Origin of the sequence: Pseudomonas sp. MH10, from assembly GCF_034353045.1 — a bacterium.
GTDB lineage: Bacteria > Pseudomonadota > Gammaproteobacteria > Pseudomonadales > Pseudomonadaceae > Aquipseudomonas.
Genome location: NZ_CP133783.1, coordinates 3,896,269 through 3,952,214, shown reverse-complemented (window position 1 = coordinate 3,952,214; position 55,946 = coordinate 3,896,269). Strand labels below are relative to the sequence as shown.

Genomic DNA, 55,946 nt, shown 5'->3' with positions numbered 1-55,946 from the left:
ACACTGTCCTTAGATTCCGTACTGCTCGCGATAGGCCTCAACCGCCGGCAAATGCTGCTTAAGCTGTACATCATCGGCCAAATATTGAAGAACTTGATTCAGCGACACGATGCTGACGACTGGAATACCAAAGTCGCGTTCGACTTCCTGAATGGCCGACAACGCACCGTTGCCCCGTTCCTGGCGGTTTAATGCGATCAGTACACCGGCGGCCGTAGCGTTTTGGTCTTTGATGATCTGCATGACTTCGCGAATGGCAGTACCGGCGGTGATCACGTCATCGATTATCAGCACATTGCCGGAGAGTGGCGCGCCGACCAAGCTTCCGCCTTCACCGTGGGCCTTGGCTTCTTTACGGTTGAAACACCACGGCAGATCGAGCTGGTGATGTTCAGCCAACGCCACGGCTGTGGCGGCGGCCAGAGGAATTCCTTTGTACGCCGGGCCGAACAGAACATCGAAAGAAATACCACTGTCGACCACTGCTGCGGCATAGAAACGGCCTAGCTGCGCCAGAGCAGAACCGCTATTGAACAGCCCCGCATTGAAGAAATACGGACTGATGCGCCCGGACTTAAGCGTGAATTCACCGAAGCGCAGAACCCCACGATCGATGGCAAAACGGATGAAGTCGCGTTGATACTCATGCATGAAAAAAGCCCCAAATACCACGGATTTAGCTAATTAGGTAGAGCTCGGGTATCATACACGCACGTGATTTTTGGGGCCATTTATGCGGATCATCAGTGTGAACGTAAATGGCATTCAGGCCGCAGTCGAGCGTGGTTTGCTCAGTTGGCTGCAAGCTCAGAATGCCGACGTCATCTGCCTACAGGACACCCGCGCCTCCGCCTTTGAACTGGACGACCCAGCCTTCCAACTGGATGGCTATTTCCTTTATGCCTGCGAAGCTGAAGTTCCTGCCCAAGGTGGCGTGGCGCTTTACTCGCGGTTGCAACCGAAAGCGGTAATCAGCGGGCTCGGCTTCGAAACAGCCGACCGTTACGGGCGTTACCTGCAAGCAGATTTCGACAAAGTCAGTATTGCGACCTTGCTGCTTCCTTCCGGGATGAACGGTGATGAAGACTTGAATCAAAAATTCAAGCTCATGGACGACTTCGCTCGCTACCTGGACAAACAACGACGCAAACGCCGTGAGTACATCTACTGTGGCTCGTTGTACGTTGCTCAGCAGAAGCTTGATATCAAGAACTGGCGCGACAGTCAGCAATCTCCGGGCTTCCTGGCGCCAGAACGCGCCTGGATGGACGAGATTGTCGGCACCATGGGTTATGTCGATGCACTGCGTGAAGTCAGTCGCGAAGGTGATCAGTACAGCTGGTGGCCGGATAACGAACAGGCTGAGATGCTCAACCTCGGTTGGCGTTTCGATTACCAGTTGCTGACCCCAGGCCTGCGCCGCTTCGTACGCAGCGCTCGCTTACCGCGCCAGCCTCGCTTCTCGCAGCATGCTCCATTGATCGTGGATTACGACTGGACGTTGACCATTTAACGTTCCGTCGCCCACATAAAAGCCGACTTCGTGTCGGCTTTTTTGTGGGCGAGAACACTGTATCAATTGCTCTGTAGGAGCCAACACGTTGGCTCCTACAGGGGCGGATCAGTCAGCCAGTGCTGCGCGCTGCAATTCAAACAATTCAGTCATGCCTTTATTCGCCAAGGCGAGCATGGCGTTCAGCTCTTCAGGCTGGAACGGTGCGCCTTCAGCGGTGCCTTGGACTTCGATGAAGCCGCCAGTGCTGGTCATCACGACGTTGAGGTCGGTCTCAGCAGCAGAGTCTTCCAGGTAGTCGAGGTCGAGAACTGGTTCGCCCTGATACATGCCTACTGATACAGCAGCAATCATCTGCTTGAGTGGGTCGCCGCCTTTGAGGCCGCCACGCTTTTTGATCACTTTCAAGGCATCGACCAGCGCGACCATGGCGCCGGTGATGGAAGCAGTACGTGTGCCGCCGTCAGCCTGAATCACATCGCAATCGACATACAAGGTGACGTCGCCCAGCTTGGACATGTCCAGCGCCGCACGAAGGGATCTGCCAATCAGACGCTGGATTTCCAGGGTACGCCCGCCTTGCTTGCCACGGCTCGCTTCACGCTGGTTGCGTTCGCCAGTGGCGCGCGGCAGCATGCCGTACTCAGCCGTCAGCCAACCTTGACCCTGACCTTTAAGGAAACGCGGCACACCGTTTTCGACGCTGACTGTGCAGATCACTTTGGTGTCACCGAACTCGACCAAAACAGAGCCCTCGGCGTGCTTGGTGTAGTTGCGGGTGATGCGGATCGAGCGGAGCTGATCGGCAGCGCGGCCACTTGGACGTTTCATTTGGAATACCTGTACTGAGACGGAAATCTGCCGAGCATTATAGTGATCACAACCCGGTGTGGGCAGCTCTAAAAAGCTACCGGTCCGATTCTCACCCGCTTGCGGACGCAGAATCAGCGCTACGCAGCACGTTGTCACCGCGCCAATTTGGGCGCATCCACTGCACTGCGCTACAATCGCGCGCCTTCAATGCCTGTCGGCTATTTATGACATTCATTGGGCAATTCATCGCCCACGGCAGTTTTCTTCCGCTCCTATCAAGAGGTCGTTCCCATGGTGCACAGCATGACAGCCTTCGCCCGAGTCGAAAGGGCTGGCGCCCAAGGCACCCTGAGCTGGGAATTGCGCTCGGTGAATCACCGTTATTTAGAACCGCATCTGCGTTTGCCGGAGTCGTTTCGTGATCTCGAAGGCGCCGTGCGCGAAGCTCTGCGTCAAGGCTTGTCGCGGGGCAAGATTGAATGCACGCTGCGCTTCACCGAAGAAACCGCTGGCAAACCGTTGCAAGTCGACCGTGAGCGCGCCGCGCAATTGGTCGCCGCCGCTGAAGTGATCGCTAGCCTGATCCAGCAACCCGCGCCATTGAATCCGCTGGAGGTGCTGGCCTGGCCTGGGGTTTTAGTGGCAGATGCCAGCGACCCGCAAGCGCTGAACAACGACGCAATGGCCCTGTTCAACGAAGCCTTAACCGAGTTAAAAGCCGGTCGAGGCCGTGAAGGCGCCGACTTGGCTAAACTTCTCGACGAACGGTTAGACTCCATCGTTGAAGAGGTCGCCACCCTGCGTGTCTTGGTTCCGCAAATGCTCGCAACCCAACGTCAGAAAGTAATGGATCGCTTTACCGACATGAAGGCGGAACTCGACCCTCAACGCCTAGAGCAGGAGATGGTGCTGCTCGCGCAAAAAAGCGATGTGGCCGAGGAGTTGGATCGCCTCGCCACGCACGTCACTGAAGTACGCCGCGTCTTGAAGACGGGTGGACAAGCCGGCCGGCGCTTGGACTTCCTGATGCAGGAACTCAATCGCGAAGCCAATACATTAGGCTCCAAAGCCTTCGACCCGCGTAGCACTCAGGCAGCGGTCAACCTCAAAGTGTTGATCGAGCAGATGCGTGAACAAGTGCAGAATATTGAGTAAGGCAACCCCGACATGACCCACAGCACCGGCACCCTTTATATCGTTTCTGCACCTTCTGGCGCGGGCAAAACCAGCCTGGTCAAAGCCCTGATCGACGCTCAGCCGCAGATTCGCGTTTCTGTATCGCACACCACGCGGGCCATGCGCCCCGGTGAAATCAACGACGTGAACTATCACTTCGTGGACCGAGCCGAGTTCGTGCGGATGATCGAACACGGCGATTTTCTCGAACAAGCCGAAGTGTTCGGCAACCTGTATGGCACCTCGCAAAGCCGCTTGCAGCAAACGCTCGATGAAGGACATGACCTGATTCTTGAAATCGACTGGCAGGGCGCGGACCAAGTGCGCAAGTTAATGCCCGATGCCCGTTCGATTTTCATTTTGCCGCCGACTCAACAAGCGCTGCGCCAGCGCCTGACCAACCGAGGCCAAGACAGCGACGAGATCATCGAAGGGCGCATGCGTGAAGCCGTGAGTGAAATGAGTCATTACGTGGAATACGATTTCATCGTGATCAACGACGATTTCGCCACAGCACTCGAAGACCTAAAAGCGATTTTCCGCGCCAATCAGTTGCACCAAAAACCGCAACAGCAGCGTTTTAGTGAATTGCTCGCCCAATTATTGGCCTGAGTTGGAAGGTTTAAGCGGTAAGCTGCAAGCCTCAAATTGGGCGCGTTTCAGGCGCTTTTACTTGCCGCCTGCCGCCTAAAACTAACGGCTGATGAATTTCCCCTTCCCTAAACGCTGGTGTTTTTTTAAACTATCGAGTCCGCTCGCCCATCCGGGCACCGCGCATACTGCATTTGCTACGAGGAATACCCATGGCCCGCGTGACCGTTGAAGACTGCCTAGACCACGTCGTTAACCGCTTTGAACTGGTCATGCTCTCTACCAAGCGTGCCCGTCAGCTGGCTACCGGTGGTAAAGAACCTAAGCTGCCTTGGGAAAACGACAAGCCTACCGTTATGGCGCTGCGTGAAATCGCGGCCGGCCTGATGAGCTACGCTGTTATCGCTGAAGCCGAAATCGTTGAAGATGAGCCATTGTTCGCGGCCTTCGAGGACGAGTCCAACGAGGCCGTTTAAGCCTATGCCCGGTCGACGTAGTACGGCAAAGGGTCAATGCACTCAGCGAGGGGTATTCCCTTGCCGAGCATAGACGCCCTCGCCGATCGTCTGTCGACCTACCTCGGCAAAGACCAGGTCAACCTGGTCCGCCGAGCGTATTTCTACGCCGAACAAGCCCACGACGGCCAACGCCGCCGCAGCGGCGAAGCTTACGTTACGCACCCTTTAGCGGTCGCGAATATTCTTGCCGACATGCATATGGACCATCAGAGCCTGATGGCGGCCATGCTGCATGACGTAATCGAAGACACCGGTATCGCCAAAGAAGCGCTCTGTGCGCAATTCGGTGAGACCGTGGCCGAACTGGTCGATGGCGTCAGCAAGCTGACCCAGATGAACTTCGAAACCAAAGCCGAAGCCCAAGCCGAAAATTTCCAGAAAATGGCCATGGCCATGGCCCGCGATATTCGGGTGATCCTGGTCAAGCTGGCTGATCGGCTGCACAACATGCGCACGCTCGAAGTCCTGTCCGGCGAAAAACGTCGGCGGATTGCCAAAGAAACGCTGGAAATCTACGCTCCCATCGCCAATCGGCTGGGCATGCACAGCATCCGTATCGAGTTCGAAGACCTTGGTTTCAAGGCGATGTACCCGATGCGCTCGTCGCGTATTGGCCAAGCGGTCAAGCGAGCACGGGGCAACCGCAAAGAACTGGTCAACAAGATCGAAGAATCCCTGAGCCATTGCCTAGCCGTGGACGGTATCGAAGGCGAGGTCAGCGGCCGGCAGAAGCACCTGTACGGCATCTACAAGAAGATGCGCGGCAAACGCCGGGCCTTCAACGAAATCATGGACGTTTACGCGTTCAGGGTCATCGTCGATAAGGTCGACACCTGTTACCGCGTGCTTGGCGCTGTGCACAATTTGTACAAGCCGCTGCCCGGCCGCTTCAAAGATTACATCGCGATCCCCAAAGCCAACGGCTACCAGTCGCTGCACACCACGCTGTTCGGCATGCATGGCGTTCCCATCGAAATCCAGATCCGCACCCGCGAAATGGAAGAGATGGCGAATAACGGGATTGCCGCGCACTGGTTGTACAAATCCACGGGCGATGAGCTGCCGATAAGCACCCATGCCCGCGCCCGCCAGTGGGTCAAAGGCGTGCTGGAGATGCAGCAGCGCGCCGGTAATTCGCTGGAATTTATCGAAAGCGTGAAGATTGACCTGTTTCCGGACGAGGTTTACGTTTTTACGCCTAAAGGCCGAATCATGGAGCTGCCGAAAGGCTCGACGGCGGTGGACTTTGCTTACGCGGTGCACACCGATGTCGGCAACAGCTGCATTGCGTGTCGGATCAATCGTCGCCTGGCACCGCTCTCCGAGCCGTTGCAGAGTGGCTCGACGGTTGAAATCGTTAGCGCTCCCGGCGCACGTCCAAACCCGGCATGGCTGAACTTTGTGGTTACCGGCAAAGCCCGAACGCACATTCGCCACGCCCTTAAGCTTCAACGCCGCTCCGAGTCCATCAGCCTGGGCGAACGCCTGCTGAACAAGGTGCTCAACGGGTTCGACAGCACCCTGGAAAAAATTCCGGAAGAGCGCGTGCAGTTGATCCTGACCGAGTACCGAGTGGAGGTTATTGAAGACCTGCTCGAAGACATCGGCCTGGGCAATCGCATGGCGTATGTCGTTGCCCGCCGCCTGCTGACCAGCGACGCCGAGCAACTGCCAAGCTCCGAGGGGCCGCTGGCGATCCGCGGCACCGAAGGCTTGGTGCTCAGTTACGCCAAGTGCTGCACGCCGATTCCGGGCGACCCGATTGTCGGCCATTTGTCTGCGGGCAAAGGCATGGTGGTGCACTTGGACAACTGCCGCAATATCAGCGAACTCCGGCACAATCCGGAAAAATGCATCCAGCTGTCTTGGGCCAAAGACGTTACCGGCGAATTCAACGTCGAGTTGCGCGTCGAACTGGAACACCAACGCGGCCTCATCGCGTTGTTGGCGAGCAGCGTGAACGCCGCCGACGGCAATATCGAAAAAATCAGCATGGACGAACGCGATGGCCGCATCAGCGTGGTCCAACTGGTGGTCAGCGTGCACGACCGTGTGCACCTGGCCCGCGTGATCAGAAAACTACGCGCGCTGACCGGGGTGATTCGCATCACCCGCATGCGCGCGTAGCCAAACACTATCCTCAGGAGTTCTTCATGACCAAGACAGTTATCACCAGCGATAAAGCACCTGCAGCCATCGGCACGTATTCTCAGGCGATTAAAGCTGGCAACACCGTCTATATGTCCGGGCAGATCCCACTGGACCCGAAAACCATGGAATTGGTAGAAGGCTTTGAAGCTCAAACGGTTCAGGTCTTCGAAAACCTGAAAGCCGTCGCCGAGGCTGCTGGTGGCTCGTTCAAAGACATCGTCAAACTGAACATCTTCCTGACCGACCTGACCCACTTCGCCAAGGTCAACGAGATCATGGGCAAGTACTTCGATCAACCTTATCCGGCTCGTGCCGCGATTGGTGTTGCTGCGCTGCCAAAAGGCTCGCTGGTCGAAATGGACGCCATTCTCGTCATCGAATAAATCTCCCTGGGCGAACCGTTAATCGTTTCGCCCTCCCCCCTCAAAGGAAGGACCGCCATGCGCTTTGCGCTTGCCCTCTCGCTGCTTGCCGCGTTGTTAAGCGGCTGTGCCAGCAACTCCGACCGTAACCCGGACGGTATCTGGATCAATCAAACCGCAATCGATGCTGCTGTAAAAGGCGGTAACCTGCGTCAGGCGCTTCTCGCTAACGGGCCGAATCTGGAGTGGAATGTCAATTCGAAAGCTGGCCAAGCCTCGTTCTCAAATGGTTTTGAGCTCAGTGAAGGCAAGATCACCAGTGCAGCCGACGGCAAATATCACGTCGATTTCTACGGCAACTTCTTCGAAGACTTGAAGATCAAAGGGGACGATCTGATCCAGGCCGCCAGCGAGTCTGGCCCAGAGCAACGCTTCCAACAGCCAAAAGATCCGGCACCTGTAGATGCACCGCCAGGCAGCAGCTTTGAAAAAGCGCTGTATAGCGCGTACATGGGTGGTAAATGGAAGATCGTCGATGGCGTGGGCGCCGGGAACATCGTGCAATTCCACCCTGACGGCAGCGTCGATGGCTTGCCTGACGACGACCGTTACGCACTGTGCCTGGCTGGCGATTGCGCAGCCATGAGCGGTGAAAACGACAGCCTTTGGCTAGAGAAGAACAAACAGGGCAACGCTTGGATATTCGTCCGCAAAGGCGATCAGCTGGAAATACTGCAAGCAGTAAACCAGGCGAGCACGGATGAAATGCCAGACCTGCATCCCGGCCCGCGTCGCTGGTTGCTTGAGCGCGACTAACGCGCAATCCAACCCCCTTGTTGGCGAAAGACTTGACGCGGTTACACCCGATACACCGCCTCGCCAACAAGTTGGGTCCTACAGATTTCCCTCAAGAATCGCGGCGTACCCTTCTCGATAACTGGCATAGCGTGGCACCCAGCCCAAAGCACGGGCTTTAGCGTTGCTGCACTGCTTGCTACCGGTGCGGCGCACGCTCGCTTCGGCTGACCACTCAGTAACGCCCAGGTATTCACGCAGCCACGCCACGACTTCGGCCAAGGGCGCAGGCGCATCGTCGACGCCGATGTAGCAATCATCCAACGCCACCCCGCGCGCGTCTGCCTGTAGCAGGTACGCCAACAATCCTGCGGCATCGTCGACGTGAATGCGGTTGCCATATAAGGGCGGCTCGGTGACCACGCGGTAACCCTGACGCACTTGGGTTAACAACCATTCGCGCCCTGGACCGTAAATCCCGGTCAACCTCACCACGCTGGCGGGAATACCGCTACCCAGCGCAAGCTGCTCGGCCTGCTGCATCAGCCGCCCTGAATAACCCACCGCTTGGGTGGGCGACGATTCATCGACCCATTCGCCGTGCTGCTGCCCGTAAACGCTGCTGCTGGACACGAACAGCAAACGTTTTGGTTGTTGTCCATTTTGCTTGAGCCAGCTCAACACATGGCTCAACCCATCCACATAAGCTGCTTGATAGCCCGCTTCGTCATGATCAGTCGCGGATGCGCTGTAGACCAAATAATCGAGCGGCGACGTTGGCCAATCACCAGGACATCGCGAATCGAATAAATCGCCCGCTACACCTATAACGCCGTTTGGTAATTGCGAAACAGACCGGCGCAGACCGTAAACCGTCCAATCATAGGCGAGTAGCTGGTTGGCCAAACGGCTTCCAACGTCACCACAGCCAGCAATCAAAACAGAAGGGGGAAACATCGCAAAGCTCCAGGATAAGCGTGCGGTAACAGCACGGTAGATGACTCAAAACAGTCGCAAAACTCAGACCATTTGTTGCGACTAATAGAAAAAAGATTATGAGTTACTTTTGTTAACAAGAATTATTTGCAATAATACCGGCCTGTTTGTTCTCCTCTCTCGGCCTTTTGTCCAGCCCAGGCGCAGAGCATACGCCCCTCTTTTCTTCTCAGGTCCGGCCAGCATGACACGTATTCAACGCTCCGCTTCGCCAACCAAGCTTGCCAGCCTGCCGAGCGCATGGCGCGGCATTGCTGTCCTGTTGCTTAGCTTGCTAATTGCCCCAGCCGCGTTCGCCGACGAGCCGGCATCCGCAGCGACACCCGCTGCGCACGCAGCCGCTACCGCGACGGCTCCTGCAGTGGCACCCGTCCAACAGGCAGCGAGCGATCTACCTGCTCAAGCCCCGGATGCAACCCCGGCCGTGGTGGACAACAGCCTCGGTATGGCCAACGACTTGTCGCCCTGGGGCATGTACCTACACGCTGACATCATCGTAAAGCTCGTTCTGATCGGTCTAGCTATCGCTTCGGTCATCACTTGGACCATCTGGATTGCCAAAGGATTTGAACTGCTAGGCGCCAAACGTCGCTTACGCGTTGAAATCGCTACGCTGAAAAAAGCCCGCACCCTTAAAGAAGCCAGTGAAGGCGCAAACAAAGAAGGCACTCTGGCCCATTTACTGGTCCACGACGCCCTTGAAGAAATGCGCCTTTCCGCCAACAGCCGCGAACGCGAAGGCATCAAGGAACGCGTCAGTTTCCGTCTTGAGCGTTTGGTGGCTGCCTGTGGTCGCAACATGAGCAATGGCACCGGCGTACTCGCCACCATTGGCTCCACTGCACCGTTTGTGGGTCTGTTCGGTACCGTGTGGGGCATCATGAACAGCTTCATCGGTATCGCCAGGACACAAACCACCAACCTTGCTGTCGTCGCGCCCGGCATTGCTGAAGCCCTGCTGGCAACGGCCTTGGGCCTGGTTGCGGCCATTCCTGCGGTCGTGATCTACAACGTATTCGCCCGCTCTATCGCGGGGTACAAAGCGCAGGTTTCCGATGCCTCTGCCCAAGTCCTGCTGCTGGTCAGCCGAGACCTTGACCACCTGCCCGCGGAGCGCAGCCAGCAGCCGCACGTGGTGAGGGTGGGGTAAGTAATGGGCCTGCATCTGAACGAAAGCGGCGGCGATGATCTCGTCGAGAATCACGAAATCAACGTCACGCCCTTTATCGACGTCATGTTGGTGTTGTTGATCATCTTTATGGTGGCGGCACCGTTGGCGACAGTCGATATCAAAGTCGACCTGCCTGCTTCGACGTCCAAACCAGCACCCCGGCCGGAAAAACCGCTGTTCCTCAGCGTCAAAGCCGATCAGAGCCTGTTTTTGGGCGAAGACAAGATCAGCCGTGAGCAGCTTGGCCAGGTGCTCGACGCCAAGACCAAGGGCAAAAAGGACACCACGATTTTCTTCCAGGCCGACAAAGGCGTGGATTACGGCGATCTGATGGATGTCATGAACGCGCTGCGTGGCGCGGGTTACCTGAAGGTCGGCCTTGTAGGTCTTGAGACGGTTGGTAAGAAATGATGACTTTGCGCCAAAAACTGACGCGCTATAGCGGCAGTCTGTTGTTGGTGCTCGCCGTTCACGCCGTCGCGATTATTGTCGCGCTGCGCTGGTCGGCACCGCAGGTCATCGAATTGCCGCCAGCCGCGATGCTTGTCGAGCTGGCGCCGATGCCTGCGCCCCCAACACCACCGCCACCTAACGTCGTGCAACCGCCGCAGCCTCCGGCCCCGGTTGAGGAAATGCCGTTGCCGAAACTGGCCGAAGCTGAAAAGCCGGAAATTGCCATTCCAAAAGCGGTCAAGCCCAAGGCAAAACCTCAACCGCCCAAAGTGCAGAAAAAGCCCGAACCGCCGCAAGAAAAACCTGCAGATCCAAAACCTGTTGATACACCGCCGGTCGCTTCGCAGCCGGTCAAATCGGACGCTCCCACGCAGCAACCGAACCCGCCCTCGGACAGCAATGCAAAACGTTCGTGGCAAAGTGATCTTCAGAACCATTTAGGCAAATATCAGAAATACCCGGAAGATGCGCGTCGTCGCAATATTGCTGGCTCCACGCGCCTTAACTTTGAAGTAGATGCCGAGGGCAAAGTCATTTCGGTCTCAATCGCTCAGTCCTCCGGCAACGCTTCGCTGGACCGGGCGACCCTGGAAATGATCCGTCGAGCCCAACCGCTGCCCAAACCACCCGCTGAAATCTTGAGAAATGGTTCGATTGAGGTCAATGCGCCCTTCAACTATTCCCTGAAGGACGCAAAATCGCGCTTTTGATCGACATGAGGTCAGTTGATAACGTGCGTCTATCGATTGCAGCCGCTATGCTGGGCTCGCAACCTAATGGACGCACGCTATGACCCTTACAGAACTTCGCTACATCGTTACCCTCGCCCAAGAACAACATTTCGGCCACGCAGCCGAGCGTTGCCACGTCAGCCAGCCGACGTTATCGGTGGGCGTGAAGAAACTTGAAGATGAACTCGGCGTGCTGATTTTCGAGCGCAGCAAGAGCGCTGTCCGCTTAACGCCCGTTGGCGAAGGCATCGTCGCTCAGGCGCAGAAAGTGCTTGAACAGGCTCAAGGCATCCGAGAATTGGCGCAGGCCGGAAAGAATCAGCTGGTTGCGCCGCTCAAAGTCGGGGCGATCTACACCGTCGGTCCGTATTTGTTCCCGCACTTGATTCCACAACTGCACCGGGTCGCCCCGCAGATGCCGCTGTACATCGAAGAAAACTTCACCCACGTGCTGCGCGACAAACTGCGCAACGGTGAACTTGACGCGATCATCATCGCGTTGCCGTTCAACGAAGCAGACGTACTGACCTTGCCGTTGTACGACGAACCGTTTTATGTGCTGATGCCGGCCAATCACCCATGGACCAAGAAAGAAACCATTGATGCTTCGGCGCTGAACGACAAAAGCCTATTGCTGCTCGGCGAAGGTCATTGCTTCCGTGATCAGGTGCTGGAAGCCTGCCCGACGCTGGTCAAAGGCAGCGAAGGCGCGCGACACACCACCGTCGAATCCAGTTCTCTGGAAACCATTCGGCACATGGTTGCGTCGGGCCTGGGCATTTCGATTCTGCCGATGTCGGCGGTCGACAGCCACCACTACGCACCCGGCATCATTGAAGTTCGTCCCCTGACGCCTCCAGTGCCGTTCCGTACAGTGGCGATTGCCTGGCGTGCCAGTTTCCCTCGGCCTAAAGCGATCGAGATCCTCGCGGATTCCGTGCGTTTGTGTTCCGTGGCTCGCCCGAAAGTTGAAGCGAGCTAAGTCGCAATCATGAGCGAGCTGTCAAAGGTCTCCGTTACGGCGCTTAAGGGCGTCGGCGAGGCCATGGCTGAAAAGCTGAGCAAGGTCGGCCTGGAAAACCTTCAGGACGTCTTGTTCCATCTGCCGTTGCGTTATCAAGACCGAACCCGTGTCGTGCCCATTGGCCAATTGCGTCCGGGACAAGACGCGGTGATCGAAGGCGTGGTGAGCGGGGCCGATGTGGTGATGGGCAAGCGGCGTAGCCTGTTGGTGCGACTTGGCGATGGTAGCGGGGTACTTAGCCTGCGCTTCTACCATTTCAGCAACGCGCAAAAAGACGGTATGAAACGCGGCACCCACTTGCGTTGCTTCGGTGAAGCCCGGCCCGGTGCATCAGGCTTGGAGATCTACCACCCGGAATACCGTGCGCTGACTGGCAATGAACAACTTGCGGTTGAGCAGACCCTCACCCCGATTTATCCAAGCACCGAGGGCCTGACCCAGCAGCGGCTACGCCAGCTGTGCCAGCAAAGCCTTGCCCTGCTCGGCCCGAAAAGTCTGCCCGATTGGCTGCCTGAAGAGCTGGCACGCGACTACAAGCTCGCCCCGCTCGACGAGGCCATTCGTTATTTGCATCACCCGCCAGCCGATGCCGACCTCGAAGAGCTCGCGCTCGGCCATCATTGGGCTCAACACCGCCTGGCGTTTGAAGAGCTGTTGACTCATCAGCTCTCGCAGCAACGTCTTCGTGAAAGCCTTCGCTCGCAACGCGCGCCGGTCTTGCCTGTCGCGACACGACTCCCTGCACAATTTCTCGCCAACCTCGGTTTCGCCCCCACCGGCGCGCAACAACGGGTGGGCAAGGAAGTGGCCTACGACCTCAGCCAGCCGGAGCCGATGCTGCGCTTGATTCAGGGCGACGTAGGCGCGGGCAAGACCGTGGTGGCTGCCTTGGCCGCCTTGCAGGCGCTTGAAGCCGGGTATCAAGTCGCACTGATGGCACCCACCGAAATCCTTGCCGAACAGCACTATGTCAATTTCAAGCGCTGGCTTGAGCCGCTAGGCATTGAGGTCGCCTGGCTCGCCGGTAAGCTCAAAGGCAAAGCACGGGTCGCTGCGCTGGAGCAAATTGCCACCGGTACGCCAATGGTCGTCGGCACCCATGCGCTGTTTCAGGACGAGGTTCAGTTCAAGAACCTGGCCTTGGTGGTTATCGATGAACAACATCGCTTTGGCGTTCAACAACGCTTGGCCCTGCGCAAAAAAGGCGTCGGCGGATTAATGTGTCCGCACCAGTTGATCATGACCGCGACGCCCATTCCGCGCACCTTGGCCATGAGCGCCTATGCGGACCTCGACACCTCAATCCTTGACGAGCTTCCGCCCGGCCGAACGCCGGTTAATACCGTGCTGGTGGTTGATACACGCCGTGTCGAAGTGGTTGAGCGCGTTCGTGCGGCCTGCGCCGAAGGACGCCAAGCTTATTGGGTGTGTACGCTAATTGAAGAGTCCGAGGAACTGACCTGTCAGGCCGCAGAAACCTCGTTTCAAGAACTGACCAGCGCATTGGGTGAGCTGCGCGTGGGCCTGATCCACGGCCGCATGAAGCCTGCGGAAAAGGCGGCGGTCATGGCCGAATTCAAACAAGGCGCTCTACAGCTGCTGGTTGCGACCACGGTGATCGAAGTCGGCGTCGATGTGCCGAACGCCAGCCTGATGATTATCGAAAACCCCGAGCGACTCGGCTTGGCACAATTGCACCAACTGCGCGGGCGTGTTGGTCGAGGCACAGCGGCAAGTCACTGCGTGCTGCTCTATCATCCGCCACTGTCGCAAATAGGTCGGCAGCGCCTTGGCATCATGCGCGAGACGAATGATGGTTTCATCATCGCTGAAAAAGATTTAGAACTTCGCGGTCCAGGCGAGATGCTCGGAACGCGACAGACGGGCTTGTTGCAATTCAAAGTCGCAGACCTGATGCGTGACGCCGATCTACTGCCCGCCGTTCGTGATGCCGCGCAAGCGTTGTTAGAACGCTGGCCAAACCATGTAAGCCCGCTGCTGGATCGCTGGTTGCGTCATGGTCAGCAATACGGACAAGTGTAAGAGTCTCAGCCGATAACAATGCAGAAATAATCAAGCTGGTTATACTCCTTCGACTGTAAGAATTTGGACACAGACCATGACAGAAGCTGCCTTCGCCGATGCAATTCCGCTCGCCCCCTCTGTCATCCGGTTATTGCTTGGCAAACTTGCCATCAGTTACCGCGAAGTCATGGACGACAATAGCCTTTCTGCGTCTAGAAAACTTCAAGCGGTATTAGTCGACGATGCGGTGGGTGCACTCTTGGTGTTATTCCCACAGAACCATTTGCTCGACCTCAATCGCTTGGCAGAGTTAACCGGGCGAAAGCTCACTGCCGTGCCTGAAGAGCGTCTAGTGCGCTTGCTCGGCAAAAGCACCCGCAGCCTGCTGCCCGGCCTGCCAGGCCTGAACGGTTTGCCGTGCCTGTATGAAGAACGCTTGCTGCAAGAATCGACGTTGCTGATCAATTCTGGCGAACCGGGTGTATTCCTGGAAATTTCCAGCGACGACTTCAAGGGCATGGTGAGCAAAGCCAGCGCAGCGAATTTCGGCGAGCCACTGAGCACGATCCGCCCGAACCTTGATCGCCCGGACGATGACCGAGAGGAAATCATCCAAGCGATGCATGCGTTTACCGCGCGCCGTATCCAGCAGCGTCTGGAAGCCACGCTGGAAATACCGCCACTGGCGGAGACCGCACAAAAAATCATCAAATTGCGTGTCGATCCGAACGCCACCATCGATGACATTACCGGTGTGGTCGAGACCGACCCAGCGCTGGCCGCCCAGGTGGTTAGTTGGGCGGCGTCACCTTATTACGCTTCCCCCGGAAAAATACGCTCAGTGGAAGATGCCATCGTCCGCGTATTGGGCTTTGATCTGGTGATCAATCTGGCGCTGGGCCTGGCCTTGGGTAAAACCTTGAGCTTGCCCAAAGATCACCCGCAACAGACTACGCCGTACTGGCAACAGTCGATTTACACCGCCGCCGTCATCGAAGGTCTGACCCGCGCCATGCCGCGCGCTCAGCGCCCGGAAGCGGGCCTGACGTATTTGGCGGGGCTGTTGCACAACTTTGGTTATCTGCTGCTGGCTCACGTGTTCCCGCCGCACTTTTCGCTGATCTGCCGTCATCTGGAAGTCAATCCACACCTGTGCCACAGCTACGTCGAACAGCACCTGCTCGGCATCAGCCGCGAACAGATTGGTGCCTGGTTGATGCGCTATTGGGACATGCCTGAAGAATTGGCAACGGCATTGCGCTTCCAGCACGACCCAACTTACGCAGGCGCTCACAGCGAGTACGCGAATTTGGTGTGCCTGACAGTGCGTTTGCTGCGCAAACACGGCATCGGCTCGGGTCCGGTGGAAAGCATTCCGGATGAGCTGTTTGCACGCTTGGGCCTGTCACGGGAAAAAGCCGAAGAGTCAGTGCGCAAAGTCCTGGAAGCCGAAGTCCTGCTGCGCGAACTGGCGTCGCAGTTCAACCAGTAACAGCGCAGGAAATTAATCCATTAATTGTAGGGGCTGCCGGGCTGCGATAAGGCTTTTCAGTGCCTACTCTTTTATGTCTGCCCAAGCCTCTGTGGCTTACCAACGACAGCGTCAATGCTGGCGACCCTGGTTTCAGGTCGACATCAGCGGCGCTGATTACGGGCCTCTTCGCAGGCAAGCCTGCTCCCACCGTATTTACGGCTGCTTGCTATCAACCGTGGTAATGAAATCCCAGAGCCGTAGCCGCTTCGCAGTCTCGGCCGCTCCTACAATTGCCTGTGTTCGCTGCTAAACGGTCTTTTTCCTTGGCTTCAAATACTTGGTCAAACCCTGGAACCAGATAACCAATCCCGGGTTGCCCTTGATCAGAATGTCTTTGTCCTGAATGCCCTGCATAAACGCCAACTGCTTGTTCTTGGCCTGCATCGTGGCGAAGCCGAATGCCGCATCCTTGAAAGAAATCGCGAACGCAGGCTCATCCACTGCCCCTGGCTTACTGACTAGGCGCTGCCCGCTGACGACGAAATGCCGAGCAACCTTAGAGTCGAATGTTTGCAACTGAAAAATCAGCTCTTTACCGGCCAGTTGACTCTGGAAAGCCGGGTTATTGCGACTGGCTTTGGCCATCAAATAGCCAAGCATCCATAAAAGAAAACGAAATTTCATTGCACCGCCTCAACAGAAAGCCGCTTAAGTCAAAGCGGCCAGCGCCGCAGTGTACGCAAAAAAAAGGGCACCCGACCGAGTCGGCGTGCCCATTTTTGCTGCTGTACGCCTTCCGCTGAGGCGATTGCAGATTAAGGATTAACGCTGTCTTTCAAGGATTTCCCAGGCTTGAAAGCCACGGTGTTGCTCGCCTTGATTTTGACTGGTTCACCGGTCTGCGGATTTTTGCCGGTACGGGCACCACGATGTCGTTGCAGGAAAGTACCGAAGCCGACCAGCGTAACGCTGTCTTTTCGGTGCAAGGCACCGGTGATTTCTTCAAGAACAGCGTTAAGAACGCGATTCGCTTGTTCCTTGGTGAGATCTGCCTTTTCAGCAATGGCGGCTGCGAGTTCTGGTTTACGCATATAAAGCCTCTTTGACGGTTTGGATTTTTGTTGTTATGTCCGTGCCGTTCTTCCCGAACGGCGACCAAAGTGCCGCAACTGCTCTACGTTGCGGCAGACGGGAATGAGGATGGCATGCCGCTGATACCTGCGCCACCCTGGCCGGGACGTTTATCGCGCCAAAAACGTGGCTTATCCGACAGAACGACCGTTATTTATGCCAATAGCGGGGGTAGCACTTTATTAAATGCCAATTTCTCCATTACAGCAGTGCCCGTTAGTGCATAACCGAGCAACTTGCCGTCAACGTCATGGCACAGCGCTTTAATATCGGCGCCCTGCCCTTCAACCGTCCAGACGCCTTCCATACCGCGTGGAGGAGGTGAAACCACCAGCGGACATACCGGTGTTTTTACGGTAATAGGCATCGGACCATAGTTAACCGCGGTCGGGTTGCCGGACAGCGTTTGCGCCAGTGCTCGCGCGCAAGTCATCAGCGGCATGACGTACAGCAGATTCAGACCATCAACTTGGGCGCAGTCGCCCAGCGCATAAATATTGGCATGGGACGTTTTCAGGTAGCGATCAACCGTCACCCCGCGATCGGTCTGTAAGCCAGCGGCGGCCGCCAAGTCCACTCGCGGACGCAAACCGATAGCCGAAACCACGACATCACACGGCAGCACTTCACCGTTCGACAAATGCGCCTCAAGCCCTTGTTCGGTCCGTAACAGACGCGCCAGCACCGGGCCGAGGTGGAAGCGAGCCCCCAAACCTTCCAGCCCCGCTTGCACGGCAGCGGCGGCGGCCGGGTGGAGCAAGGTCGGCATGACCTGCTCGCACGGCGCCACCAGATCAACTTCATAACCTCCAACAATCAGATCATTGGCAAATTCACAGCCAATCAGCCCGGCGCCCAAAATCACCACCCGACGCTTGCCCGCTGCCGCCGTGCGAAAACGCGCGTAGTCCTCCAGATCATTGATCGGAAAAACCAAGTCATTGGCGTCCCCTTCAAGGGGAACCCGAACTGTTTCAGCGCCCCAGGCCAGGATCAGATCGCGGTAATACACCGCTTCCTCGCCTATCCACAGCCGTTGGTGGCCAGGGTCAATGCCGCTCACACAGGTGTGGGTTCGCACTTCGGCCTTCAATTGCTCAGCCATCGCACCGGGCTCAGCCATGCTCAGGCCATCAGCCTCTTTGTTTTTGCCAAAGCCGGTGGACAGCATCGGTTTAGAGTAAGAACGCCCGTCATCCGCAGAAATGAGCAGCAGCGGCGTTTCGCTATCCAGTTTGCGAAACTCCCTGGCCAGGTTGTAGCCCGCCAAGCCAGTGCCGACGATCACGACAGGTGCGTTCATTACGTTTTCCCGATTGAAACTCAGTTAAAGAGAAATGGAACAGCGATCAACCGATTTCGATCATTTCGAAATCCATTTTGCCAACGCCGCAGTCCGGGCACAGCCAATCTGCCGGCACGTCCTGCCACAAAGTGCCCGGTGCGATCCCGTCATCCGGCCAGCCATCGGCTTCGTTATAGATCAAGCCACAAACAATGCATTGCCACTTCTTCATCGTAAATTCTCTCGGTTTTCAGGCTGTCATGGCCCAGGCGGTCGATGGGTACAGCGATTGCCGCCAAGCTCAGGGCGTTTTGTACTGATCGATGCGTTCAGATGCAAGCGGGATCGACGTAAACGGGTTGCGCCGCAGGCTCAGACCCTGCAATCAAACATGCTAAGATCGCCGCCTCGATTGTTGCCAATAATTACCCACCGTGCCCCAACAAAATCCTCTTCTTGTTGCGTCTGACTGGCGTCAGCAACACCAACTGATGGAGCTGCCCGAGCCCATCGTGCTCGATTGGCTGTTCAATCAGGATTCCCTTACTCGTCGTCTGACGCGTCTGTCTGCAGATGGTTTCAGCATTTTGCCATTGTTCGAAGGCTGGCAAGCCCTGCGCGCCGAAGAGTGCGCAGCGCTGTCCTTACCCGATCAGAGCATCGGTTGGGTACGCGAAGTGTATCTGCGTGGCAACGGCCAGAAGTGGGTGTTCGCCCGCAGCGTCGCCGCCCAAAGTGCGCTGCAACAAGGCGGTCTGAACATGGACAAACTGGGCACCCGTTCCTTGGGCGGACTGCTATTTTGCGACGAAGCGTTTGAGCGCGGCGCACTGGAAGCCTGTCGCTATCCCGCTGCCTGGTTGCCCAACGAAGACACCGCTGACGGTTTATGGGGGCGGCGCTCTTGCTTCAGCCGGGGCGTATTGAGTCTGTTGGTGGCGGAAATATTCCTGCCTGATTTTTGGCATGCAGTCGGAATCGCCGGCGCCGATGATACGGAGCGTCATTGATGTATGTGAGTTTGCTTAAGTCGCTAAATCGCCTGAACCCTCGGGTGTGGGACTTCGTTCAATTGACCCGTATCGACAAACCCATCGGCATTTATCTACTGCTGTGGCCGACACTGTGGGCGCTGTGGATTTCGGCCAAAGGCCTGCCGTCGATCGGCAACCTGCTGATCTTCGTTGTCGGCGTGTTTTTGATGCGCGCCGCCGGTTGCGTGATCAATGACTTCGCTGACCGCAAGGTCGATGGTCACGTCAAACGCACAGAACAGCGTCCATTGGTCAGCGGTAAAGTCAGCACCCGCGAGGCATTGGTGTTGTTCGCGGTGCTAGTGAGCTTGAGCTTTGTGCTGGTGCTGCTCACTAATTCGCTGACAATCTGGCTCTCGTTCGGTGGCTTGGCGCTGGCGGCCTGCTATCCGTTTATGAAGCGCTACACCTATTACCCGCAAGTGGTGCTCGGCGCAGCCTTTTCGTGGGGCATGCCGATGGCCTTCACCGCCCAGACTGGTGACCTGCCTGCTGCGGCGTGGTTGCTCTACATTGCTAACCTGCTGTGGACGGTGGGCTACGACACGTATTACGCGATGACAGACCGAGAAGACGATTTGAAAATCGGTGTCAAATCTACTGCCTTGCTGTTCGGCGACGCGGATCGGGTGATTATCCTGACGCTGCAAGGGCTGGCATTAGGCTGCCTGCTGCTGGCCGGATCACGCTTCGGGCTGGGGACGTGCTTTCATCTGGGCCTGCTGGTGGCCGCCGCGTGCTTCGTCTGGGAGTTCTGGTACACGCGCAACCGTGAGCCGCAGCGCTGTTTCAAGGCTTTTTTGCATAACCACTGGGCGGGATTGGCGATATTTCTAGGGATTGTCGCTGACTATGCGTTGCGTTGACCGTCAGCCTCTACGCTGACGGTCCGCGCGTTACAAAGGTTTGAGTTACTTGGCTACGTGCCAAACATCGCCTTTGCCATCACCCATCATGTCACCGGCTTTTTTGTCCATTTTGAAGGTGTAGAGCGGTTTGCCATCAAACGCCCACTGCATTTTGCCGTCGTCACGCTTGACCATTGTCCACTTACCCATGGCTTTGCCATCGGCGGGTGCCATCAACGGCGGCCAATTGTCAGCGCATTTGTCGTTACACATGGATTTACCGGCCATGGTGTCCTTATCGAAGGTATAAAGCGTCATGCCCTTCTGATCGACCATCATTCCGTCCTTCATCATGGCCGGGTCCATCGCAAACGCCATTCCCGAAGTAGCCAACGCAGCAGCGGTGAGCAAGCCGAGCAAGGTCTTAGAAATATTAGTCATCGGATATGTCCTCTTTTTTGTTTTAAGTCGGAGCCTAAGCTTAGTCCTAGAGCAGGCAGTGATGCCAGCGACGACCCTAGCTGTCACACGACTGCAATAATTCCGTTATCTAATGCGCCCCAAGACAGTTAAATGACAAGAGGATTGAGCATGGCTGGCAGGAGTATTCTGATCGTTGACGACGAAGCGCCTATTCGCGAAATGATCGCCGTTGCATTGGAAATGGCCGGCTACGATTGCATCGAAGCGGAAAACTCTCAGCAGGCCCACGCCATCATCGTTGACCGTAAACCGGATTTGATCCTGCTCGACTGGATGCTGCCAGGCACCTCCGGGATCGAACTGGCTCGTCGTCTCAAGCGTGACGAGCTGACCGGCGACATTCCGATCATCATGCTCACTGCCAAGGGCGAAGAAGACAACAAGATCCAGGGCCTGGAAGTCGGCGCTGACGATTACATCACCAAACCGTTCTCACCCCGTGAGCTGGTCGCACGCCTCAAAGCGGTACTGCGCCGCGCGGGGCCGACCGATGGCGAGGCCCCCATAGAGGTCGGCGGCCTGCTGCTCGATCCCATCAGCCATCGCGTCACCATCGACGGCAAGCCCGCAGAAATGGGCCCGACCGAATACCGCCTGCTGCAATTTTTCATGACCCATCAGGAACGCGCCTACACCCGGGGGCAACTGCTCGATCAAGTGTGGGGCGGCAATGTCTATGTCGAAGAGCGCACGGTGGATGTACACATCCGGCGCCTGCGTAAAGCCCTCGGCGATGCCTACGAAAATCTGGTACAAACCGTGCGCGGCACTGGCTACCGTTTTTCCACAAAGAGCTGAACCACGCTCTTTGCGCATTGCATGCTGAACTGGCTGATTGACGCTTACTCGACAAGGATGCGTTTGAATTGAATCAAAACTGGCACGGCACGCTGATCCGCCACTTGCTGCTGTTGGTCACCGCCTGTCTGTTGGTTGGATTGATCACTGGTGATTACGGCTGGAGCATGGCGGTGGGCCTGGGTATTTACCTCGCCTGGACGCTTAAACAATTACTGCGCATGCACAATTGGCTGCGTGAACATAAACCCGACGAGCCCCCGCCTGACGGTTACGGCTTGTGGGGCGATGTGTTTGACAGCATCTATCACCAGCAACGCCGGGACCAACGCGTGCATGCCCGACTGCAAGCGGTGATTGATCGCATTCAGGAATCGACAGCGGCGCTCAGAGACGCTGTGATCATGCTCGACAGCGACGGCAACCTGGAATGGTGGAACCGCGCAGCAGAAACATTGCTCGGCCTTAAGACCCCCCAGGACAGCGGGCAGCCGGTAACCAACTTGGTGCGCCATCCGCGTTTCAAGGACTATTTCGAACAGAACAACTACGCCGAACCGCTAGAGATCCCCTCGCCGATCAATGACCGGGTGCGCGTGCAGTTGTTGATCACCCGCTACGGCAACAACGAACACTTGATGCTGGTGCGCGACGTCACCCGTATTCATCAGCTTGAGCAGATGCGTAAAGACTTCGTGGCCAACGTTTCCCACGAGTTGCGCACGCCGCTGACGGTGATCTGTGGCTACCTGGAAACCCTGATCGACAACGCTGAGGGGATGAACCCGCGCTGGGTCCGAGCGCTGCAGCAAATGCAGCAGCAGAGCGAGCGCATGCAAGCGCTGCTCAATGACTTGCTGCTGCTGGCAAAGCTCGAGGCGACCGACTATCCGTCGGATAACCAACCGGTCGTCGTGTCCACACTGCTACAAATCATCAAGAACGATGCCCTGGCGTTATCGGCACAGCGCAAACAGCGCATAACACTGAGCATCGTTAACGAGGCCAAGCTCAAGGGCAGCGAATCGGAACTGCGCAGCGCTTTTTCCAATCTAGTGTTCAATGCCGTGAAATACACCCAGGCTGAAGGCACGATTCATATCCGCTGGTGGGATGACGAACAGGGCGCACACATGAGCGTGCAGGATTCTGGACCGGGAATTGAAACCAAACACTTGCCGCGTCTGACCGAGCGTTTCTACCGGGTTGATTCCAGTCGTGCTTCTAACACAGGCGGCACTGGGCTTGGCTTGGCGATTGTTAAGCATGTTTTGTTACGCCATCGCGGCACACTGGAAATCGTCAGTGTGGTCGGCAAAGGGTGTACTTTTACCTGCCATTTTGCGCCCGCTCAAGTGATCAATTCTTAACCAGCCCACTAGTCAAGCTGGCCGGTAGCCGCTACATTGCCGTTCTTATGCTCGCCGGTTTAGCTTCGGCAACACACTCATTAGATGATACGGAACCTTTAAAACTCCACCATGGACCCTTCCCCTAGCCTCACGCTCTCCGCGATGTTCGCCGACTTCGGCATGATTCTTTTTGCAATGATCCTGGTTCTGCTCAACGGTTTCTTCGTTGCCGCCGAGTTCGCCATGGTCAAGCTGCGCTCGACCCGGGTCGAATCCATTGCTCAAAAAAACGGCTGGCGCGGGCATATCCTGCGCACCGTTCACAGCCAACTCGACTCCTACCTGTCCGCTTGCCAGTTGGGGATCACCCTCGCCTCTCTGGGTCTGGGTTGGGTCGGTGAGCCTGCGTTTGCGCATTTGCTTGAACCCGTGCTACACGCCGCCGGCGTACAGTCACCGGAAGTGATCAAAGGCGCGTCGTTCTTCAGTGCCTTCTTCATGATTTCGTACCTGCACATTGTTGTCGGCGAACTGGCGCCCAAGTCTTGGGCAATCCGCAAACCGGAAATGCTGTCGCTGTGGACGGCCGTGCCGCTGTACCTGTTCTATTGGTGCATGTATCCGGCGATCTACCTGCTCAATGCCAGCGCCAACGGTATTCTGCGCATTGCCGGTCAGGGCGAACCTGGCCCGCACCACGAGCACCAATATAACCGTGAAGAGTTGAAACTGATTCTGCACTCAAGCCGTGGCCAGGATCCGAGCGACCAAGGTATGCGCGTTCTGGCCTCTGCGGTCGAGATGGGCGAACTGGAAGTCGTCGACTGGGCAAATTCCCGGGAAGACCTGGTCACGCTGGACTGCAATGCGCCACTCAAGGAAATACTCGCGTTATTCCGTCGCCATAAATTCAGTCGCTACCCTGTTTATGACGCCGAACGCGGCGTCTTTGTAGGCCTGCTGCACATCAAGGATCTGCTGCTGGAGCTGGCGGCGCTGGACCACATTCCTGCGTCGTTCAATCTGGCGGAGCTGACCCGCCCGCTGGAGCGTGTTTCCAGACACATGCCGCTGTCCAAGTTGCTGGAGCAGTTTCGCCAAGGCGGTTCGCATTTCGCTCTGGTTGAGGAGGCGGACGGCAAGATAATCGGCTACCTGACCATGGAAGACGTACTTGAAGTGCTGGTCGGCGACATCCAGGACGAACACCGCAAAGCCGAGCGCGGCATCCTCGCGTATCAGCCTGGAAAACTATTGGTACGCGGTGATACACCGCTGTTCAAAGTCGAGCGACTGCTAGGCATCGATCTGGATCACATCGACGCGGAAACCCTTGCCGGCTTGATCTACGAAACCCTGAAGCGGGTGCCTGGTGAAGAGGAAGTGCTGGAAGTCGAAGGCTTGCGCATCATCATCAAAAAAATGAAAGGCCCGAAAATCGTCTTGGCCAAAGTGCTAAAGATCGATTAAACGCCGCGAGCCTTTAGGAGCTTGTGGGCGAGAGGCTCAATGCGACGTGTCAGGTATCTCGCCTCGCCAACACGTTGGTTCTTGCAGCTGATTAATTCCCGCCCAGCGCAAAGTTGGGCAGGCTGTCGACATGCACCGCAAATTGGTACGGAATCGATTCCAGCCCTAGCCCGACGTTGCGCTGTATGACGAAGTGCAGATGGGGGCCGGTGCTGTTGCCGGTATTGCCGGACTTGGCGAGGTCAGTACCCACCACCACGCGCTGCCCCTCCTTGACGCTGACCGAACCGCGCATCAGGTGAAGGTACACGCCCATGGTGCCGTCATCGTGCAGTACCCGCACGAAGTTACCAGACGGGTCCGAACCGCGACCTGACTGACCGTTTTCGACCTTGATCACCGTGCCGGCACGCGCTGCAATAATCTGCGTGCCTTCTGGCATGGCGATGTCCATCGCATAGCGGCTTCTTACCCCGAAATGACTAAACTTGCCATTGGGTCCCTGACTCAGGCGAAACGGCCCGCCCTTCCACGGCAGAGGATAGCTGTAAACGAAGGGCTGACGCTCCGGGTCGCCAAGGGAGTACCGCAGCTTTGGCGTATAGCTGAGCGTTTTGCCCGGTTGCAAAGGGCTGAGCACGACAAATCGAACACTGCTGCGCGCGGGCACGATTCGGTGAATGGCTTTATCGGTAACGCCCAAGACGTTTTTTAGCCCTTTAAGCTGCAACTCGACCTCGACCGGCGCGTAGGTGTCGTTGCGCACGAACAGGCTGTGTACGCCTTTATCCCGCTTGGTCTCAAGGTGTACCTGCTGCTCCAGGTGCTCGACGATTCGCTCTCGAGGCACCACCACCGAGGCGCCCGCCGTCGGCCGATCGGTGAACGACACGACGCCATTGGCATCGGTGAACTTGTAGATAGTCATCGCCGACGCCGTTTGTGCAGTCAGCAGAAGAACACACAGCAGGAGAGGCCGTTTGAGCATAATGATTAATCTGGTTGGCTAGAGGCAGGGGGAGCGTAGCAGCGATCCACTATCTTTTGCGCTCGGCTGAATCAAATCAGTCGTTACTAGATAAGCCCGTTGGTCGCTTATCGGATCCAGGCTTGCGCAACAATCCTCTGTAGGAGGGTCCGCCACGTCTTCGACGCCGCGCTGTCGCGCAGCAAACTGGGCGGTACTTTGTATGGCTTGAGGTTGCAGCGTGTCAGGTCGGAAGCCTTCCCGAATAAATTCGGTCCCACAGTTTTCGGTGCTGCACAGATTCTGCAGATACTGCCGAAGGCTGCGATAAGTCCGAAGGACCTTCGCCAACAAGTTGGCTCTACAGATGGCTGCCCGCCTGCAGATCGTTTGTGAATTGAATATCGAATTGCGGAAAGAGGCCCCGTGAAACCATGCGGCCGAACGCAGGCGTTGCGCAGGGGGTAACGAGGCAAGGATGCCGAGTAAGCCGTGCGCGGCCAGGGATGGCCGCTCACGGCGACCCCCGGAGCAACGCCGGAGTGAGGGAAGACCGAGCCTAGGCGAGGTCCTGCATGGTGGGGCAAGCCCTTTTGGCGGGACCTTTTTGGCGTTTGAAAAAGGTTCCTCGCTGTAAAAGCGAAACCATAATTTCAGTCCCCACAAAAGCCGGATATACACACCAAAACACGGCGCCAACCCGTTGTTTTTAAAAGATTAAAAAGTAGTTTGATAAGAGCCAACGTGTTGGCGAGACGTTGAACCTGACACGCCGCGTTAGGCCTCTCGCCCACACGTTTCCAAATCAGGCGCCGGGGACGAAGTGTTTTTGCGCAGTGCCACGGGCAATCAGGCGCGAGACGTAATCGAGCTTCTGCGCATCTTGGTCAACGAAACGGAACGTCAGTTGCAACCAGTCGCTGTCAGGCTTTTGTTCGTAGGCGACGATGGCGTGCAAGTAGCCGTTGAGACGCGCAACTTCAGCGTTCTCGCCTTGTTCAAGGTCAAGCACCGCGCTGTCGAGGATCTGTGGCAGAACATCGCTACGACGGACCACCAGCAGCGCTTCCTTGAGGCTTAAGCCTTTGATCGCACATTGCTGAGTGCCACTGGGCAGACGTAATTGACCCTGACCACGGCTGGCCGCTGTTGGAGCCGGAGCAGCGGGACGTGGAGCGCCGGTGTTAAGCAAACCCTGAGTCGCAGTCGGCGCGGCGGACGGCGAAGCCGGTGGATGAACCACTTGCGCTTTGCCGCCGGTCAAGGCGCTGAGGGAGTCGTTAGCAAATGCAGAATTCATCTTGGTCGGTGCGCTGGCGAGCAACGTGTCCAGCTTGCCAACTTTGGCCAAGGCTTTTTTAACTTTGGTCAGCAACTGTTCGTTCGTGAACGGTTTACCGATGAAGTCAGTCACGCCAGCCTGGATCGCCTGGACTACGTTTTCCTTGTCGCCACGGCTGGTCACCATGATGAAAGGCATGGCCTTAAGGTTGTCCTGCGTGCGGCACCAAGCCAGCAACTCAAGACCGGACATCTCCGGCATTTCCCAATCGCACAGCACCAGATCGAACGTCTCGCGTTGTAGCAAGATTTGCGCCTTGCGTCCGTTGACCGCGTCTTCGATATGGATGCCGGGGAAATAGTTACGTAGACCTTTTTTCACCAGATCGCGAATAAACGGCGCGTCATCCACGACCAACACACTGACTTTACTCATCGACGCTCCTTAGATTCCTGGCAGCATAGCGCTGGCAGATCGCCATTGCCCAGCCCATTTACGACGCCAGGACTTTTCGTTCGCGGGCGGCTTGAAAATACAACGCTCAGAACGGAAAACGCCCAGCAGCGTGCTAGGCGTTTTTTTCACAGGCAGTCTTATTTATCGTCAGGTTTGTCCAAAACATTAGCGTTTTTGCCACTGATGCCCTGCACTTCTTCTTTCATGCGCTTGAGGCCGATGTGTCGTACGTCGGTGCCGCGCACGAGGTAAATAACCAGTTCGGAAATATTGCGCGCATGGTCGCCGATGCGTTCCAACGAGCGCAGCACCCAGATGACGTTCAGCACCCGTGAAATGGAGCGCGGGTCTTCCATCATGTAAGTAACCAATTCGCGCAACGCGGTCTTGTATTCGCGGTCGATGGTTTTGTCATATTGGGCCACCGACAGCGCCAGGTCGGCATCGAAACGGGCGAACGCATCAAGGGCGTCCCGGACCATGTTGCGCACCTGATCACCGATGTGCCGCACTTCGACATAACCACGCGGCGATTCGCCTTCTTCGCACAACAGAATGGCACGCTTGGCAATTTTCGTGGACTCGTCGCCGATACGCTCCAGGTCGATAACCGATTTGGAAATACTGATGATCAAACGCAAATCCGAAGCCGCTGGCTGACGACGTGCCAGAATACGCAGGCACTCTTCATCAATGTTGCGTTCCATCTGGTTAATCTGGTCATCGACCTCACGAACCTGCTGGGCCAGGCCCGAGTCCGCTTCGATCAGCGCGGTCACGGCGTCGTTGACCTGTTTTTCAACCAGGCCGCCCATCGCCAGCAGGTGGCTACGCACCTCTTCGAGCTCAGCGTTGAACTGCTGGGAAATGTGGTGAGTAAGACTGTCTTTATCGATCATTAGGGTCGCTCCGCGACAGCTTTAAGCGCTTAGCTACAAGCTGCAAGTAGGTATGTGGTGTCCAACATTCACAAAGCCGCGCCTGGCTTGCGGCTTGAAGCTTGAAGCTTGCCGCTGCCCCCTAGCCATATCTGCCAGTGATGTAGTCTTCGGTCTGTTTTTTCGCCGGATTGGTGAACAACGTGTCGGTATCCCCAAACTCGACGAGCTTGCCCATGTACATGAAGGCGGTGTAATCGGAGACCCGCGCAGCCTGCTGCATGTTGTGAGTGACGATAACAATGGTGTATTTGGATTTCAGTTCGTAGATCAGTTCTTCAACTTTTAGCGTCGAAATTGGATCGAGTGCCGAACAGGGTTCGTCGAGCAACAGCACTTCGGGTTCGACGGCGATGGTGCGAGCAATGACCAAACGCTGCTGCTGACCACCTGACAAACCCAACGCCGACTCGTGCAGACGGTCTTTGACCTCATCCCACAACGCCGCACCCTTAAGCGCCCATTCAACGGCCTCGTCCAAAACACGTTTTTTGTTGATGCCCTGAATGCGCAACCCGTAGACCACGTTTTCATAGATTGTTTTCGGAAACGGGTTCGGCTTCTGGAACACCATACCAACGCGACGACGCAGCTCGGCAACGTCTTCGCCCTTGCGATAGATATCGTGGCCATACAGGTTGATCGCGCCCTCTACCCGGCAACCATCGACCAGATCATTCATACGGTTGAAGGTGCGCAACAGGGTCGACTTGCCGCAACCAGACGGGCCGATGAAGGCGGTCACGCGCTGCTTGGGAATGTTCATGCCCACGTTAAACAGGGCCTGTTTATCACCGTAGAACAGATTCAGGCCCGGAACTTCAATCGCCACGGACTCATTGGCCAGATCAAGGCTCTGCTTGTTGCGCCCCAAGGCCGACATATTGATGCCGTGGGTATGGACTTCATGTGGCATGTTCTCACTCCGTTCCTAGCTGCAAGCTCTAAGCCGCAAGCTGCAAGTGTTGTGCAAAACGGCGTGCGGCATTTAGCTTGCCGCTTTTAGCTCGCCGCTTGTGGCTTATGTTTAGCTCTCCAACGCTTTGTATTTTTCGCGCAGGTGGTTACGCATCGTCACCGCTGACAGGTTGAGCAGCGCGATAACCAGCACCAACAACAGCGCCGTCGCGTAAACCAGCGGACGTGCCGCTTCAACGTTGGGGCTCTGGAACCCGACGTCATAAATATGGAAGCCCAAGTGCATGATCTTCTGATCAAGGTGCAAGTACGGGTAGTTACCGTCCACCGGCAGTGACGGCGCCAGTTTAACCACGCCGACCAACATCAACGGTGCAACCTCACCCGCAGCGCGAGCGACCGCCAGGATCAGGCCGGTCATCATCGCCGGGCTGGCCATGGGCAGTACAATCTTCCACAGGGTTTCAGCCTTGGTTGCGCCCAGCGCCAACGAACCTTCGCGAATTGTGCGCGGGATACGCGCCAAGCCTTCTTCGGTGGCGACGATCACCACCGGCACAGCCAGCAATGCGAGGGTCAACGAGGCCCAGAGCAATCCCGGCGTCCCAAAGGTGGGTGCGGGCAAGGCTTCGGGGAAGAACAACCTGTCCAGCGAGCCGCCCAGCACATACACAAAGAAACCCAAGCCGAACACCCCATAAACAATGGCTGGCACCCCGGCAAGGTTGTTGACGGCGATTCGGATCAACCGCGTCACCGGCCCCTGCTTTGCGTATTCACGCAGATAAACCGCCGCCAGTACGCCAAACGGTGTGACGATTACGGCCATGATCAGGGTCATCATCACCGTACCGAAAATCGCCGGAAAAATTCCACCTTCCGTGTTGGCTTCACGCGGGTCCTCGCTAAGGAATTCCCACAGTTTCTTGAAGTAAAAGCCCAGTTTGGAAACGACACTCATTGCATTCGGCTGGTACGCATGGACCACCTTACCGACGCTGATCTCAACCTCTTTACCGTGGGCATCGCGAGCGGTCAGGCTGTCCCGGTTGAAGGCTTCGTGCAGCGCGCCCAATCGACCTTCGATGCTTTTGTACTGAGCGTCATATTCAGCGCGCTCGCTGTCCATGTCGGCTTGCGCGGCGGCATTCAACTGGCCGTCGAGTTCCAGCTTGCGTTTGTGCAGGCGCAGTCGCTCGATACCGTGGTTGATGGCGCCGATATCTTTTTTCTCGAGCCCGCTCAGTTCATTCGCGAGTAACTCAACGCGCTTGATCCTCTCCTGAAGGATCGGCCACGCGGCTTCACCTTCGGCGATGACCTTGCCGTTTTCCTTGATGTTCACTAAGTAGCCGTAATAGTTGCCCCACTCGCGGCGCTCCAGGGTCATCAGTTCTTTTGGCGTGCTTTGCTCGGTTAGCCACTCGCCGACCACCCAGGTGAAGTCACTCGGGTTGATGTCGCGGTTACCCACCTTGAACAGCTCGCGGGTCATGAATTCAGGGCCGGCGTCCGGCACCGGCAAGCCAGCGCCTTTGAGGCGTGCGCGTGGTACTTCTTCTTTCTGCACCACTTCACCGATCAGGACCTGGTTTTCCTGATGAGGCACGTCGTAATGCGCCAACACCACATCTGCCGGCCAGAAATTACCCAGACCACGGACGGCAATCACCATCAACAGGCCCAAGGTCATGATCACGGCAATGGACACCGCGCCCGCGCTCATCCAGACGCCGGGGGCGCCGCTTTTGATCCAGCTCTTGAGGGAGTTCTGTTTCACAGACGTCTTCCTTCCTTAGAGAGATGAGTATTTCTTGCGAAGACGCTGACGAATCAGCTCCGCAAGCGTGTTCATCACGAAGGTGAACATCAACAGCACCAATGCCGCGAGGAACAGCACCCGATAATGGCTGCCGCCGACTTCAGACTCCGGCATCTCCACCGCGACGTTCGCCGCCAGAGTGCGCATACCTTCGAACAGGTTCATGTCCATGATCGGCGTGTTACCGGTGGCCATCAACACGATCATGGTTTCACCCACTGCGCGGCCCATGCCGATCATCAGGGCCGAGAAAATGCCGGGGCTGGCCGTGAGGATCACCACCCGCGTCAAGGTCTGCCAAGGCGTCGCACCCAGGGCCAGCGAGCCCAAGGTCAAACCGCGTGGCACACTGAACACTGCGTCTTCGGCAATCGAGTAGATGTTGGGAATCACCGCGAAGCCCATTGCCAAGCCCACCACCAGTGCATTTCGCTGGTCGTAGGTGATGCCAAGATCGTTGGAGATCCACATGCGCATGTCGCCGCCGAAAAACCAATTCTCCAGGTGCGAGCTCATACCCAACGACAGCCAACCCACCAACAGCACCACGGGAATCAGGATCGCCGACTCCCAACCGTCCGGCACCCGTAAGCGGATCGACTCCGGCAAGCGGCTCCACAGGAAGCCCGCCAGCAAAATGCCCACGGGGGTCAGCATCAGTAGGCTAAAAATCCCCGGTAAATGTCCTTCCAGATACGGCGCCAAAAACAGACCGGCGAAAAAGCCGAGAATCACTGTTGGCATCGCCTCCATCAGCTCGATCACCGGCTTGACCTTGCGGCGCATGCCCGGTGCCATGAAGTAAGCGGTATAGATCGCCGCCGCGATGGCCAGTGGTGCGGCCAACAACATGGCGTAGAACGCGGCTTTCAAGGTGCCGTAGGTCAATGGCGCCAGGCTCAGCTTGGGTTCGAAGTCGGTGTTCGAGGCGGTGGACTGCCAGACGTATTGCGGCGAGTCGTAATTTTCATACCAGACCTTGCCCCACAGCGCGCTCCATGAAACTTCCGGGTGCGGGTTGGACAAACTCATCGGCAGCAACTTACCGCCCTGCTCAACGATGATTTCGTCGGCCCGTGGTGACAACCCCAAAATACCGGGGCCGCCGCCAGACACTTGATCAACCAGCAATGTGCGGTGCGCGGTGCTGTGGAACACGCCGAGCTTGCCCGAGGCATCCAGGGCGACGAAGCCTTTGCGGCGCTGCTCACCGGTGATGCGCACAATCGGAGAGGTGCCCATTTGAAAATCGCGGATATGCTGGAAACGCATTTCACCATCGGTGTCACGGGCCATGAACCATTGGGCAAGACCACCCGTGGAACTGCCGACGATCAATGACACGCCACCCACCAATTGAGTGCTGGCAGAAATCTCAGCGTTCGCGTCTTCGAGCAATTTGTAACGACCGTTAAGGCTGCGATCACGCAGGCTAAACACGTCCGCTTGAGCGCGACCGTTAATCACATACAACCATTGCTGACGAGGATCGATGAAGATCGCTTTGACCACTTCGGTCATGCGCGGAAGTTCGATGCGCGTCAGCTCGCTGGTGGTTTCGCCGGTCATCATGTTCTCTTCCTGAGTCAGGGAAAGAACGTGCAGTTGCGCGCCCGTAGCGCCCGCCAGCACCAGCGCTTTATCAGCGGCATTGAGGCTCACGTGCTCCAGGGGCCGACCGCCCTCATCCACGCTAAAAGCCGCCTCGCCATAGGGATAGCTGATGGTCGGGGAGATTGTCTTTTTGTTGTCTGGATAAGTGATCAGGTAATTGTGTTTGAACACCAGCGCCTGGCCGCTAGACAATCCCAGCACCATCAATGGGGTACCCGGCTGGTCTTCACCGATAGACGTTACCGTTGTGCCAGCCGGAACAGGCAGGGCAACACGCTTAAGTTCGGTGCCGTCTTCAACACGGAAGAATATCGCCTCGCCCTTGTCAGAAACCCGAAGGGCAACCTGATTTTGCTCTTCGACAGAAAGCAGCAAGGGCTTGCCGGCGTCTTGCATCCAGGCAGGGTTGAGCGGCATTTGTGCGGTCAATTTGGCGCCTTGAAACAGCGGCGCAACCACGTAGGCGAGGTAGAAAAAAATCAAGGTAATGGCAGCCAACACTGCCAAGCCACCGACGAATACATACCACTGGGTCAACTTGTCTTTCAGCGCGCGAATACGGCGCTTTCGCTTCATCTCCGGCGTATTGAAATCAATGCGCTCGGGAGGAGACTTTTGGGTCATGGTGGAGTTTGCCAAATCATTCATGCGCTCACCCTAGCCGTCCTTTATGACAAAAACATTACAGTCCTGAGACGCAAAAAATCCGCCGCCCAAACCTACTGGCAGCGGACTAATAAACCTGTAGCGAAAACCGGTCTACCCGGCCCCGCTTTATGACTTGAATCGGGGCAAATCAGCGCCTGCCCCAATCGATATTTACTTGGCAGCTACACCCGCAGCGGCTTCTTGCAGACCCAGGTCAGCCAGTGCTTTGGCCGCTACTTTGGCTGGCAATGGAATGTACCCGTCTTTTATGACGACTTCTTGACCCTGTTTCGACAGGACCATTTTCACGAACTCGGCTTCCAGCGGCGCCAACGGCTTGTTCGGTGCTTTGTTGACGTAGATGAATAGGAAACGCGACAGCGGGTATTTGCCATTCAGTGCGTTTTCTTCACTGTCTTCAATGAACTCGGTACCGCCCTTCTTCGACAAGGCTACGGTCTTAACGCTGGAGGTTTTGTAACCAATACCTGAGTAGCCAATGCCGTTCAGCGAGCTGCTGATCGAGCTGACCACCGAGGCCGAACCCGGTTGCTCGTTAACGTTAGCGCGGAAGTCGCCTTTGCACAGAGCTTCTTCCTTGAAGTAACCGTAGGTGCCAGACACCGAGTTACGACCAAACAGCTGAATCGGCTTGTTCGCCAAATCGCCGGTCACACCCACGTCACCCCAAGTTTTTGCTTCGGCCTTAGCGCCACACAAACGGGTCGCGGAGAAGATCGCGTCCACTTGTTCCATGGTCAGGTGCTGAATCGGGTTGTCTTTGTGTACGAAAATAGCCAACGCATCAACCGCGACCGGGATTGCAGTGGGCTTGTAGCCGTATTTGGTTTCGAAAGCCGCCAGTTCGGTGTCTTTCATCTTGCGGCTCATCGGGCCCAGGTTCGAGGTGCCCTCAGTCAACGCAGGCGGCGCGGTCGCCGAACCCGCTGCCTGAATCTGGATGTTCACGCTTGGGTATTCTTTCTTATAAGCCTCAGCCCACAAGGTCATCAGGTTAGCGAGCGTATCGGAACCAACGCTGGACAAATTTCCGGAAACGCCGGACGTCTTGGTGTAAGACGGGATAGAAGGGTCAACCGCTGCAACAGCCTGGGCAGTGGCTACGCCTGCGGCAACAAACGTCAAAGCCGCCATCAATCGCTTAAAAGTCATACCTTGCTCCTGCAAAATTTTATAGGTGCTGAATCGGGGGCAAGTATCTGAATGCCGTGTGACTACTTTATGAAAGCAATATGACAATTGGATGACTGAGGATCAGCGGGTTTTGGAAGTAGGCGCGTATGGGCTGGAGGCACTGGTGGGGTTGATTCCGAGGGGTTTTAAGCACGGGCATTACACGCAGTTTTGCAACAACTGGATACCTTTTGGCGCATGCCAACGGAACCCTCTTACCCGCGATCAGCTGCGAAGCCGTCGTAAAAACAGCGTTCTCAATTTATGACGTTAGCGTGGGTTCAACATTTTTGGGACCGCTTCGCGCTCCATCGCGAGCAAGCCCACTCCTACAAGTTGATGTTTGCCGCGCAAAAGATACTGAAATTAAGCCAATTATGCTTTCGACATAAACTTCCTAATTTCAATACACTTGGCAAGCCTATACCGCGACATCAGGCGCGCTTGCGCAGTAAATACACAGCCCATTAACATCCCTACCCCACCCAGAAAGCGAGCAGCAAACCGCATTCAGCCTACGTCTGACAATGGACCTGTAAGACCCTTCCGTTGCTCGGTACGGTTACCACACTGTGGCTCGGCTATCTGGTCGGGATAAGCATGCTGCTGCTGATTGTGCTCAACGTTCCCAATGGCTTGAAAATTCCGCCGTTGAAAAACTGCATCGCCCTGACCGGCGTTAGCCTGGCGAACCTGGCCGGGTTCTCGGCCTACGCCTACGGCACGACGGTCGGCTCAGTTTCCGTGGTCACGGTAATCAGCACACTCTCAGGCGGAGTCGCCGCCGTCCTGAGCTTCATGTTTTTCAGAGAGCGCTTGGCTGCGATTCAGGTTGTTGGGGTGCTGCTGGTGCTCGGCGGGGCGTTCGCGCTTCATGTTTATCGTTGAGACAATCTCTCTGCAAACTGGATGGCGCTTTGTGTGGTTTGAGGTTGCAGCGTGTCAGGACTGAAGCCTTCCCGAATGAATTCGGTCCCACAAAAAACTCGACATCACGAGCCCTCTGCGTTGCATCAGAAATCGGCGCTCGCCCCCGTCAAATGCGTTTTCGCAACAGATACACCCCAATCAACATCCCCATCACACAAAGCACCGCCACGTACCAAGCCGGCCCCATTGGGGTGTTCTTGAGCATCAGCGTCACGACCATGGGTGTCAGGCCGCCGAAGATGGCGTAGGCCAGGTTGTAGGAGAACGACAGTCCGGAAAAACGCACGGCGGCCGGGAATGCACGGATCATGACGAACGGTACAGCGCCGACCACGCCGACGAACAATCCGGTCATGGCGTACATCGGAAACAGTGCGTTTGGGTGAGCTTGGAGGGTGTGATAGAACGTCCATGAGCTGACCAGCAGGCCTAGGCAGCCGAAGATAAATACCCAGCCAGCGCCAAAACGATCCGTCAGCGATCCCGCGCCGATGCAGCCCAGGCTCAGGCAGACGATTGCCAGACTATTAGCTTTCAGCGCAGTCGCCGGTGAGAAGCCATACACGGTTTGCAGCACGGTGGGGGTCATCAAGATCACGACGATGATGGCCGCCGAGAGCATCCAGGTCAGCAGCATCGACAGCACAATCGCCCCACGGTGATCACGCAGTACGGTTTTGAGCGGCACTTCTTCGGCCAACGCTTTGCGCAGTTGAAGCTCGGCAAACACCGGGGTTTCGTGCAGCCAGCGGCGCAGGTAGACCGACAGCAGACCAAACACGCCGCCCAGTAAGAACGGAATCCGCCACGCGTAATCGAGCATTTCCTGCGCGTTATAGAGGCTGTTGATTAGCGTAGCGACCAGCGAGCCCAGCAGGATGCCCGCCGTTAGGCCGGCGGTTAGGGTGCCGCAGGCGTAACCGGTACTGCGCGCCGGCACATGCTCGGACACAAACACCCAAGCGCCGGGCACTTCGCCGCCAATCGCTGCACCCTGAATAATCCGCATTAATAGCAGCAGCATGGGTGCCAAGAGGCCAATCTGCGCGTAAGTCGGCAGCAAACCCATGATCAAGGTCGGCACGGCCATCAGGAAAATGCTCAGGGTGAACATCTTCTTGCGCCCCAAAAGGTCGCCGAAGTGCGCCATGACGATGCCACCCAACGGCCGGGCCAGGTAACCGGCGGCGAAAATACCGAAGGTTTGCATCAGCCGCAGCCATTCAGGCATGTCCGCCGGGAAAAACAATTTGCCGACCACCGTGGCGAAGAACACAAAAATGATGAAATCGTAAAATTCCAGCGCACCGCCCAAGGCAGACAACGACAAGGTTTTATAGTCGTTACGGGTCAACTGACGCGAGGTCTGTGCGGTACTTGAAGGCACGGTGGACATAACAAGGACTTCTCTTGGGAGGGGTGGGCATCAGCAACGCTGGCCGATACCTGACGGACTGCACACTCGACGGTTAAGGAAAACTCTGACACGGGCACCAAAATTGCCTGACAGACAGGGCGGTCCAAAGCTGTTTAGGTCCGGCACGATAGCAAACTCTTAAAAAAGCACACAGCAAGAAGGTTTACGTGGTCAAAATGAGAACCGAACGGTCGTCGTGTGACGCATCGCCCGATATACTCGCAGACCGCCAAAAGTAACCAGACAGGCTACGGGTTGCTGTGCGAAGTCGCCGCTGAGCTTTAAACAGCCGTTTTCGCAGAGTTTCCCTAATTAAGACGCACCTGAACCCTGTGGACACAGTCTGTTCACACTCGGCGTTTTTAATGTCTTTTCACCGCGGCAAAAAATAATGAGAGTCATGGGTCAGAGGCACCCTAGGCATGATCGAACTCGAACAAGAAGATCCAATTCCACAAGGCGACCTTGCGTTGCAAATTACGGCGTTGCCCCGAGAAACCAACGGTTTTGGCGATATTTTTGGCGGCTGGCTAGTTTCGCAGATGGATTTGGCGGGCACCGCCATGGCGAGCAAAGTCGCTGGCGGACGTGTCGCCACTGTGGCCATTGACCGCATGACCTTTCTGGTTCCAGTCGCCGTCGGCGCGCAGCTGTCGTTCTATACCCAGGCACTGGAAATCGGCCGCAGCTCGATCCAGATGATGGTCGAAGTGTGGAGCGATGACCCGTTGTCCAGCGAATGGCGCAAAGTCACTGAAGCGGTATTTGTGTTCGTCGCCATTGATGGCAGCGGCCGCACTCGTTCGGTGCCCGCTAGGCGTTAAGCCTAGGCGGGGCATGCCGAGGTAAACTCGTTGGCCGTAACACGGTCTACTTTTATCACTGTCCTTATAGTGAGAGCCTTCGCATGCCAACGCCCAATGTTGAAACCGTAAAACTCGATGAGCTGAACTGCTGGCGCATCCGTCACGGCAACGCTGAGTTACTTGTCGCCCAACAAGGTGCGCACATCCTCAGCTATCAGGTCGCGGGCGAGCAGCCGCTGATCTGGCTGAACAAACAGGCTACGTTCAAACAGGGCAAGCCGATTCGTACCGGGATTCCGATCTGCTGGCCGTGGTTCGGCAATTTTGAACGTAATCCAGACAGCGTGCAGGCGATGCGTCAAAGCGCCGAGCCGGCAAAGGCCCACGGCGAAGTTCGTGCGTTGGACTGGGAGCTGCTGGGCATCAGCAATGACGGCGAAGCGCTGTTGGTGGAATTTGTGCTGCCGCAAACCCAAGGCCATCTGCCCGGATGGCCCCACGACGTGGCGCTTAAATTGAGCATTCGGCTGGACACGCAGCTACACGTCAGCCTTATCAGCCACAACAAGGGCCATGAAGACGTCACGCTTAGCCAGGCGCTGCACAGTTATTTCGCGGTAAGTGATGTGCGCCAGGTCAACGTAGAAGGTTTGGACGGGCTGCGGTATATCGACACCACGGACGACTGGAAGGAGTGCATGCAGTCCGGCGCCCTGAACTTCGCCCGCGAAACCGATCGCATATACCTGAACACGCCGAATCACCTGAGTGTGGTCGACCCCGGCTGGAATCGTCGCATCGTCATCAACACCCGAGGATCGAAATCCACGGTGGTCTGGAACCCCTGGACTGAACGGGCAAAGGGCCTCAGCGACATGGCCGATGACGGTTGGCAGGGCTTGGTGTGTGTAGAAACCGCCAACGTCATGGGTGACGTGGTAACCCTCAGCCCCGACGCTTCCCACACACTGACTGTCAGCATCGGCAGCGAGCCGTTGTAACGTCCGACCTATAGGTCCGCTTCCACCACGACGCGGACCTTTGAGGCATCCAGCGCATAGGCCGCATCGGCCATGTCATTGCTCACCTTCTCGACCTTCAACGTTCCTGTTACCCACAGCGGCGTGTAGATATCGTTGAGTTTCAAGCCTTTAGGGTAGCGTACCAGCACCAATTGATTGGGTGGCGGTGGCGGCACATGGATGCAAGCGCCTGGGTACGGAACGAGAAAAAACAGCGTGCTGCGGCCTTTAGCGTCCGTCTCCAGCGGTACGGGATAACCACCGATACGAATATCTTTGCCATTCATGGCGGCCACAGTCTTGGCCGAATACATCACAGCGGGCAGACCCTTGCTTTGTTTCAAGCCGCCTTTGCTGTCGAAGGTTCCCTGAGCTTCCGGGGAGTTATGGTCGATTTCAGGCATGGCTTCGAGGGCTTTTTGATCCGACTTTGGCATCAGTTCGAGCCAATCGGTTTCCGGCAACTCAGCGTGGGCAAGCCCGGACGCCAGCAACAACGTAATCAAGAGAAGGCGACGCATAAGTGGCTCGGCAACATAAAGTAATAAACGGTGCCGAGCATTCTAGCCCTCTACGCGGCATTAGCGCAGAGGGCTGAAGATTTACTGTCAGTCTTTTTTGAGCATGCCATAGATAACCAACAGGATGATCGCACCCACCAATGCACCCAAGAAGCCGGCGCCTTGGCCTGCTTGATAAATACCCAGCGCCTGACCACCGTAAGTGGCAGCCAACGAGCCACCGATACCTAACAGAATGGTCATGATCCAACCCATGCTGTCATCGCCCGGCTTAATGAATCGCGCCAATAGCCCAACGATCAGGCCGATAAAGATGGTTCCGATAATTCCCATGCCATTTCCCTCTCTATGAACTGGATAGACCAAGCCTAGTCACGGCGTCGGCATCCTGCCATCAGAGAGCGATGGGCGCTATTGGTTCCTTGGGGTTGCGGCATGTTTGGCGAAAGCCGAAGGCCTTGGGTCAGGCCTTGATGAGCGCTTGAACCTTTTTGATCTGCTGATCGAGGGTGGCCCGATCAACGCAACGCAAGGTCGCGTGCCCGACTTTGCGCCCGACCTTGAACGCTTTGCCGTAGTGGTGCAAATGGCAATCATCAATGGCGGTGACTTTAGCCACCGCAGGCACTTCGCCGATGAAATTGAGCATCGCGCTCTCACCGATCTTGGCCGTTGAACCCAGTGGCAAGCCTGCCACCGCCCGCAGGTGGTTTTCGAATTGGCTGCATTCGGCACCTTCGGTAGTCCAATGCCCGGAGTTGTGAACGCGCGGTGCAATTTCGTTGGCTTTCAGGCCGCCGTCGACTTCGAAGTATTCGAATGCCAACACACCCACGTAATCAAGCTTCTTAAGTACACGCCCGGCGTAATCTTCGGCCAGGGCCTGCAGCGGATGATGGGTGCTGGCGATCGACAAACGCAGAATGCCGTTGTCGTGGGTGTTGTGGACCAATGGGTAAAACCGTGTTTCGCCATCACGACCGCGCACGGCAATCAGCGACACTTCACCGGTGAACGGTACGAAACCTTCCAGCAAGCACGCCACGCTACCCAGTTCGGCAAAGGTGTTGACCACGTCCGCCGAGGTGCGCAGGACTTTTTGGCCCTTACCGTCGTAACCGAGAGTGCGGGTTTTCAACACTGCGGGCAGACCGATGTTGGCGACCGCCGCATCCAGATCGGCTTGCGAATGGATATCGGCAAACTCCGGGGTGGGAATCCCGAGGTCTTTGAACATGCTCTTTTCGAACAAGCGGTCACGGGCAATACGCAACGCTTCGGCACTTGGATAAACCGGGACGAACTGCGACAGGAACGCGACGGTTTCTGCGGGCACGCTTTCGAATTCAAAGGTCACTAGATCAACTTCATCGGCCAACTGCCGCAAGTGATCCTGATCGCCATAATCGGCACGCAGATGCTCGCCCAACGCAGCCGCACAAGCGTCTGGTGCAGGGTCAAGAAAAGCGAAGTTCATCCCCAGCGGAGTGCCCGCCAGAGCCAACATGCGACCCAATTGGCCGCCACCGATTACACCGATTTTCATAGAAAAACCTCAGGCGTCGCGCGGATCTGGATTGTCCAGGACGCTGTCTGTCTGGTCAGCGCGGAATTTTTTCAGCACTGCATGGAATTGCGGGTGCTTGGCGCCAAGAATACTCGCCGACAGCAACGCTGCATTGATCGCGCCTGCTTTGCCAATGGCCAAGGTGGCCACGGGAATCCCGGCGGGCATCTGCACGATCGACAGCAAGGAATCGACTCCCGACAGCATCGACGACTGCACCGGAACGCCCAACACCGGCAAATGAGTCTTGGCCGCACACATGCCCGGCAAGTGTGCAGCGCCACCAGCGCCAGCAATGATGACTTCAATGCCCCGCGCTTCGGCCTGTTCGGCGTACTGGAACAGCAGGTCTGGCGTTCGGTGAGCTGACACCACCTTGACTTCGTAAGGGATGCCTAGCTTATCCAGCATATCGGCGGTGTGGCTAAGGGTGGACCAATCGGACTTAGAGCCCATGATCACGCCAACCAGTGCGCTCATCGTCGTGCCTCTTCTATTGGGCGCCCGCAAGCGCGTCAAAAAACAACAAGCCACGCGGGGAAAACCGGCGTGGCTTGTTGTACGAATAATGACCGGTCGAACCGGCCAAAGGCCGCGCAGTATACCGTAAAGCAGCGGGAAGACAGCCCCTTTGTGACCAGTAGTCAGCAGCGTGTCGCAGCGGCCTTGGTTGAGATGTTGGAGCTCAACCGCTTATAGACGACCTGACACACACTAGTCGTCAGACCTAAGGAAATTGGCGATATTCTCCCGATTCTTTAAGCTGTACCGGTATGCATTACCCCGTTTCCCATCTCGATGCGGATACACGAATGTCTCACTGAGAACGCCGAATGAATTATATTGCAACTCCGCATCTTCATGGGTGGCGCCGAAACTATGCCCTAGTTCATGACCAATATTCTGATAGGCCACCAACGAAGAGATCAAACAGTTATTGCCCTCGTAAGTTACGCCCAAAACCCTGTCATTCAATTTGTCTTTAGTGACTAATAGGTATCGGTAGGTTTTCTTCCAAGAGAGGCCATTCTGCTCCACATAAACTCCAACCCGACCAATCCACTCGTCCAGCACCGCTTTCTCGTGACCTTTGTAATTGAAGTCCGTCACGCCTGCGATTGAACGCCGGTAGTCGATAATGCATTCACGACCGGTGATTTTCTGAATTTCAATGATGCAGTCTTGCAGGTAATTGCGAGGAACAAGACGTTGTAGGCTGGGATCTACATCGTCGTGATAAAAGACCAATAATCGAATAGGCTGCTTGCTGGCTGACATGCTAAATCCTTTTAAAAGTAACCTCCTATCATCATGATGCGCGGAGGTCGAGAGGGTTAACCCCTGACCAAGTTACAACCTGAAGAATGCGAATACATTCAGACACCAACAACAGCGAAGGTAGTCTCCGGTAGTTATAACCTGTAGGAAATGCGTCCCCGCGTCCTCGCACTGCCAGTTGTTCAACTAGTACCCGGATGCTCCAGCTGCCCCGCTGTTTCCAGCTTGCGCCACAACAACCGCACATTTGCCTTACGCACTAGCGCGCAACGGTACAAACGAATCTCCAACGGCACATGCCATTGCGGGCCACCGCAAACCACCAACTCACCCCGTGCCAATTCGGCGCGCACGCTCAGCTCTGGAACCCAGGCGATACCCAGCCCTTCAAGGGCCATGCCTTTCAAGCTGTCGGCCATGGCCGTTTCATAGACCGTCGTGAAGCGCACGCTGCGCTGACGCAGCAGTAAATTCACCGAACGCCCGAGAAATGCACCGGCGCTATAGGCCAATAACGGCACGCTGGCATCGCCTTCCAAATCAAACATCGGCTGGCCATCGGCACCCGCCGCGCAAACGGGCAACATTTCGGTGTGTCCCAAATGCAGTGAGGGGAAAATCTCGTTATCCATCTGCAACGCGGCGTCCGGGTCATAGAACGCCAGCATCAAATCGCAACCGCCTTCGCGCAGGGCATGCACCGCCTCGCCGACATTGGTCGCCACCAGCCGCGTAGCAATGTTCAAACCTTCATTACGCAACTGAGCGATCCAGCGCGGAAAAAAGCCCAACGCCAGGGAGTGCGCAGCCGCGACCTGCATGACTTCGCCCTGTCCGCCCTCCAAGTGGTGTAGGTGGCGTAACACTTCGCCCAGTTGTTCAACGACGGTCCTCGCGGTCACCAGAAACAATTGCCCGGCAGCCGTGAGTTCTATGGGCGTGCGCGAGCGATTGACCAATGTCAGGCCCAGCGCTGATTCAAGGCTGCGAATTCGGCGGCTGAAAGCGGGTTGTGTCACAAAGCGGCGCTCGGCCGCCTGGGAAAAACTACGGGTCGCGGCCAGGGCACTAAAGTCCTCAAGCCATTTGCTTTCAAGATTCATGGGGTCTCCTGCCAAAAAACGCATACCTGCGTCTACATACGCGTTTCAAAATCGTAACGTCACATCAACAGTATGCCGTTTACGCATAGGTCAGCGCTTAACAGCATTTGCTCCAAATTGCCTACAAGCCTAGCATCATCAGCGTTCCGGCACCCTTCGTGCCTCTCTTGAGACTATCTCTATCATGTCCTCCGCCGCATCATCGCGTACCGAAAAAGACCTGCTTGGCGTTCTCGAAGTACCGGCTGATGCCTATTTCGGCATTCAGACGCTACGGGCGGTGAATAACTTTCACCTCTCTGGCGTGCCGATTTCGCATTACCCAAAGCTGGTTGTGGCATTGGCGATGGTCAAGCAAGCCGCCGCTGACGCAAACCACGAGTTGGGCCACCTGAACTCAGCCAAGCATGCAGCGATCAGCGAAGCCTGTGCACGGCTGGTTCGCGGCGATTTCCACGACCAGTTCGTGGTGGACATGATTCAAGGCGGCGCAGGCACTTCAACCAACATGAATGCAAACGAAGTCATCGCCAACATCGCGCTCGAGGCTATGGGCCACAGCAAAGGCGAATACCAGTTCTTGCACCCGAACAACGACGTGAACATGGCGCAGTCGACCAACGATGCTTACCCGACGGCTATTCGCCTGGGCCTGTTGCTGGGTCACGATTCACTGCTCGCCAGCCTCGACAGCCTGATCCAGGCGTTCGCGGCCAAAGGCAAAGAATTCAACCACGTCTTGAAAATGGGCCGGACCCAGTTACAGGACGCTGTACCGATGACCCTTGGTCAGGAATTCCGCGCCTTCGCTACTACCCTCAATGAAGACCTCAATCGGCTGCGCACCCTGGCGCCAGAACTGCTGACCGAAGTAAACCTTGGCGGCACCGCCATCGGCACCGGCATCAACGCCGACCCGCGTTATCAACAATTGGCGGTAGATCGTCTGGCAATCATCAGCGGCCAACCGCTGGTACCGGCTGCCGACTTGATCGAAGCCACTTCCGACATGGGCGCCTTCGTACTGTTCTCCGGGATGCTCAAGCGCACCGCGGTCAAGCTGTCGAAGATCTGTAACGACTTGCGTCTGCTGTCCAGCGGCCCACGCACCGGGATCAACGAAATCAACCTGCCAGCACGTCAGCCAGGCAGCTCGATCATGCCCGGCAAGGTCAACCCGGTCATCCCGGAAGCGGTCAATCAGGTGGCTTTTGAAATCATCGGCAACGACCTGTCGCTGACCATGGCGGCGGAAGGCGGTCAGTTGCAGTTGAACGTGATGGAGCCGCTGATCGCTTACAAAATCTTCGACACCATTCGCTTGCTGCAGCGCGCCATGGACATGCTGCGCGAGCACTGCATCGTCGGCATCACCGCCAACGAAGCGCGCTGCCGTGAACTGGTCGAGCACTCGATTGGTCTGGTGACTGCTCTGAACCCGTACATCGGTTATGAAAACGCGACCCGTATCGCTCGTATCGCCCTGGAAACCGGCCGTGGCGTGCTGGAACTGGTACGCGAAGAAGGCTTGCTCGACGACGCCATGCTCGCCGACATCCTGCGCCCGGAAAACATGATTGCCCCGCGACTGGTGCCGTTGAAAGCCTGACTTTAACGCCACGTCGCACAACGTTCACCAGGTCGAGGGACTAGACACCTCTCACCTTTTGAGGGCCTGAAGATCACTCTCCAGGCCCTTTTTTTGCCTGCTTGTTTTTACTTTTAACCGTCTACGCCATACCTTACGAATCACGCCAATCCCTGACCTGTCTAGAGAAAACCCAATGAATAGCGACACGCAGTCACCCGCCCAGCAGGTCATGGTGCTTTATACCGGCGGCACGATTGGTATGCAGGCCAGCGCCAACGGGCTGGCCCCGGCGTCGGGATTTGAAGCGAGGATGGCCGAACAACTGGCCGCGCAACCGGACCTTCAGGTGCCCAACTGGCGGTTTCGAGAATTGCTCCCACTGATCGACAGCGCCAATATGACCCCTGCCTATTGGCAGCGCTTGCGTGAAGCGGTGATTGAAGCGGTGGATGTCGATGGCTGCGATGGCGTGCTGATTTTGCACGGCACCGACACTTTGGCCTACAGCGCGGCTGCGATGTGTTTCCAGCTAATTGGATTGAATGCGCCAGTGGTGTGCACCGGCTCGATGCTGCCCGCTGGCGTAGATGACAGCGATGCCTGGGAAAACCTCAACGGCGCCCTACTCGCCCTTGGCAAAGGCCTGAAATCCGGCGTACAGCTGTATTTCCACGGTGAACTGCTGGCGCCGACCCGTTGCGCGAAAATCCGCAGCTTTGGGCGGCATCCGTTTGCGGCGTTGCAGCGCACGCGGGGTGGCGAGTCGGCGCAGCCGATGCCGAACGCTCTGGATTATCGCCAGCCTAAAACCATCGCCAACGTCGCCGTGCTGCCGCTGTTTCCAGGTATCAACGCTCAGCACCTAAACGCGGTGCTCGACAGCGGCATCCAAGCGCTGGTCCTCGAATGCTTCGGCAGCGGCACCGGCCCGAGCGACAACCCAGAGTTCCTCGCCAGCCTGAAAAATGCTCATCAACGTGGCATCTGCGTGGTAGCAATCACCCAATGCCATGAAGGCGGCGTCGAACTGGACGTTTACGAAGCGGGCAGCCGCCTGCGCGGTGTTGGCGTGGCGTCGGGCGGCGGCATGACCCGAGAAGCGGCGTTCGGCAAACTGCATGCGCTGCTGGGTGCGGGGCTTGGGATAGAAGAAGTACGACGGTTAGTTGAACTGGATGTGTGTGGGGAATTGCTCTAACAAAAACGCCAAAGCCTTTGTAGGAGCCAACTTGTTGGCGAAGTGGATACCGCCTCGCGAACAAGTTCGCTCCTACAGGGTTATAAATAATCTATATATCACCCCGCTCCACCTGAGCATCCCGCAACATTGAGTCCAAGTTGCGCTCGATATTCGTGCACAGCGCTGTCATTTGAATTTCATGCTCGCTGGCCAGAAACGGGCTTTGCAGATCGGTGCCGATTTTCTCAATCGCCAGCAGCATGAAACCCACTACGGTGGAGGCCAGCGGCGTGAACCAGCCAAGCGTTTCCACCAGACCGATGGGTACGATCACGCAAAACAGGGTGATGAACAGCCTTGGAAAGGCCACATACGGGTAAGGCAACGGCGTGTTAGCGATGCGTTCCATGCCGCCTTGGCAATTAGAAATTTCCACCAGCGTGGATTCGATTCGTGCCAACCGAATGCTGTCCAGGTGACCGGACTTGAACTCTTTGGCCAGCAGCGCAGCAGAGGCATTGAGCAAATCATTGGGAAAATTGTTGGTATCGTGACGACGGTCAAACTCCTCGGGGGAGATCAGCGCCTGCACTTCTGCGCCGCAGGTTTCACCTTTTAAATGCGCCGATAAACATTTCACGTAAGCCACATGCCGGCGTAGCAGCACGGCTTTAACCGGATTAATGTCTCCATTGTCGTCAATAAACGTCAAGGCTTGCCGGGCAAAACTGCGGGAATTGTTGACCAAACCGCCCCACAAGGTTCGGGCTTCCCACCAGCGGTTGTAGGCACTGGAATTGCGAAAGCTGGTCAGCACGACCAACGCCGAACCCAGCAGTGTCAGTGGCAGCGGGGGCAAGGTGACCTTGCGCTCCAGATAAAGCATGAAATCGACGGTGACGATGACATCCCAGACCAACAGCCAAACCAGCGACCACCCCACATAAGACAGGGTTCGGACCAAAAACTGATACTTCTCAACGATTGCCTGCTGCAAGAGATTACCTCGTTCGACGACAACACGAGCGCTGTCCCCTGGGGTTCGAATGCTTTTTGCTCAAATGGTTCGGCACCGACGGATCTGAAGTTTCATGGAACAAACTCGCCTTTTTCGTGCTCAACACCTATCTGGATGTTCAGCAGCACGTCACCGAGGGTAAATTCAATGGGCTCGTCTTCAACGTCTTCCTCCATCGAACAGCGCACCACGCGCGACCAACTGTGCATTAACACCATTCGCACGCTCGCCATGGATGCCGTCCAAAAAGCCAACTCCGGCCACCCTGGAACACCGATGGCACTGGCGCCGGTAGGTTACACAGTCTGGAATCAATTTCTGCGTTATCACCCTGAGCACCCCGATTGGCCAAATCGCGACCGCTTTGTGCTGTCGGTCGGCCATGCATCGATGCTGCTGTATTCATTGCTGCACTTGGCCGGCGTGATCGAAATCGACGAACACGGCCAACCTTCAGGCAAACCGGCGGTCAGCCTGGAAGACATCAAACAGTTCCGTCAGATGGACTCTAAAACCCCTGGTCACCCGGAATACCGCATGACCACGGGCGTCGAAACCACCACCGGTCCGCTGGGCCAAGGGTGTGCCAACAGCGTGGGCATGGCCATGGCTGAACGCTGGTTGGGCACGCGCTTCAACCGTCCCGACGCAACGCTGTTCGATTACAACGTTTACGTGCTGTGCGGTGATGGCGACATGATGGAGGGCGTGTCGTCCGAAGCGGCATCGATTGCCGGCCATCTCAAGCTCGCTAACCTGTGCTGGATCTACGACAACAACACCATCACCATCGAGGGCCACACCGAGCTGTCGTTCAACGAAGACGTGCAGACCCGGTTCAAGGGCTATGGCTGGAATACGCTGCACGTCACCAACGCTAACGATACCGTGGCGCTGGCCAAAGCGATTGAAACCTTCAAACACAACCAAGACGCCCCCACATTGATCGTGGTTGACAGCGTGATTGGTTATGGCGCGCCGCATAAGCACAACACCGCAGCGGCCCACGGCGAACCCTTGGGCGTGGAAGAAATTCGTCTGACCAAAAAATTCTATGGCTGGGACGAAAATGCCAGCTTCCTGGTGCCGCAAGAGGCCCAGCACTGCTTACGAGACGCCCTGATTGAACGCAACAGCGCGGAGTACGAAGCGTGGGAAAAAACCTTGGCCGAGCTTGGCAACAGTGACCCGACCCTAACCGATCAGTTGCGCCGGATGCGTGCTGGCGAGATGCCCGACGATTGGCAGGATGAGCTGGAACAATTCGAAACCGACGCAAAAGGCATCGCATCCCGTGCCTCCGGCGGCAAAGTTCTCAATGCGTTCGCCTCGAAAATCCCATGGCTGATGGGTGGCTCTGCCGACTTGTCGCCCTCGACCAAGACCAACCTGACATTCGACGGCGCGGACAGCTATTCGGCCGAAAACTATGGCGGGCGCAACCTGCACTTCGGCATTCGCGAACACGCCATGGGGTCAATTGCCAATGGCATGGCGCTGTCATATATCCGCCCGTACACCTCGACATTCCTGGTGTTCAGCGACTACATGAAACCGCCGATTCGTCTTGCGTCGATCATGGAGCTGCCGGTGATTTTCGTCTTCACCCACGACTCCATCGGTGTCGGTGAAGACGGGCCGACGCACCAACCCATCGAACAGCTGACCCAACTGCGCTCGACGCCCGGCCTGCTGACATTGCGCCCCGGCGATGCCAATGAAACCGTTCAGGTCTGGAAGATCGCCCTGGCGCAAACCAATCGGCCGTCGTGCATTGTGCTTTCGCGCCAACCGCTGCCGACGCTGGATCGCTCGGTGTATGCCAGCGCAGAGGACACGGCTCGCGGCGCTTATGTGTTGGGTGACGCAGGGCACGGTCAGCCGGAAGTAATCTTGATCGCCACCGGCAGCGAAGTCGGCATGACCGTACAAGCGTACGAGAAGCTCAAATCAGAAGGCATCGCGGCGCGGGTGGTTTCAATGCCCAGCTGGGAACTGTTCGAGGATCAAGACCAAGCCTACCGCGACAGCGTATTCCCGCCGAGCGTCACTGCCAGGGTGGTGGTTGAACAAGCTGGCCCCGTGGGCTGGGACCGCTACGTCGGCAACACCGGAGCCAAAATCGTCATGAACACCTTCGGCGCCTCGGCTCCGATTGAGAAGCTCCAAGCCAAGTTTGGCTTCACCGTGGAGAATATTGTGAAGGTGGCGAAGGCGCAGCTAGAGAAATAGCCTGCGGGCGAGAGATAAATGCAATTATTCCTGCGCTAAATTCATTCTTTAGCCAGAATAATTGCATTTTTTGTCTAAACAATCGCTGCAGTTACCGTTCCTATTCAGCACCCACTCAACGCCACCTGCGGACGCTCACCGACAAAGAAATACGGCCGCAATTTCACCCCGACGCCATTCCCAATAAACGCCGCCACCAGCCACACCCAGCCGTGCAAGCTGCCGGAGGCGATGCCGCTGAAGTAGGCGCCGATGTTGCAGCCGTAGGCCAGGCGAGAGCCGTAACCCAACAACAGACCGCCGATGACTGCCGCGATCAATGAGCGGGCGGGGATTTTCAGGTTGGGTGCGAAACGTCCGGCCAGCCCTGCTGCCAACAGCGCACCCAGCATAATGCCGATGTCCATGACACTGGTGACGTCTTCCCATACCGGCGCAGCCAAGGCTTTGGCGTTGCCCGGGAGTTGCCAAAACACCCAACTGCCAACGTCCACGCCTAGACCACTGGCGACTTTGGCGCCCCACAACGCGAAAGCCGAGGTGATTCCCCATGGCCGACCGGCGAGTGCCAAGGTCGCGTAGTTGAGCAACGCCAAACCAATCGCGCCCCATACCAATGGCCAAGGCCCGCGCAGAAAACGGCGCAGGCCGATGTGCTCGCTGGTGACGCCTTCCTCAAGCTGACCATGACGGCGCTTTTCCAGGCGCACGGTCACCGCCGCAATAATCGCGAACAGCGCCAGGCTCATCACCAACGCGGGATAAACCCCGAAGCTTTTGACGATGGAAATCGCCGGAAACGACGGCAGTGAAAACCACCAATCGACGTGATGAGTAGCGATCAACGATCCGACAATGAAAAACAGCAGCGTCACTAACATCCGCGCGTTGCCGCCGCCGACGGTGAACAAGGTGCCCGATGCACAGCCGCCACCGAGCTGCATGCCAATACCAAACATGAACGCGCCGACCACCACGGAAATACCCGCAGGCGCCACCAGACCCACCACTGGCTGACCGAATAAGCTGCCCGCGCCCAGTGCGGGAAAGAACAGCACCACGGCCACCGCCAGCATCACCATCTGCGCGCGCAAACCGGCGCCACGGCGATCACTGATAAATACCCGCCACGCCGAGGTGAAACCGAACGCGGCGTGGTAAAGGGTTAGACCCAACGCCGCGCCGACTACCAGCAGCAACATCAGGCGCGAACCCACGCTGTTTTGCAAAAACGCAGCGCCGAATAACAACAAAACAAAGGCGATTAGTGGAGCGGCGGGCTTGCGTGCAGGCGTCGCAGAGAGAGGAAGACTCATAACGGATCTCGGTGAGTGAAGTGCAATGGCGCGAGTATAAACGCTTAATTCGCCCACACTTGGCGCAGCTTATCCAGCGCCTCGCGAATGCTTGGCTCAGGCATGGCGGCGAAACCCAAGACCAACCCTGCACGGTTATCCACAGGCTCAGAAGACGTCGGCAACCAATAATCGCTCAACGGGTTGATCTCAACGCCGACGCTTGCGGCCTTGTCGATCAATTCTCCCTCACGGGCCAGGGTGGATACCGGCACCGCAACGTGCAGTCCGGCGACGACCTTCGGCATCGCGCCACAGCCGCTGATGCCGTGCGGCCAGCCCGCCAACAACGCATCCCGACGACTCAGCGCAGCGCGGCGCATGCGACGGATGTGTCGCTGGAAATGCCCGGCGGCGATGAATTCGGCCATGACCGCCTGCGTCCCGACTTCGGAGTGACGCATGTCCACGGCTCGGCGCTGACTGAAGGCTTCAACCAACCCCAGCGGTAGCACCAAATAGCCCAGGCGCAGGGCCGGAAAAGCAATTTTGCCAAAGGTGCCGACGTACAACACCCGTCCGTTCTGATCCAGCGACGCCAAGGGTGCCAATGGCGCACCGCTGTAACGGTACTCACCGTCGTAATCATCCTCGACGATCCAGCCTTGAGTCCGTTCTGCCCAAGTAAGGATTTCAAGGCGCCGCGCCAAACTCATGGTCACGCCTGTCGGGTATTGGTGTGACGGCGTGACATACGCCAGGGTGCAATCGCTGTGCAGTAGTTCGGAACAACGCATGCCTTCGTTGTCCACGCCGATGCCGTGCAACTGCGCCCCGGCGATGGCGAATGCGTGGGCCGCTGCGCGATACCCCGGATTTTCCACCGCCACCGCATCGCCCACTTCGACCAACAGCTGTGCACAAAGGCTAATCGCTTGCTGTGCGCCACTGGTGATTACTATTTGTTCAGGGCTGCAATGCAAGCCTCTGGAACTGCGCAAATAGGCCGAGATCAACTCGCGCAGGCGCCAGTCTCCTGCGGGCTCGCCGTATCCCAGTTTGCCCAAGTCCGGCTTTCGCCAAAAAGCAGCGTGTAACTTGCCCCAAACCCCGAATGGGAACAGGTCAAATGCCGGCACGCCCACCCGAAAGGCCCGTGGAGCATCGCCTCGCGGTGGCGGCAAATGATGCTGTTGAAGCAAATTCAGTGCGGTGTTGTGGACAACTTTTTCAGGCTGAACGTGACCCGAATCAGACGAAATTGTGGATAAGGCTGTGGGTAAGCCTGTTGATAAGCCTGTGGACACTTTTGTGGATAACTTAACTGCCTTCTTTGACGCGACCGATGGTGACGCAAGCTGCGCAACGTAAGTGCCGTCGCCAATGCGCCCTTCGGTAAAACCCTCGGCATAGAGCTGGTCGTAGGCGCGCATGACGCTATTTCGGGAAATCGACAACGACGACGCCAGATCCCGGCTGGCGGGTAACCGTGTGCCACTGCTCAAACTGCCGTCGAGAATCCGCTGGCGTAGCGTTTGATAGAGCTGACGGCTCAGCCCACGGCTGGGATCAAGTTCGATACCGGCAGGATCGAATGGAAAAGAAGAAGTGCTGAACGCCATGAATTGGCCCTACGAAATTGATCGTTAATGGCTCTTACAACCAACCAATAGCGTGCCTAAGATTTAGCCATCCGCCAAGGAAAAACTCATGTACCTACCCAGCGCATTTAAAGAAGAGGATCTCGCCCTCCTGCACCAGCACATGGAAGGCACGCGCCTCGCCGTTTTAGTCACCCACGGCGCGCTGGGTTTACTGGCGAACCATGTGCCGCTGCTGCTCAGCCCGAACCAAGGCCCGAACGGCACGCTGCACGGGCATTTGGCCAAAGCCAACCCGCAGTGGAAGGAGCTGGCCAGCGGTGCCGAAGCCCTGTTGATCTTCGCCGGCCCGGACGCCTACGTCAGCCCGTCGTTTTACCCGAGCAAGGCCGAACATGGCCAAGTGGTGCCCACCTGGAATTTTTTGGCGATTCACGCTTATGGCACGCCCGAAGTGTTTCACGACGCGAGTCGACTGCTTGATCTGGTCAGCGCTTTGACCGACAAGCATGAAGCCGGACGCGCCATGCCTTGGGCGGTGGAGGACGCGCCAAAGGAGTACATCGACAAAATGCTCGGCGCCATCGTCGGGTTTGCCGTGCCGATCACCCGGCTCGAAGGCAAGCGCAAGCTCAACCAGAACCGCAACGCGGCTGACATTGCAGGCGTCCGTGACGGACTCGCCGCCAGTGCCGCGCCCAATGACAACGAACTCGCCCGACTGATGCGCTAAGGAGCCATTGATGACCGACATACAGATCCGCCCCGTCACGCCGGAAGACCACGCCGCTTGGCTGCCGCTGTGGAAAGCCTATTTGACGTTCTACAAGACCGAATTGCCCGACAGCGTCAGTGACGTCACTTGGCAGCGAATCCTAAACCCGAGCGAACCCACCAACGCGGCCCTCGCCTGGAGCGGTGACAAAGCGGTTGGCATGGTTCACTTCATCTACCATCGCTCTAACTGGAGCATCAAGAACGCTTGCTACCTGCAAGACCTGCTGGTCAGCCCGGAGCAACGCGGCACCGGGGTCGGCAGGCAGTTAATCGAATACGTCTACGCCACCGCCGGTGAAAATAACTGCGACAAGGTTCATTGGCTGACCCACGAAACCAATGCCACCGCCATTCAGCTGTATGAACGCATTGCCGAACGCCCCGGTTTCATTCAATTTCGTAAACCGCTCTAGCCCTGGAATTTTGCTCATGTCGACCGCTGAACTGCACTGGCAAACGGCTAAGTTGCCGAATGCCAAACCCATCGAAGGCCGCTTCATACGTCTTGAAAAACTGGACGCCGTGCGTCACTGCGATGGTTTATGGACCGCTTTGCAGGGCCCGAATTCCGACCCGAAGCTGTGGGATTATTTGCCGTATGGCCCGTTCAACCAACGCGCCGAGTTCGACAACTGGCTAAGTCGCCTCGCAGCGGGGAACGACCCTTGGTTTTACACCGTGATCGACCGCGAGACCGGAATCGTGGACGGCTGCCTGAGCCTGATGTCGATCGTCCCTGATCATGGCCGAATCGAAATCGGCCACGTGATGTTTGGCGGCGCCATGCAACGCACTGCCAAAGGCACCGAGGTCATTTACCTGCTGGCCAAAGAGTCCTTCGCGTTGGGCCATCGGCGTTTGGAGTGGAAATGCAACGACAGTAACCAGCGCTCCAAACGCGCCGCCGAACGCTTCGGCTTTACCTTCGAAGGCACCTTCCGCCAGCACATGGTGGTGAAAGGGATCAATCGGGACACCACGTGGTACTCGATAACCGACGCGGAATGGCCAGCGTTGCAGCAAGCGTTTGAAGGCTGGTTGGCCGTGGATAACTTTGAGGGTGGGCAGCAGATTCGATCGTTGGAAACTTTCCGAGGCTAATGGCACAGGCCGTAACTGTGGGACCGAATTCATTCATGCGCTGAGGTGGTCTCAGTAAACACCGGCAACTGAGCTGCCGAAGGCTGCGAAGCCGGCACGGCTCTGGGGTTTCATTGACGAGGTTGATAGCAAGCAGCCACAAATCCTGTGGGAGTAGGCTTGCCTGCGAAGAGGCCCAAAATCACGCCGCTAATGTCACCCTGAAACCTGGGTCGCCTGCATTGACGCTTTCGTTGGCAAGCCAACTCCCACGGAGTTTTTTGGCAGACTCGGAATAGTCGGCACTGAAAAATCTTATCGCAGCCTTGGGTGTTCCTACAGAATTCTGAAAACAACGACATATGTGGGACCGAATTTATTCGGGAAGGCGTCGTATCAGGCGCCGATGAGGTTGGATGTGGAATCCATTCCCGAATAAATTCGGTCCCACAGAATTTCGGGCAATCCCACAGGTTGAATTCGAAATTAAAAAAAGGGGAGCCACAAGTGCTCCCCCCAGAGTAAACAGTTAAGCGGGTATCGAATCAGCCCTCGATTTCCACCAGGATTTCGCCTGGGTTGACGCGGTCCCCTTTGGCGACATGAATCGCCGTGACTTTGCCCGCGATGGTGGCCTGTACTTCAGTCTCCATCTTCATCGCTTCGGTGATCAGCAAGGCCTGACCGGCTTTGACCACGTCGCCCTCTTTGACCAATACTTCGACGATGTTGCCCGGCATGGTGGTGCTCACATGGCCCGGTGCTGTCGCTTGCGCGCGCTTGCCGATGCCGCCACCCACGAATTCGTTGAGCGGTTCGAAAACCACCTCTTCCGGCATGCCATCGATGGTCAGGTAGAAGTGACGCTTGCCGCCGGCTTTGACGCCGACACCGGTGATGTCGACGCGGTAGCTTTCACCGTGTACGTCGATCACGAACTCAGTCGGTACGCCCTCGCCGCCCGCTTTGCTGACACCGCCCGCTTCGGGAATTGGCAACAGCTCTTCAGGTTTCAACGTGCCCGCTGCGCGCTCTTCGAGGAATTTGCGCCCGATATCCGGGAACATGGCATAGGTCAGCACGTCTTCTTCGGACGTGGCCACCGCACCTATTTCAGCCCGCAGCTTGACCATTTCCGGCTTGAGCAAATCCGCCGGGCGCACGTCGATCAGTTCTTCGTTGCCAATGGCCTGACGGCGCAGCTCTTCATCCACGATACCCGGCGCTTTACCGTAACCGCCTTGCAGGTACAGCTTCACTTCGTTGGTGATGGTTTTGTAGCGCTCACCGGCCAGCACGTTAAAAAACGCCTGAGTACCGACGATCTGAGAAGTCGGGGTAACCAGCGGCGGGTAGCCGAGGTCTTTACGAACCCGAGGAATTTCCGCCATCACTTCGGCCATGCGGTTCAGCGCGCCCTGCTCTTTGAGCTGGTTAGCCAGGTTGGAAATCATCCCGCCCGGTACTTGGTTGACCTGCACACGGGTGTCGACAGAGGTAAATTCACTCTCAAACTGGTGGTATTTCTTACGCACTGCGTAGAAGTACAAACCAATTTCCTGCAGCAGTTCCAGGTTCAAACCGGTATCGAATTCGCTGCCCTTGAGCGCAGCGACCATCGACTCGGTGCCCGGATGGCTGGTACCCCAAGCGAAGCTGGAGATGGCGGTGTCGATGTGATCGGCGCCGTTTTCAATCGCTTTCAGCTGACACATGGCGGCCAGACCAGCAGTGTCATGGGAATGAATGAACACCGGCAGCGATTGCTCAGACTTCAGCGCCTTGACCAATTCGCCAGTGGCATACGGCGTCAACAGGCCGGCCATGTCCTTGATCGCCACCGAGTCGCAACCCATGGCTTCCATTTGTTTGGCTTGGGCGACAAACGCGTCGATGGTGTGCACTGGGCTCGTGGTGTAAGCGAGGGTGCCTTGGGCATGCTTGCCCGCCGCTTTCACCGCTTCAATCGACACCCGAAGGTTACGAACGTCGTTCATCGCATCAAAAATACGGAACACATCGATGCCGTTGACCGCTGCCTTGGCCACGAAAGCACGCACCACGTCGTCACTGTAGTGCCGATAGCCCAACAGGTTCTGACCGCGCAACAGCATCTGCAAGCGAGTGTTAGGCAACGCCGCACGCAACTGGCGCAGGCGCTCCCACGGGTCTTCTTTCAGAAAACGGATGCAGGCATCGAACGTCGCGCCGCCCCACACTTCCAGCGACCAATAGCCAACCTTGTCGAGCTTTTCGCAGATCGGCAGCATGTCTTCAGTGCGCATGCGAGTGGCCAGCAGCGACTGATGGGCGTCACGCAGGATGGTGTCAGTGACGAAGATTTTCTTAGACATTCAAAAGCTCCTTATAGCGACAAGCTGCGAGCTTCAAGCGACAAGCAAAAGCGTAATCGGCTTTTACTTGCAGCTTGCCGCTTGAAGCTTGCCGCTAACTTATTCATAGGCCTGCGTGGGCGGCAATGGCGGCGGCGATTG

The 55,946-nt window shown here is 56.9% G+C and carries 54 protein-coding genes and 1 pseudogene (1 of these 55 running past the window's edge); 27 read left to right on the top strand and 28 right to left on the bottom strand.

Annotation, left to right across the window (positions count from 1 at the left end; translation table 11 throughout):
• Nucleotides 1–9 precede the first annotated feature (9 nt).
• Nucleotides 10–651 (bottom strand): orotate phosphoribosyltransferase, encoded by a 642-nt coding sequence (gene pyrE / locus RHM59_RS17580; protein ID WP_322224937.1) that lies wholly within the window; start codon nt 649–651, stop codon nt 10–12.
• An 82-nt stretch (nt 652–733) separates the two neighbouring features.
• On the opposite strand from pyrE, the gene RHM59_RS17575 reads away from it, so the two are divergent.
• Entirely contained in the window at nt 734–1,513 is a 780-nt protein-coding gene (locus tag RHM59_RS17575; RefSeq protein ID WP_219063057.1) for an exodeoxyribonuclease III, read from the top strand.
• A 108-nt stretch (nt 1,514–1,621) separates the two neighbouring features.
• On the opposite strand, the gene rph is transcribed toward RHM59_RS17575, so the two are convergent.
• On the bottom strand, nt 1,622–2,344 hold the full coding sequence (rph, locus tag RHM59_RS17570) for a ribonuclease PH (RefSeq protein ID WP_322166673.1): 723 nt from the start codon (nt 2,342–2,344) through the stop codon (nt 1,622–1,624).
• Between the two features lie 273 nt (nt 2,345–2,617).
• Between rph and RHM59_RS17565 the strand changes: the two genes are divergently transcribed.
• From RHM59_RS17565 to RHM59_RS17540, 6 genes are all read left to right on the top strand, one after another.
• Nucleotides 2,618–3,481, top strand: a complete 864-nt coding sequence (locus RHM59_RS17565; protein WP_322224936.1) for a YicC/YloC family endoribonuclease — start codon at nt 2,618–2,620, stop codon at nt 3,479–3,481.
• Between the two features lie 12 nt (nt 3,482–3,493).
• Nucleotides 3,494–4,114 (top strand): guanylate kinase, encoded by a 621-nt coding sequence (gmk, locus tag RHM59_RS17560; RefSeq protein WP_322166675.1) that lies wholly within the window; start codon nt 3,494–3,496, stop codon nt 4,112–4,114.
• A gap of 191 nt (nt 4,115–4,305) precedes the next feature.
• Nucleotides 4,306–4,569, top strand: coding sequence for a DNA-directed RNA polymerase subunit omega (gene rpoZ, locus RHM59_RS17555; protein WP_322166676.1), 264 nt, complete (start codon nt 4,306–4,308; stop codon nt 4,567–4,569).
• Between the two features lie 60 nt (nt 4,570–4,629).
• Nucleotides 4,630–6,738 (top strand): bifunctional GTP diphosphokinase/guanosine-3',5'-bis pyrophosphate 3'-pyrophosphohydrolase, encoded by a 2,109-nt coding sequence (spoT, locus tag RHM59_RS17550; protein WP_322166677.1) that lies wholly within the window; start codon nt 4,630–4,632, stop codon nt 6,736–6,738.
• A 26-nt stretch (nt 6,739–6,764) separates the two neighbouring features.
• Nucleotides 6,765–7,145, top strand: coding sequence for a RidA family protein (locus tag RHM59_RS17545; protein ID WP_322166678.1), 381 nt, complete (start codon nt 6,765–6,767; stop codon nt 7,143–7,145).
• A 57-nt stretch (nt 7,146–7,202) separates the two neighbouring features.
• Nucleotides 7,203–7,940 (top strand): hypothetical protein, encoded by a 738-nt coding sequence (locus tag RHM59_RS17540; RefSeq protein WP_322184546.1) that lies wholly within the window; start codon nt 7,203–7,205, stop codon nt 7,938–7,940.
• Between the two features lie 78 nt (nt 7,941–8,018).
• On the opposite strand, the gene RHM59_RS17535 is transcribed toward RHM59_RS17540, so the two are convergent.
• Entirely contained in the window at nt 8,019–8,876 is an 858-nt protein-coding gene (locus RHM59_RS17535) for an NAD-dependent epimerase/dehydratase family protein (RefSeq protein ID WP_322224935.1), read from the bottom strand.
• Between the two features lie 223 nt (nt 8,877–9,099).
• On the opposite strand from RHM59_RS17535, the gene exbB reads away from it, so the two are divergent.
• The 6 genes from exbB to RHM59_RS17505 all read left to right on the top strand — a co-directional run bounded on the left by exbB (nt 9,100) and on the right by RHM59_RS17505 (nt 15,811).
• Complete coding sequence (exbB, locus tag RHM59_RS17530; RefSeq protein ID WP_322224934.1) at nt 9,100–10,065, top strand: tonB-system energizer ExbB; 966 nt, start codon at nt 9,100–9,102, stop codon at nt 10,063–10,065.
• Nucleotides 10,066–10,068: 3 nt separating this feature from the next.
• Complete coding sequence (exbD, locus tag RHM59_RS17525) at nt 10,069–10,497, top strand: TonB system transport protein ExbD (protein ID WP_322166682.1); 429 nt, start codon at nt 10,069–10,071, stop codon at nt 10,495–10,497.
• Complete coding sequence (locus RHM59_RS17520; protein ID WP_322166683.1) at nt 10,494–11,249, top strand: energy transducer TonB; 756 nt, start codon at nt 10,494–10,496, stop codon at nt 11,247–11,249. Before exbD ends, RHM59_RS17520 begins: the two co-directional genes overlap by 4 nt.
• Before the next feature lie 79 nt (nt 11,250–11,328).
• A complete protein-coding gene (locus tag RHM59_RS17515) occupies nt 11,329–12,252 on the top strand; it encodes a hydrogen peroxide-inducible genes activator (RefSeq protein ID WP_322166684.1) in 924 nt (307 codons plus the stop codon).
• Between the two features lie 9 nt (nt 12,253–12,261).
• Nucleotides 12,262–14,337: an ATP-dependent DNA helicase RecG gene (recG, locus tag RHM59_RS17510; protein WP_322166686.1), complete on the top strand. Its 2,076-nt coding sequence runs from the start codon at nt 12,262–12,264 to the stop codon at nt 14,335–14,337.
• Between the two features lie 76 nt (nt 14,338–14,413).
• Nucleotides 14,414–15,811 (top strand): aminoacyl-tRNA deacylase and HDOD domain-containing protein, encoded by a 1,398-nt coding sequence (locus RHM59_RS17505; protein WP_322166687.1) that lies wholly within the window; start codon nt 14,414–14,416, stop codon nt 15,809–15,811.
• A 288-nt stretch (nt 15,812–16,099) separates the two neighbouring features.
• Here the strand turns inward: RHM59_RS17505 and RHM59_RS17500 are convergent, their stop codons facing one another.
• From RHM59_RS17500 to RHM59_RS17485, 4 genes are all read right to left on the bottom strand, one after another.
• Nucleotides 16,100–16,477 carry a helicase gene (locus RHM59_RS17500; protein ID WP_322224933.1) on the bottom strand — a complete coding sequence of 126 codons (378 nt, stop codon included), beginning with the start codon at nt 16,475–16,477 and terminating at the stop codon, nt 16,100–16,102.
• A gap of 131 nt (nt 16,478–16,608) precedes the next feature.
• Nucleotides 16,609–16,884, bottom strand: coding sequence for an HU family DNA-binding protein (locus tag RHM59_RS17495; protein WP_003213368.1), 276 nt, complete (start codon nt 16,882–16,884; stop codon nt 16,609–16,611).
• A 194-nt stretch (nt 16,885–17,078) separates the two neighbouring features.
• Nucleotides 17,079–18,227, bottom strand: a complete 1,149-nt coding sequence (locus RHM59_RS17490; protein WP_322224932.1) for an NAD(P)/FAD-dependent oxidoreductase — start codon at nt 18,225–18,227, stop codon at nt 17,079–17,081.
• A gap of 46 nt (nt 18,228–18,273) precedes the next feature.
• Nucleotides 18,274–18,441 carry a rubredoxin gene (locus RHM59_RS17485; RefSeq protein ID WP_297845633.1) on the bottom strand — a complete coding sequence of 56 codons (168 nt, stop codon included), beginning with the start codon at nt 18,439–18,441 and terminating at the stop codon, nt 18,274–18,276.
• Between the two features lie 202 nt (nt 18,442–18,643).
• Between RHM59_RS17485 and RHM59_RS17480 the strand changes: the two genes are divergently transcribed.
• The gene (locus tag RHM59_RS17480) at nt 18,644–19,219 is read left to right on the top strand and encodes a chorismate--pyruvate lyase family protein (protein ID WP_322224931.1); all 576 of its coding nucleotides are present in this window, start codon (nt 18,644–18,646) and stop codon (nt 19,217–19,219) included.
• Nucleotides 19,219–20,109 carry a 4-hydroxybenzoate octaprenyltransferase gene (gene ubiA, locus RHM59_RS17475; RefSeq protein ID WP_322184540.1) on the top strand — a complete coding sequence of 297 codons (891 nt, stop codon included), beginning with the start codon at nt 19,219–19,221 and terminating at the stop codon, nt 20,107–20,109. The genes RHM59_RS17480 and ubiA overlap by 1 nt, the downstream gene beginning before the upstream one ends.
• A 45-nt stretch (nt 20,110–20,154) precedes the next feature.
• Here ubiA and RHM59_RS17470 read toward each other — a convergent pair whose 3' ends face one another.
• Nucleotides 20,155–20,532, bottom strand: a complete 378-nt coding sequence (locus tag RHM59_RS17470) for a hypothetical protein (RefSeq protein ID WP_322184539.1) — start codon at nt 20,530–20,532, stop codon at nt 20,155–20,157.
• A gap of 150 nt (nt 20,533–20,682) precedes the next feature.
• Here RHM59_RS17470 and phoB point away from each other — a divergent pair, with 150 nt between their 5' ends.
• The 3 genes from phoB to RHM59_RS17455 all read left to right on the top strand — a co-directional run bounded on the left by phoB (nt 20,683) and on the right by RHM59_RS17455 (nt 24,194).
• Nucleotides 20,683–21,372: a phosphate regulon transcriptional regulator PhoB gene (gene phoB / locus RHM59_RS17465; RefSeq protein WP_002555882.1), complete on the top strand. Its 690-nt coding sequence runs from the start codon at nt 20,683–20,685 to the stop codon at nt 21,370–21,372.
• Nucleotides 21,373–21,440: 68 nt separating this feature from the next.
• Nucleotides 21,441–22,742, top strand: coding sequence for a phosphate regulon sensor histidine kinase PhoR (gene phoR / locus RHM59_RS17460; RefSeq protein WP_322224905.1), 1,302 nt, complete (start codon nt 21,441–21,443; stop codon nt 22,740–22,742).
• A gap of 111 nt (nt 22,743–22,853) precedes the next feature.
• Nucleotides 22,854–24,194, top strand: a complete 1,341-nt coding sequence (locus RHM59_RS17455) for a hemolysin family protein (protein WP_322166695.1) — start codon at nt 22,854–22,856, stop codon at nt 24,192–24,194.
• A 91-nt stretch (nt 24,195–24,285) separates the two neighbouring features.
• On the opposite strand, the gene RHM59_RS17450 is transcribed toward RHM59_RS17455, so the two are convergent.
• From RHM59_RS17450 to RHM59_RS17420, 7 genes are all read right to left on the bottom strand, one after another.
• A complete protein-coding gene (locus RHM59_RS17450) occupies nt 24,286–25,182 on the bottom strand; it encodes a peptidoglycan DD-metalloendopeptidase family protein (RefSeq protein ID WP_322166696.1) in 897 nt (298 codons plus the stop codon).
• 784 nt (nt 25,183–25,966) lie between these two features.
• Nucleotides 25,967–26,878, bottom strand: a complete 912-nt coding sequence (locus tag RHM59_RS17445) for a response regulator (protein ID WP_322166697.1) — start codon at nt 26,876–26,878, stop codon at nt 25,967–25,969.
• Between the two features lie 158 nt (nt 26,879–27,036).
• Complete coding sequence (phoU, locus tag RHM59_RS17440) at nt 27,037–27,798, bottom strand: phosphate signaling complex protein PhoU (RefSeq protein ID WP_322166698.1); 762 nt, start codon at nt 27,796–27,798, stop codon at nt 27,037–27,039.
• Between the two features lie 121 nt (nt 27,799–27,919).
• On the bottom strand, nt 27,920–28,753 hold the full coding sequence (gene pstB, locus RHM59_RS17435; RefSeq protein ID WP_322166699.1) for a phosphate ABC transporter ATP-binding protein PstB: 834 nt from the start codon (nt 28,751–28,753) through the stop codon (nt 27,920–27,922).
• Nucleotides 28,754–28,864: 111 nt separating this feature from the next.
• On the bottom strand, nt 28,865–30,481 hold the full coding sequence (gene pstA / locus RHM59_RS17430) for a phosphate ABC transporter permease PstA (protein WP_322286720.1): 1,617 nt from the start codon (nt 30,479–30,481) through the stop codon (nt 28,865–28,867).
• A gap of 69 nt (nt 30,482–30,550) precedes the next feature.
• A complete protein-coding gene (locus tag RHM59_RS17425) occupies nt 30,551–32,587 on the bottom strand; it encodes an ABC transporter permease subunit (RefSeq protein WP_322286719.1) in 2,037 nt (678 codons plus the stop codon).
• A gap of 423 nt (nt 32,588–33,010) precedes the next feature.
• Nucleotides 33,011–34,012: a phosphate ABC transporter substrate-binding protein PstS family protein gene (locus RHM59_RS17420; RefSeq protein ID WP_322166700.1), complete on the bottom strand. Its 1,002-nt coding sequence runs from the start codon at nt 34,010–34,012 to the stop codon at nt 33,011–33,013.
• Between the two features lie 561 nt (nt 34,013–34,573).
• On the opposite strand from RHM59_RS17420, the pseudogene RHM59_RS17415 reads away from it, so the two are divergent.
• Nucleotides 34,574–34,921: pseudogene (locus tag RHM59_RS17415) on the top strand (EamA family transporter); the annotation flags it as partial.
• Nucleotides 34,922–35,069: 148 nt separating this feature from the next.
• Here RHM59_RS17415 and RHM59_RS17410 read toward each other — a convergent pair.
• Nucleotides 35,070–36,359: an MFS transporter gene (locus RHM59_RS17410; RefSeq protein WP_322224903.1), complete on the bottom strand. Its 1,290-nt coding sequence runs from the start codon at nt 36,357–36,359 to the stop codon at nt 35,070–35,072.
• Nucleotides 36,360–36,802: 443 nt separating this feature from the next.
• On the opposite strand from RHM59_RS17410, the gene RHM59_RS17405 reads away from it, so the two are divergent.
• Complete coding sequence (locus RHM59_RS17405) at nt 36,803–37,204, top strand: acyl-CoA thioesterase (RefSeq protein ID WP_297839195.1); 402 nt, start codon at nt 36,803–36,805, stop codon at nt 37,202–37,204.
• Between the two features lie 83 nt (nt 37,205–37,287).
• Nucleotides 37,288–38,187: a D-hexose-6-phosphate mutarotase gene (locus RHM59_RS17400; protein WP_322184537.1), complete on the top strand. Its 900-nt coding sequence runs from the start codon at nt 37,288–37,290 to the stop codon at nt 38,185–38,187.
• Nucleotides 38,188–38,195: 8 nt separating this feature from the next.
• Here RHM59_RS17400 and RHM59_RS17395 read toward each other — a convergent pair whose 3' ends face one another.
• The 6 genes from RHM59_RS17395 to RHM59_RS17370 form a co-directional block, all read right to left on the bottom strand.
• Nucleotides 38,196–38,729 (bottom strand): DUF3299 domain-containing protein, encoded by a 534-nt coding sequence (locus RHM59_RS17395; RefSeq protein WP_322166710.1) that lies wholly within the window; start codon nt 38,727–38,729, stop codon nt 38,196–38,198.
• Nucleotides 38,730–38,816: 87 nt separating this feature from the next.
• Nucleotides 38,817–39,062, bottom strand: coding sequence for a GlsB/YeaQ/YmgE family stress response membrane protein (locus RHM59_RS17390; protein WP_322166711.1), 246 nt, complete (start codon nt 39,060–39,062; stop codon nt 38,817–38,819).
• A 130-nt stretch (nt 39,063–39,192) separates the two neighbouring features.
• A complete protein-coding gene (locus RHM59_RS17385; RefSeq protein WP_322166712.1) occupies nt 39,193–40,275 on the bottom strand; it encodes a 5-(carboxyamino)imidazole ribonucleotide synthase in 1,083 nt (360 codons plus the stop codon).
• Nucleotides 40,276–40,284: 9 nt separating this feature from the next.
• Entirely contained in the window at nt 40,285–40,776 is a 492-nt protein-coding gene (gene purE / locus RHM59_RS17380; protein WP_322224901.1) for a 5-(carboxyamino)imidazole ribonucleotide mutase, read from the bottom strand.
• Nucleotides 40,777–41,010: 234 nt separating this feature from the next.
• Complete coding sequence (locus RHM59_RS17375; RefSeq protein ID WP_322224900.1) at nt 41,011–41,574, bottom strand: hypothetical protein; 564 nt, start codon at nt 41,572–41,574, stop codon at nt 41,011–41,013.
• 182 nt (nt 41,575–41,756) lie between these two features.
• Nucleotides 41,757–42,677 (bottom strand): LysR substrate-binding domain-containing protein, encoded by a 921-nt coding sequence (locus tag RHM59_RS17370; protein WP_322224898.1) that lies wholly within the window; start codon nt 42,675–42,677, stop codon nt 41,757–41,759.
• Between the two features lie 184 nt (nt 42,678–42,861).
• Here RHM59_RS17370 and aspA point away from each other — a divergent pair, with 184 nt between their 5' ends.
• Both aspA and RHM59_RS17360 read left to right on the top strand, forming a co-directional pair.
• Nucleotides 42,862–44,286 carry an aspartate ammonia-lyase gene (aspA, locus tag RHM59_RS17365; RefSeq protein WP_322166717.1) on the top strand — a complete coding sequence of 475 codons (1,425 nt, stop codon included), beginning with the start codon at nt 42,862–42,864 and terminating at the stop codon, nt 44,284–44,286.
• Nucleotides 44,287–44,461: 175 nt separating this feature from the next.
• The gene (locus tag RHM59_RS17360) at nt 44,462–45,466 is read left to right on the top strand and encodes an asparaginase (protein ID WP_322224896.1); all 1,005 of its coding nucleotides are present in this window, start codon (nt 44,462–44,464) and stop codon (nt 45,464–45,466) included.
• 91 nt (nt 45,467–45,557) lie between these two features.
• On the opposite strand, the gene RHM59_RS17355 is transcribed toward RHM59_RS17360, so the two are convergent.
• Nucleotides 45,558–46,445, bottom strand: a complete 888-nt coding sequence (locus RHM59_RS17355; RefSeq protein ID WP_322224894.1) for a bestrophin family protein — start codon at nt 46,443–46,445, stop codon at nt 45,558–45,560.
• Nucleotides 46,446–46,537: 92 nt separating this feature from the next.
• The gene (locus RHM59_RS17350; protein ID WP_322166720.1) at nt 46,538–46,699 is read right to left on the bottom strand and encodes a hypothetical protein; all 162 of its coding nucleotides are present in this window, start codon (nt 46,697–46,699) and stop codon (nt 46,538–46,540) included.
• On the opposite strand from RHM59_RS17350, the gene tkt reads away from it, so the two are divergent.
• Complete coding sequence (gene tkt, locus RHM59_RS17345; protein WP_322224892.1) at nt 46,698–48,698, top strand: transketolase; 2,001 nt, start codon at nt 46,698–46,700, stop codon at nt 48,696–48,698. The two genes, RHM59_RS17350 and tkt, sit on opposite strands and share 2 nt — an antisense overlap.
• A 104-nt stretch (nt 48,699–48,802) precedes the next feature.
• Here tkt and RHM59_RS17340 read toward each other — a convergent pair whose 3' ends face one another.
• Nucleotides 48,803–50,014: a YeeE/YedE family protein gene (locus RHM59_RS17340; protein ID WP_322224889.1), complete on the bottom strand. Its 1,212-nt coding sequence runs from the start codon at nt 50,012–50,014 to the stop codon at nt 48,803–48,805.
• Between the two features lie 44 nt (nt 50,015–50,058).
• Nucleotides 50,059–51,615, bottom strand: coding sequence for a PLP-dependent aminotransferase family protein (locus tag RHM59_RS17335; protein WP_322224887.1), 1,557 nt, complete (start codon nt 51,613–51,615; stop codon nt 50,059–50,061).
• An 88-nt stretch (nt 51,616–51,703) separates the two neighbouring features.
• Between RHM59_RS17335 and RHM59_RS17330 the strand changes: the two genes are divergently transcribed.
• The 3 genes from RHM59_RS17330 to RHM59_RS17320 are packed head-to-tail and all read left to right on the top strand — an operon-like array spanning nt 51,704 to nt 53,472.
• On the top strand, nt 51,704–52,327 hold the full coding sequence (locus RHM59_RS17330) for an FMN-binding negative transcriptional regulator (RefSeq protein WP_322224884.1): 624 nt from the start codon (nt 51,704–51,706) through the stop codon (nt 52,325–52,327).
• A gap of 10 nt (nt 52,328–52,337) precedes the next feature.
• Nucleotides 52,338–52,784: a GNAT family N-acetyltransferase gene (locus RHM59_RS17325; RefSeq protein WP_322224881.1), complete on the top strand. Its 447-nt coding sequence runs from the start codon at nt 52,338–52,340 to the stop codon at nt 52,782–52,784.
• A gap of 16 nt (nt 52,785–52,800) precedes the next feature.
• Nucleotides 52,801–53,472: a GNAT family protein gene (locus RHM59_RS17320; protein ID WP_322224879.1), complete on the top strand. Its 672-nt coding sequence runs from the start codon at nt 52,801–52,803 to the stop codon at nt 53,470–53,472.
• 524 nt (nt 53,473–53,996) lie between these two features.
• Here the strand turns inward: RHM59_RS17320 and oadA are convergent.
• Both oadA and RHM59_RS17310 read right to left on the bottom strand, forming a co-directional pair.
• On the bottom strand, nt 53,997–55,805 hold the full coding sequence (oadA, locus tag RHM59_RS17315) for a sodium-extruding oxaloacetate decarboxylase subunit alpha (RefSeq protein ID WP_322224877.1): 1,809 nt from the start codon (nt 55,803–55,805) through the stop codon (nt 53,997–53,999).
• A 103-nt stretch (nt 55,806–55,908) separates the two neighbouring features.
• A protein-coding gene (locus tag RHM59_RS17310) for an acetyl-CoA carboxylase biotin carboxylase subunit (RefSeq protein WP_297837925.1) crosses the window boundary here: on the bottom strand, nt 55,909–55,946 show its 3' end. Its footprint extends 1,378 nt past the window's final position; only the last 38 of its 1,416 coding nucleotides appear in the window; the start codon falls outside the window, past its right edge; the stop codon is at nt 55,909–55,911.

Excerpts from the sequence above, each read along its gene's own strand:
- aspA (WP_322166717.1), top strand. The coding sequence starts at position 42,862 with ATGTCCTCCGCCGCATCATCGCGTACCGAAAAAGACCTGCTTGGCGTT.
- RHM59_RS17335 (WP_322224887.1), bottom strand. The coding sequence starts at position 51,615 with ATGGCGTTCAGCACTTCTTCTTTTCCATTCGATCCTGCCGGTATCGAA.
- RHM59_RS17420 (WP_322166700.1), bottom strand. The coding sequence starts at position 34,012 with ATGACTTTTAAGCGATTGATGGCGGCTTTGACGTTTGTTGCCGCAGGC.
- pstB (WP_322166699.1), bottom strand. The coding sequence starts at position 28,753 with ATGCCACATGAAGTCCATACCCACGGCATCAATATGTCGGCCTTGGGG.
- RHM59_RS17575 (WP_219063057.1), top strand. The coding sequence starts at position 734 with ATGCGGATCATCAGTGTGAACGTAAATGGCATTCAGGCCGCAGTCGAG.
- ubiA (WP_322184540.1), top strand. The coding sequence starts at position 19,219 with ATGTATGTGAGTTTGCTTAAGTCGCTAAATCGCCTGAACCCTCGGGTG.
- RHM59_RS17490 (WP_322224932.1), bottom strand. The coding sequence starts at position 18,227 with ATGAACGCACCTGTCGTGATCGTCGGCACTGGCTTGGCGGGCTACAAC.
- RHM59_RS17400 (WP_322184537.1), top strand. The coding sequence starts at position 37,288 with ATGCCAACGCCCAATGTTGAAACCGTAAAACTCGATGAGCTGAACTGC.
- rpoZ (WP_322166676.1), top strand. The coding sequence starts at position 4,306 with ATGGCCCGCGTGACCGTTGAAGACTGCCTAGACCACGTCGTTAACCGC.
- RHM59_RS17330 (WP_322224884.1), top strand. The coding sequence starts at position 51,704 with ATGTACCTACCCAGCGCATTTAAAGAAGAGGATCTCGCCCTCCTGCAC.
- phoB (WP_002555882.1), top strand. The coding sequence starts at position 20,683 with ATGGCTGGCAGGAGTATTCTGATCGTTGACGACGAAGCGCCTATTCGC.
- RHM59_RS17535 (WP_322224935.1), bottom strand. The coding sequence starts at position 8,876 with ATGTTTCCCCCTTCTGTTTTGATTGCTGGCTGTGGTGACGTTGGAAGC.
- RHM59_RS17405 (WP_297839195.1), top strand. The coding sequence starts at position 36,803 with ATGATCGAACTCGAACAAGAAGATCCAATTCCACAAGGCGACCTTGCG.
- purE (WP_322224901.1), bottom strand. The coding sequence starts at position 40,776 with ATGAGCGCACTGGTTGGCGTGATCATGGGCTCTAAGTCCGATTGGTCC.
- recG (WP_322166686.1), top strand. The coding sequence starts at position 12,262 with ATGAGCGAGCTGTCAAAGGTCTCCGTTACGGCGCTTAAGGGCGTCGGC.
- rph (WP_322166673.1), bottom strand. The coding sequence starts at position 2,344 with ATGAAACGTCCAAGTGGCCGCGCTGCCGATCAGCTCCGCTCGATCCGC.
- RHM59_RS17500 (WP_322224933.1), bottom strand. The coding sequence starts at position 16,477 with ATGAAATTTCGTTTTCTTTTATGGATGCTTGGCTATTTGATGGCCAAA.
- RHM59_RS17455 (WP_322166695.1), top strand. The coding sequence starts at position 22,854 with ATGGACCCTTCCCCTAGCCTCACGCTCTCCGCGATGTTCGCCGACTTC.
- RHM59_RS17375 (WP_322224900.1), bottom strand. The coding sequence starts at position 41,574 with ATGTCAGCCAGCAAGCAGCCTATTCGATTATTGGTCTTTTATCACGAC.
- RHM59_RS17325 (WP_322224881.1), top strand. The coding sequence starts at position 52,338 with ATGACCGACATACAGATCCGCCCCGTCACGCCGGAAGACCACGCCGCT.
- RHM59_RS17320 (WP_322224879.1), top strand. The coding sequence starts at position 52,801 with ATGTCGACCGCTGAACTGCACTGGCAAACGGCTAAGTTGCCGAATGCC.
- RHM59_RS17450 (WP_322166696.1), bottom strand. The coding sequence starts at position 25,182 with ATGCTCAAACGGCCTCTCCTGCTGTGTGTTCTTCTGCTGACTGCACAA.
- tkt (WP_322224892.1), top strand. The coding sequence starts at position 46,698 with ATGGATGCCGTCCAAAAAGCCAACTCCGGCCACCCTGGAACACCGATG.
- exbD (WP_322166682.1), top strand. The coding sequence starts at position 10,069 with ATGGGCCTGCATCTGAACGAAAGCGGCGGCGATGATCTCGTCGAGAAT.
- RHM59_RS17505 (WP_322166687.1), top strand. The coding sequence starts at position 14,414 with ATGACAGAAGCTGCCTTCGCCGATGCAATTCCGCTCGCCCCCTCTGTC.
- RHM59_RS17385 (WP_322166712.1), bottom strand. The coding sequence starts at position 40,275 with ATGAAAATCGGTGTAATCGGTGGCGGCCAATTGGGTCGCATGTTGGCT.
- RHM59_RS17520 (WP_322166683.1), top strand. The coding sequence starts at position 10,494 with ATGATGACTTTGCGCCAAAAACTGACGCGCTATAGCGGCAGTCTGTTG.
- RHM59_RS17565 (WP_322224936.1), top strand. The coding sequence starts at position 2,618 with ATGGTGCACAGCATGACAGCCTTCGCCCGAGTCGAAAGGGCTGGCGCC.
- pyrE (WP_322224937.1), bottom strand. The coding sequence starts at position 651 with ATGCATGAGTATCAACGCGACTTCATCCGTTTTGCCATCGATCGTGGG.
- RHM59_RS17390 (WP_322166711.1), bottom strand. The coding sequence starts at position 39,062 with ATGGGAATTATCGGAACCATCTTTATCGGCCTGATCGTTGGGCTATTG.
- oadA (WP_322224877.1), bottom strand. The coding sequence starts at position 55,805 with ATGTCTAAGAAAATCTTCGTCACTGACACCATCCTGCGTGACGCCCAT.
- pstA (WP_322286720.1), bottom strand. The coding sequence starts at position 30,481 with ATGAGCGCGGGCGCGGTGTCCATTGCCGTGATCATGACCTTGGGCCTG.
- RHM59_RS17395 (WP_322166710.1), bottom strand. The coding sequence starts at position 38,729 with ATGCGTCGCCTTCTCTTGATTACGTTGTTGCTGGCGTCCGGGCTTGCC.
- RHM59_RS17445 (WP_322166697.1), bottom strand. The coding sequence starts at position 26,878 with ATGAGTAAAGTCAGTGTGTTGGTCGTGGATGACGCGCCGTTTATTCGC.
- RHM59_RS17350 (WP_322166720.1), bottom strand. The coding sequence starts at position 46,699 with ATGGCGAGCGTGCGAATGGTGTTAATGCACAGTTGGTCGCGCGTGGTG.
- RHM59_RS17545 (WP_322166678.1), top strand. The coding sequence starts at position 6,765 with ATGACCAAGACAGTTATCACCAGCGATAAAGCACCTGCAGCCATCGGC.
- RHM59_RS17425 (WP_322286719.1), bottom strand. The coding sequence starts at position 32,587 with ATGCAAGACGCCGGCAAGCCCTTGCTGCTTTCTGTCGAAGAGCAAAAT.
- RHM59_RS17370 (WP_322224898.1), bottom strand. The coding sequence starts at position 42,677 with ATGAATCTTGAAAGCAAATGGCTTGAGGACTTTAGTGCCCTGGCCGCG.
- gmk (WP_322166675.1), top strand. The coding sequence starts at position 3,494 with ATGACCCACAGCACCGGCACCCTTTATATCGTTTCTGCACCTTCTGGC.
- RHM59_RS17410 (WP_322224903.1), bottom strand. The coding sequence starts at position 36,359 with ATGTCCACCGTGCCTTCAAGTACCGCACAGACCTCGCGTCAGTTGACC.
- RHM59_RS17495 (WP_003213368.1), bottom strand. The coding sequence starts at position 16,884 with ATGCGTAAACCAGAACTCGCAGCCGCCATTGCTGAAAAGGCAGATCTC.
- RHM59_RS17340 (WP_322224889.1), bottom strand. The coding sequence starts at position 50,014 with ATGAGTCTTCCTCTCTCTGCGACGCCTGCACGCAAGCCCGCCGCTCCA.
- RHM59_RS17540 (WP_322184546.1), top strand. The coding sequence starts at position 7,203 with ATGCGCTTTGCGCTTGCCCTCTCGCTGCTTGCCGCGTTGTTAAGCGGC.
- RHM59_RS17515 (WP_322166684.1), top strand. The coding sequence starts at position 11,329 with ATGACCCTTACAGAACTTCGCTACATCGTTACCCTCGCCCAAGAACAA.
- RHM59_RS17360 (WP_322224896.1), top strand. The coding sequence starts at position 44,462 with ATGAATAGCGACACGCAGTCACCCGCCCAGCAGGTCATGGTGCTTTAT.
- phoU (WP_322166698.1), bottom strand. The coding sequence starts at position 27,798 with ATGATCGATAAAGACAGTCTTACTCACCACATTTCCCAGCAGTTCAAC.
- RHM59_RS17485 (WP_297845633.1), bottom strand. The coding sequence starts at position 18,441 with ATGAAGAAGTGGCAATGCATTGTTTGTGGCTTGATCTATAACGAAGCC.
- RHM59_RS17470 (WP_322184539.1), bottom strand. The coding sequence starts at position 20,532 with ATGACTAATATTTCTAAGACCTTGCTCGGCTTGCTCACCGCTGCTGCG.
- exbB (WP_322224934.1), top strand. The coding sequence starts at position 9,100 with ATGACACGTATTCAACGCTCCGCTTCGCCAACCAAGCTTGCCAGCCTG.